The following is a 54,617-nucleotide window of genomic DNA, read 5'->3' as shown; positions in this document are numbered from 1 at the left end:
GGGGCGCAGGGTGCGGACGAGTCCGGTCCGGGCGCGCAGGCTCGCCTGCTCGTCGATCCAGTCGAACGGCGCGCTCACCATGAGGGTTCCTCCGGGTCGTCATCACTGGCCGGTTTGTAGACAGTGCACAGACCCTAGCCGTCAGGCCACCGGGCCAGGATGTGGCAATACCCACACCTCTCAGCGTTTCTGTTGTGCGAAGTCTCCTTGGAAAGGGAGGCTCTCGTACGTAAGGATCAGCGCCATGGATCTGCTGAACACGCTGGTGGACAAGGGGCTTCGGCGCGAGCTGCCGACCCGTGAAGAAGCGCTGGCCGTGCTGGCCACCTCCGACGACGAGCTTCTCGACGTGGTTTCCGCCGCCGGGAAGGTACGGCGGCAGTGGTTCGGGCGGCGGGTGAAACTCAACTATCTGGTCAATCTGAAGTCGGGCCTCTGCCCGGAGGACTGCTCGTACTGTTCGCAGCGTCTGGGCTCGACGGCCGGCATCCTCAAGTACACCTGGCTGAAGCCCGACGAGGCATCGCAGGCCGCCGCGGCCGGGGTCGCGGGCGGCGCCAAGCGGGTCTGCCTGGTCGCCAGCGGGCGCGGTCCGACCGACCGCGACGTCGACCGGGTGTCGCAGACCATCGAGGCGATCAAGGACCAGAACGAGGGCGTCGAGGTGTGCGCGTGCCTCGGGCTGCTCTCCGCGGGCCAGGCGGACAAACTGCGCACAGCGGGCGCGGACGCGTACAACCACAATCTCAATACGTCCGAGGGGACGTACGGCGAGATCACCACCACCCACACGTACGCCGATCGCGTGGACACCGTGCAGCAGGCGCAGGCCGCGGGCCTCTCCGCCTGTTCCGGTCTGATCGCGGGCATGGGCGAGACGGATGAGGACCTGGTGGACGTGGTCTACGCACTGCGCGACCTCGACCCCGACTCGGTGCCGGTCAACTTCCTGATCCCCTTCGAGGGCACCCCGCTGGCCAAGGAGTGGAACCTCACCCCGCAGCGCTGCCTGCGCATCCTCGCGATGGTCCGCTTCGTCTGCCCCGACGTGGAGGTGCGGATCGCGGGCGGCCGTGAGGTGCATCTGCGCACGATGCAGCCCCTGGCGCTGCACCTGGCCAACTCCATCTTCCTCGGCGACTACCTGACCAGTGAGGGCCAGGCCGGCAAGACCGACCTGGAGATGATCGCGGATGCCGGTTTCGAGGTCGAGGGCACGGACACGGTGACACTGCCGGAGCACCGCGCGGACGCGCTCGCGGCGGCGGGGTGCGGATCGCACGGGGAGGCCGGGGGCGGCTGCGGGCCGTGCGGCTCGTCCGAACCAGCCGAGACGGCCGAACCGGCCGCCGTGCCCGAGCAGTCCGCGCCGTCGGACGCAGCGGAGCCCTCGGAGGCACGCACGGACCTGGTGGCGGTACGCCGCCGGGGCGCGGGAACGGACCTGGCACCCAATGCCTGACCTCTCCGTTCCCGAACTGCTCGACCTGGACCGGCGCCATGTGTGGCATCCGTACGGCCCCATGCCCGGCCGCCAGGAGCCCCTGGTCGTCGAGTCGGCGAGCGGCGTGCGGCTCCACCTGGCGGGCGACGGGGGCGAGTTGGTCGACGGGATGTCGTCCTGGTGGGCGGCCATCCACGGCTACAACCACCCCGTGCTCAACGACGCGGTCCGCGATCAGCTGGACCGGATGAGCCACGTCATGTTCGGCGGGCTCACCCATGAGCCCGCCGTCCGTCTGGCGAAGCGCCTTGTCGACATCTCGCCGGACGGCCTCGAGCATGTCTTCCTCGCGGACTCCGGTTCGGTGTCGGTCGAGGTCGCGGTCAAGATGTGCCTGCAGCACTGGCGCTCGCTCGGCCGGCCGGACAAACGGCGGATGCTGACCTGGCGTGGCGGCTACCACGGGGACACCTGGCAGCCCATGTCGGTGTGCGACCCCCAGGGCGGCATGCACGAGCTGTGGCAGGGGGCGCTGCCCCAGCAGGTGTTCGCGGACGCGCCGCCGGCGGGGTTCGAGGCGTACGACGACGCGTACGCCGATCATCTGCGCGAGGTGATCGGACGCCACGCCGACGAGCTGGCCGCCGTGATCGTGGAGCCGGTGGTGCAAGGTGCGGGCGGTATGCGGTTCCACTCCCCCGCCTACCTGCGGGTGCTGCGGGAGGCCTGCGACGAGCACGACGTGCTGCTGGTGTTCGACGAGATCGCCACGGGGTTCGGCCGCACGGGCGCGCTGTTCGCCGCGGACCACGCGGGTGTCACGCCCGATGTGATGTGCCTGGGCAAGGCGCTGACCGGCGGCTATCTGACGCTGGCGGCGACGTTGTGCACGGCGCGGGTCGCGGACGGCATCTCGCAGGGCGAGGTGCCGGTCCTGGCCCACGGCCCGACGTTCATGGGCAACCCGCTCGCCACCGCGGTGGCCTGTGCCTCGATCGAGCTGCTGCTCGGGCAGGACTGGCAGACCGAGGTCAAGCGCATCGAGTCGGGGCTGCGCGGCACGCTGGCCGAGGCGTCGGCGCTGCCGGGGGTGCGGGACGTACGCGTGCTCGGTGCGATCGGTGTCGTCCAGCTCGACCACGACGTGGACATGGCGGCGGCGACGCGCGCCGCGCGGCGCGAGGGGGTGTGGGTGCGGCCGTTCCGCGACCTCATCTACACGATGCCGCCGTTCATCACGAGCGACGACGACGTGGCACGGATCGGGCGCGCGGTGTGCGCGGCGGCGAAGGAGGGCTGAGATGACGGTCATCGTGGTGTCCGGTACCGGCACCGAGATCGGCAAGACGGTCACGACGGCCGCCGTGGCGGCGCTCGCGCTGGCCGCGGGGTGCAGTGTCGCGGTGCTCAAGCCCGCGCAGACGGGGGTGGCGCCCGGCGAGCCGGGTGACGCGCAGGAGGTGACGCGTCTCGCGGGCGACGAGATCACCACCCTGGAACTCGCCCGCTTCCCGGAGCCGTTGGCTCCGAACACCGCGGCGCGGCGGGCGGGCATGGCGCCGGTCCGTCCGTACGAAGTGGCCGACGCGGCAAGGAAGTTGGCGACGGAGCACGACCTGGTCCTGGTCGAGGGCGCGGGCGGCCTGCTCGTGCGCTACGACGACGAGGGCGCCTCCCTCGCCGACGCCGCCCGCCTCCTCGCGGCCCCGGTCCTGGTGGTCACGCCGGCGGGCCTGGGCACCTTGAACATGACGGCACTCACCACGGAGGCGCTGCGGGCCCGCGGCCTGACCCCCCTGGGCGTGACGATCGGCAGCTGGCCGACCGCACCGGACCTGGCAGCACGCTGCAACCTCGCTGACCTGCCGGACCAGGCAGACGCGCCACTCCTGGGCGCGGTCCCCGAGCGATCGGGCGCCCTCTCGCGCACCGACTTCCGGGCACGGGCCGGGGGCTGGCTGGGGCCGGAGCTGGGCGGCACATGGGACGCGGCGACGTTCACGGCGCGGGAGGCGGCGAGGGAGGGCTGAGGCCCCGGCGCCGAGAGGGCCTGTGACCGTTGCCCCTGACTGCGCCCCTCACACCTCCTTGACCTGGGCGGACGGGCCCGCATGGATACAGCGGGGGCTGATGGATACAGCGGGGGCTGCGTGACGCCCGGGTGGCGGGCGGATCCTGCGGCGGGCAGACGTCATGTGCGTACGGGAGCGCAGGTCGCGAGGGCATCCGGCAGCGACACGCGTGGATCCTCACGACGCAGATCGGCGTAACCCCCTGCCTGCCGGGGCCCGCATGGATACGGCGGGGGCTGCGTGACGCCGTGGCTGCACGCAGCACCTGCCACCCCACCCGTACGACGGGAGCACCGACCTCCCGGAGCACGCCCGCCACCCCAAGGTGGCCGTGCCGTCGACCCGGCGGCTGTCCGAGTGCTCGCCGCCTGGGGACCCCGGTGCCGTTCGTGTGGGGGAAAGCGGCGCTGCCGGGGCACCATTGCGGTATCCGCTCGCCCCGTCGAGGAGGGCCCCATGTCACCTCGCTCCGCCAAGGCAGCGTCCCGGGACGCCGTGCACCATCCCGTTTTCGCCCGTTTCTACGCCCGCCACAGCGTGGCCGCCGAGCGCGTGGTCGGGACGTACCGCAAAGAGCTGCTCGCCGGGCTCTCCGGCCGTGTGATCGAGGTCGGCGCGGGCAACGGTCTGAACTTCGCGCACTATCCGGCGGCGGTCTCCGAGGTCGTCGCCATCGAACCGGAGCGCACCCTGCGGCAGTTGGCGGCCTCGGCGGCCGTGCGGGCCGACGTGCCGGTCGACGTCGTGCCCGGCGCCGCCGAGGCGCTGCCCGTCAAGAGCGAGGCCTTCGACGGCGCCGTGGCCTCACTGGTCCTGTGCAGCGTGCGCGACGTGCCCCGCTCCCTCGGCGAGCTGCGGCGCGTCCTGCGGCCCGGCGGCGAGCTGCGGTTCTTCGAGCACGGCGTGGCTCCGGGCGCGGGGATGGCGACCGCGCAGCGCGCCTTGGACCGCACGGTCTGGCCCCTGCTCTTCGGCGGCTGTCACGTGGCACGGGACACGATTGGCGCCCTGCGCGCCGCGGGTTTCGAAATCGGCCCGTACCGAAGGCTGTTGGTGCCCCCGAAGGGCCCGCGGCTGCCCTCTTCGTACTGCGTGCTCGGCACGGCGCGGCGTCCGGAGAGCGACTGATCCGCCCCGCGCCGCCGCACCGGCCGATGACCGGGGTCAGATCAGCTGCGTGAGGTTGACCGCGTTGCCGTCCGGGTCCTTGATGTGCGCGACGCGCTGACCCCACGGCATGTCGTTGGCCGGACCGAGCGTCTCGCCGCCCAGGGATTCCACGCGCTCGAGGAGGTCGTCCACCGCCTCCACCGCGACGCTCAGCAGAATCCGCTGCGGCGTGCCGAGCGGCACGCTCGTGTCCGAGACGACGCCGAGCTCCGAGTCGCCGATGCGCAGGTCCACGAAGAACGCGGGCCCCTCCTCCGGAGTCCTCGACACCTCCTTGGCCCCGAGCAGTTCCTGGTAGAACCGCAGCAGGCGGTCGAGATCAGGGGTGATGATCATCGGCTGGATGGCGGCAGGCATGGGCGTCCTCCTGAAGTGCGGCTCTCTCCCACCGAACCTATCCTCGCCGCATGATCAATGGCGCGCACCTCATCATCTACAGCAACGACGCCGATGCGGACCGGGCCTTCTTCCGGGACGTGCTGAAGTACCCCCACGTGGACGCGGGCGGCGGGTGGCTGATCTTCAAGCTTCCGCCTGCCGAGGCGGCAGTCCACCCCACCCCGGGACCGGAGTCGCACGAGCTCTATCTGATGTGCGACGACGCGGAGGCGACGGTGCGTGAACTGACCGCCAAGGGCGTGCAGTTCACCCAGCCGGTCACCGACGCCGGGTGGGGTCTGCTCACCCGCTTCCGGCTGCCGGGCGGCGGCGAGGTCGGCCTGTACGAACCGCGCCACCCGCGCGCCACCGACCTCTGAGCTCCCACCCGGCGGCGGCTCCCTCGATCGTTCCCCAGGGCGGCTAGAGGCTCCACTTCCGCAGCTCGTCCGCGATGGCGCGCACGCTCGCCCCGTCCTCCTTCACCAGCCGGGCCAGTTCGCGCACCTGCTCGGGCGAGGTGACGACCTTCTGGCCGCTCGCGACCAGATAGGCGTAGGCGGCGGACGAGGCGAACAGCGCGTTGGAGCGTTCCAGGGCGGGGATGTGCAGCAGGACCTGGAGCAGGGCGGCGGCGCGGTCGTGCGGGCTTTCGTAGACGGGCACGCCGAATATCTCCGCCTCGTGCCGGCTGACGGCGGCCACCAGGGCACCCCAGTCGGTGACCTGTGGGTCTCCGGGCGTCTTGTGTTCGGCGACCATCAACAGCCAGGCAAGATCGATTCTGAGGTTCAAGGGCTTAACGACGACCCTCGCGCTCGGGACCGAACTCTTCGGCGAAGACGGATTCGTACTGCTTCATGAAATCGGCCGCGGCCTCGACGAAGGTGTGGCCGACCTCGCCGGCGTCCTGTTTGACCAGTTCCTCGATGTAGCGGTTCACGCTCATCCCGCGGGCCAGCGCGCGCTCGCGCGCGGCTCGGGCGGTGCCTTCGTCCACCCGCACGTTCAGCTGGGTCTTCGCCATGCCTTCAAGCTAGCGCCGCAGCGCTAGCACCGGCAAGAGGGCAAGGGAGGGCGCGGGGGCGCACAGGAATCCCCGGCCAGTGCCCCTTACATACGTCTCCGGTTCACGACCTTGGAGGGATACCGGCACCCGCCCCGACCCTCTACTCTCGGCAGGATTACGGGAGTTGGAACGGCCACGACCCAGGAGGCGGCCTTGTCCACACCTGCTTCGGCACCGGCGACAGGCCTTGCGGAGCCCATCAAGGTCGCCGCGCGCGCACGCGCGCTGACCAAGGCCTACGGCTCCGGCGAGACAGCTGTGCTCGCCCTCGACTCGGTCGACGTGGACATCGCACGCGGCCGGTTCACGGCGGTCATGGGTCCGTCCGGTTCGGGCAAGTCCACGCTCATGCACCTGCTCGCCGGCCTCGACACGGTCTCCGCGGGACAGGTGTGGCTCGGCGACACCGAGATCACTGGGCTCAAGGAGCGGGAGCTGACGCAGCTGCGGCGGGACCGCATCGGGTTCATGTTCCAGTCCTTCAACCTCATCCCCACCCTGAACGCCCTGGAGAACATCACGCTGCCCATGGACATCGCGGGCCAGCGCCCCGACCGCGCATGGCTGGAGTACGTCATCGACACGCTCGGCCTGCGCGACCGCCTCAAGCACCGGCCCGCCCAGCTCTCCGGCGGCCAGCAGCAGCGCGTGGCCTGTGCGCGGGCGCTCGCGTCGCGCCCCGAGCTGATCTTCGCGGACGAGCCGACCGGCAACCTCGACTCGCGTGCGGGCCTCGAAGTGCTCGGCTTCCTGCGTGAGGCCGTGGACAAGCTGGAGCAGACCGTCGTCATGGTGACGCACGACCCGGGCGCCGCCGCCCACGCCGACCTGGTGCTCTTCCTCGCGGACGGCCGCATCGTCGACGAGATGCCGCGCCCGACGGCGGAGTCGGTCCTGGAACGCCTCAAGCGGTTCGACGTGATCCACGCGCTGCCGCAGGAGAGCCGCCCCGAACAGGAGAGCCCTCCCGGGGCCGACGGCGTCCAGGGCGCCGACGCCGACAGCACGCCGGACCGGGACTGAGGCGGTCCGCGGCCATGCTGAAGGCGACGCTCAGGAGCTTCCTCGCACACAAGGGCAGGCTGCTGCTCTCCGCGCTCGCCGTGATCCTCTCGGTGGCGTTCGTCGCGGGCAGCCTCATCTTCTCGGACACGGTGGCCCGCACCTTCGACCGCCTCTTCGCCTCGACGTCCGCCGACGTGACCGTAGAGCCGAAGGAGAACCTCGACGAGGCGGTGCCGTCGGGGCAGACTCCGACGGTCCCCGCCAAGCTCGCAGGGCGCCTCGCCGAGGTCGACGGGGTCGCCAGGACCCGGGTCGACGCGGCCGTCGAGAACATCACGGTCGTCGACAGCGAGAACGACCCGGTGGGCTCCACCACCGGCGCCCCCACCATCGCCACCAACTGGTACGTCACCGACCGCAGCCCCGTCGAGCTGACCTCGGGGCACGCCCCACGCGGCAAGAACCAGGCGCTGCTCGACGCGGACACGGCCGAGAAGAAGGACGTGAAGATCGGCGAAAGCCTCACGGTGCTCGCCGCGCCCGGCTCCTTCAAGGTCGAGGTCGTCGGCATCGTCACCTTCACCACCACCAACCCCGGCGCGGCCCTGATCTTCGTGGACACCCCGACCGCCCAGCGTGAGCTCCTGGGCGACAAGGACGCGGCGACGGGCATCTCGGTGGACGCCGACCCCGGCGTGAGCGACACCGAGCTCAAGCGCCGTATCGCCGCCGACCTGGGCTCGGGCTACGACCTCAAGACAGCCGACGAACAGGCCGAGTCGGCGGCGTCCGAACTCGGCGGCTTCCTGGACGTCATCAAGTACGTGATGCTCGGCTTCGCCGGGATCGCCGTCCTGGTCGGCATCTTCCTGATCGTCAACACCTTCTCGATGCTGATCGCGCAGCGCACCCGCGAACTGGGCCTGCTGCGCGCCCTCGGCGCCGACCGCAGGCAGGTCCGCCGCTCCGTGCTCACCGAGGCGGTCCTGCTCGGCGTGGTCGGCTCCACGGTCGGCCTCGCGGCGGGCATCGGCCTCGCGGCCGGGCTCATCGAGCTGATGGGCCTGTTCGGGATGAACCTCAAGTCCACCGAGATGGTCATCGGGTGGGGAACTCCCGTCGTCTCGTACGTCGTCGGGGTCGGCGTCACGTTCGTCGCGGCCTACCTCCCGGCACGGCGTGCGGCGCACGTGTCGCCGATGGCGGCGCTCGCCGACGCGGAGATCGCGGGCGTGGGAAGGCCGTTGAGGATCCGCGCCACGGTCGGCGCGGTCGTCGCTGCGGCGGGCGTGGCCGCGCTCGTGGGCTGCGCCACCGCGGAGAAGACCTCCTCGGCCGCGTCCCTGCTCGGGCTCGGCCTCGTCCTCACCCTGATCGCCACGGTGATCGCGGGACCGCTCCTGGTCCGCCCGGTGATCCGGGTGCTCGGCGGCGCCTTCCCCGCCCTCTTCGGCTCGATCGGCAGGATGAGCCAGCGCAACGCGCTGCGCAACCCGCGCCGCACGGGCGCCACGGCCGCCGCCCTGATGGTGGGCCTCGCCCTGGTGAGCGGCATGTCGGTGGCGAGCGCCTCGATGACCAAGTCGTTCGACGAACAGATCGACAAGACGCTGGGCGCCGACTTCGTCGTACAGAACAGCAACTTCATGCCGTTCTCGCAGGAGATCACCGAGAAGGTGCGGGACACCGACGGCGCCGGGCTCGTCGTGCGCCAGCGGTTCGCGCCCGTGAAGGTGTCCATGCCGGACGGCAAGAACGTGGAGACGACCGCGGCGGGCTATGACCCGCGCCTCGACGACGTCGCCCGCGTCACGTACGTCGAAGGCGGCACCGCTCAGGCGCTCGCGCCCGGAAGCATCGCCATGCAGCGGGAGTTCGCGCGGGACCACAAGGCGCGGGTGGGCTCCAGGCTGCCGGTGGAGTTCCCCGGCGGGCGCAAGACGGAACTGACCGTGGGCGCGCTCACCGACCAGCCGGGATCCGAGGGGTTCGGCATCGAGGGCGGGCTCTTCTTCGGGATGGCGACGGTCGAGGAGTACGTGCCGGGCGGGCAGGACTCGGCGCTGTACGTGAACGCGGCCTCGGGCACGGATGCCGACACGCTGCGCGACCGGCTCGAGAAGACCCTCGACCCGTATCCGCAGGTGCAGGTCCGCGACCAGGCGGACTACAAGGAACTGATCCGCGAGCAGATCGCCGTGATGCTCTACCTCGTCTACGCGCTGCTCGGCCTGGCGATCATCATCGCGGTCCTCGGCGTGATCAACACCCTGGCCCTCTCGGTCGTCGAACGCACCCGTGAGATCGGCCTGCTGCGCGCCATCGGGCTCGCCCGACGGCAGTTGCGCCGGATGATCCGCCTTGAGTCGGTGGTGATCGCGGTGTTCGGCGCGCTCCTTGGGCTCGCGCTCGGCCTGGTGTGGGGCGTCGCGGCGCAGCAGGTGCTCGCGCTGCAGGGCATGACGGCGTTCGCGATCCCCTGGACGACGGTGATCGCGGTGCTGATCGGGTCGGTGGTCGTGGGCCTCGCCGCGGCGCTGCTGCCCGCGCTGCGTGCATCACGCATGAATGTGCTGGCGGCCATCGCGCACGAGTGATGGACTGGGGCCGATGGGCCCAACTGTCCATATCCGTGAGGAGTGTTCATGGCTCGCCCATTCCGCTTCGGGGTCAACATGGTCGCCCTTTCCACCGGCGACGCGTGGCGCGAGAAGTGCCGCAAGGCAGAGGCGCTCGGCTACGACGTCATCCTGGTCGCCGACCACCTCGGCATGCCCTCCCCGTTCCCCTCGCTCGTCGCGGCGGCCGAGGCCACCGAGCGGCCCCGCGTCGGCACGTTCGTCCTGAACACCGGGTTCTGGAACCCCACCCTGCTCGCCCGCGAGGTGGCGACCACGGACCAGCTCACGGGCGGCCGCCTCGAGCTGGGGCTCGGCACCGGATACGTCAGACCGGAGCACGACGTGGCAGGCCTGCCCTGGGGTACGCCCGGCGAACGCGTGGACCATCTCCGGCGCACCGTCGAGAAGTTGGACAGGCTCCTCGGCTCCGACGAGCACCAGCCGCAGCCTCTGCAGCGGCCCCGGCCGCCGCTCCTTGTCGGCGGCAACGGCGACCGCGTGCTGAAACTCGCGGCCGAGCACGCCGACATCGCGGCGTTCACCGGCGCCAAGGCGGCGCCGGGCGACAGCAGCGGGAAGATGAGCCACCTCACGCCCGTGGAGCTGGACGAGCGGGTCGCCAGCTACCGGCGGCTGGCCGCGGGCCGCTCCGCACCGGCGGAGCTGAACCTCCTGACCCAGTTGGTGGAGGTGACCGGCGACCGCAGGGGAGCGATCAGGCCGCTCCTCGACCACATCCCGCATCTCACCGAGGACGCGGCGCTCGAACTGCCGCTCCTGCTGGTCGGCACCGTCCGGCAGATCGCCGACCAGCTGCGCGCCCAGCGGGAGCGGTACGGCTTCTCGTACATCACCGTCCTTGAGCCGTACTTCGAGGCGTTCGGTCCGGTCATCGAGGAGCTGGCCGACGAGTGAGCACCCGGCGGGGGCCCGCCCGCTCGTGCCGCCGGACCCCGCGGGCTACTTGGCGGCGAAGCCGTACATCATGACCGTTTCCTTGCTCTTGGAGTACTGGGCGAGCAGGTCGGAGCTGACGAACAGCTTGTTGTGGGTGAAGACGAGTTCGGACCGCAGGGGCGACAGCGTGCTGGGCCGCGTCGTGGCGTCCAGCAGCACCTTCTCCTGCTTCAGCGTCCTGCCGTCGAGGGAGACCACCTGCGTGACCGGGCTGCTCTTGTAGACGAGGAGGTTCCCGCCGTCCATGCGGAGCGGGAAGATCGGCGAGTGGTCGCCCGCAGAGACCCGCTCCCCCGTGGTCTTCCCGGTGGCCAGGGAGAAGACCACGATGTCGTTCGTCGAGGAGTACTCCTTGGTCCCGTCGCGCTGCTCGGTGGGGGCGTACAGCTTGCCGTTGCCCACCGCGATGCCCCGGCAGTCCTGGACGATGGACGCGGTGCCGCACTCGTGCAGGTACTTGTCGTCGGGCAGCGAGATCCTCGTACGCCGATCGCTGTGCTCGTCGAAGGCGAAGACGTCCGTCGCACCCGATCCGCTGATCTTTCCGGAGTCCACGGCGACGACCACCGGCTGGACGGAGATCACGCTGGGAGAGGTGACGCCGTCGGGGAGCTTGTGGCTCCCCTTCGACGCGCCCGTCCGCGGGTCCAGGACCTCGACCCGGTAGCGCTCCGAGCCGAACTCACCGCAGGAGTTGACCGCCACGAGCCGCTCGCCGCCGCCGTAGCCGACGTCGTGGCACTTCTCCCCCTGCTTCGGCTCCCACAGGACCTTCCCGCTGCGCAGGTCGAACGCCGCGCCGCCGTACAGACCGCCGACCGCCGCCGTGTCACCGCTGATGGTGACCTGGTTGAACGCCGTCTTCTCCTTCTGGTAGCCGACGGTGATCGACTTCGTCCAGAGCTTCTCGCCGGTGTCCACGTCGAAGGCGGTGACCTCGGTGCACGCGTCCTTGAAGCCCTTGTCGTCGTGCACGGCGGCCCCGGTGACGACGACGGCGATGTTGCCCTTGCCCAGGTCCGGGGAGCCCGCGCACGACTCACCGGGCTTCGGCAGGCGCCAGAGCCCCTTCCCCGACGCGGCGTCGACGCCGACGATCGCCTCGACCGAGGCCTTCGCGTACACCTTGTCGGTGAGCCAGGACCCCTTCGCCTTCCAAGTCGTCTCCCCCTTGGGCAACTTGGGCTGCAGGGCCTTGGTCGTGAAGAAGGCCTTGGGATCCTTCGGCACCTTCTCCTTGGGCTTCTCGTACGTGGGAGCCGCACCGTCACCGCCCGGCTTGGCCGCGGTCTTGTCCTTCGAGCCGTCGCCCGTCGAAGCGGCGTACCAGACTCCGCCGCCGACGATCAGGGCTATCGCGGCGACGACGGAGACGACGATCGCGGTGCGGCGCCCCGGCCGTCCACCTCCGCCGCCGCCCGGTGGCGGGGTGGGCAGCGGTGTCGGCTGGTAGGGGTGAGGCGGGCCGAAGCCACCGGGCGGCGGGGCCACGGGCGGACCGAAGGCGCCCGGCGGGGGCGGACCGAAGGCACCCTGCGCGGGCGGGCCCTGCGGGTACTGCGGGGACTGCGGGGACTGCTCAGGTGGCGGGGCGGGCTGCGTCATCGTGGCTCCACTGCTGGTACGGGTACGGGTACGGGTACGGATACGGCTACGGGTGTCTGCTGCGAGGCCGGGGCCTCACCGGCGGGGGCACCGGGGCGCCCGGCGACGGGCCTCACCGGGCGAAGGCGAGCATGCGGGCGTTGCCCTCCTCGCCCTTGCCGCCGTGGTCCTTGCCCGACAGGAGCGAGGGGGTCACGAAGAACCGGCCGTCGGCGTACAGGGTGTTGCCGGCGTACATCCCGGCTTCCATGCCCTGGGCCGACGAGGTGTGCCGCAGCAGCACGTCCGGCTTGCCGCCGCGGGGGCCGAACCGCACGGTCTGCCCGTTCTTGCCGTCCTGCGCCCGCGCGTAGCCGATCACCCCTGGCCGTGCCTCTCCTGCCACCGGCACCGGCGTGATCTGCCGCCCGCCCTCGACGGCGCCGGTCCACAAGGACTTCCCCGTACCGAGGTCGAAGGCGACGATCTTGTTCGGGCCGAGGACGCCGTCCTTGGGCTCGGTCGCCAGGTAGAGCGTTTCCCCATCGACGGCGGCCCCCGGACAGTTCTGCACGCCCTCGCCGGAGTCTCCCGCCCCGGCGCACATCTCGAACGCGTGCGGTCCCTTGTCGACGCCGATCCAGGAGCGCTGCTCCCCCTTGTCGTCGACGGCGACGACGGCCCACTTCTCCATGTCCTCGCGGTTCTGGACGACGGCCACGGCGGGATCGACGGAGTAGACCTTCTGGACGGTCCAGCCCTTCTTCGTCCGGTAGGTCCACTTGACGTCGCCCGTGCGGGGGTCGAGCCTCTTGAGCCGGCCGTGGGTGCCGGGACTGCCCGGCGCGCAGGACTCCACCTGGAGCAGCCGCGAGCCGCCCGCGACGCCGTCGAGGGAGCAACCGCCCTTGCGCTCCCGCTCGGTCGTGAACAGCCGCTTGCCGTCCCCGATCCGGTAGGCGCGCATGGTGGCGCTCTGGTCGACCATCACGGTGTCGCCGGTGATGGAGACGTGGGTCATGCTGGTGTCGTCCCAGAAGCCGTGGTCGACGAGCTCCTTGTGCCAGCCCTTCTCACCGGTCTTCAGATCGATCTTCCGCAGCTGGTCGCACGCCGTGTTCCGCTCGGACTTCCGCTTCGTGTACGCGACCACGACCTCGCCGTCCGGTGTGGGGTTCACCGGGGTGTCGCACACCGTGCCGGGCAGCGACACCGTCCATGCCTTCGAGCCGTCCGAGGTCCGGTAGCCGCTGACCTCGTCGTACTCGGCCTGGGCCACGATGCCGGGCACGTGCCAGAGGTCCTGGAGCTGGGCACCCTTGCCCGGCAGCTCGACGTCGTTCATGGCGACCCAGGCCTTGGCCTCACCGGGCTTGCGCCCCGCGTTGACATCGATCACGGAGGCCGACCCGTCGTCCTTCGCGTCGCCCTCCGCGCCGGCGTCCCGATCCGGACCGGCCGACTCGCGCCCGTCGTCCGGCGACTCCCGCGTCTGTCCCGCCACGGGCTCACGGGAACCGTTCCCGCTCCCGCCCCCATCCTTGTGCGTGACGGCGTAGAAGCCCACGCCGATCAGGACCAGGGCGACGGCGCCGGCACCGATGGCGACGCCGATTCTGCGCGGCCTGCCGGTGGGCGGCACCGGCTGGACGTAGGGGTTGCCGGGGACCGGCTGATGCACCGGCTCGGACTCACGATTGACCATGACCGAGATTCTCGCCCAATCATCACCCTTTCTAGAGCCATTTTCTAGAAAAAGTTTTCAACGCAGGTTTCTGCCCTGGACCGGAGGGGACCGGCCGGGCCGTCGGAAACCGCTCGCCAGGCAGGCGGTCGCACTGCTTTCATCTCTCCATGAGTGATCTCCACATCCGCTGCGCGACCCCTGCGGACATCGACACCGTGCTGCGGTTCTGGCGCGAGGCCGCAGAGGGGACGAGCATCAGCGACGACCGCGACGGAGTGGCCCGCCTCGTCGCACGGGACCCCGAGGCCCTGCTGCTCGCGGAGCGCGACGGCCACATCGCGGGGACCGCGATAGCCGGCTTCGACGGCTGGCGCTGCCACCTCTACCGCCTCGCCGTGCACCCGGACCACCGCCGCCAGGGCATCGGCTCGGCGCTGCTCGCCGCGGCCGAGGAGCGCTTCCTTGGCCTCGGCGGGCGCAGGGGCGACGCCATGGTCCTCGACCGCAACGAACTGGCCCATCACACGTGGCATGCCGCGGGCTACGCGCCCCAGCCGCAGTGGAGCCGCTGGGTCAAGCACCTCACCGACTGAGCGGCCGACCAGCGGGTACCCGCGAACAGTCCGCAGGAGTGGACTTTGCTGGTCCTTTAATATGGACGGACCACTCGAACGTCAACGAAAGGTGTGAGCGTCCGCCCATGGGCGAGCCTCCCAGTACCCGACATCGCGCATTCCCCCGGTCCCTGCCCGATCATGGGACGGAGGTGACCCGATGACCGAAGTGCTCCTGCTCCTCGTGGCGGTGCTGCTCTCGCTGGCCTGCGGCGTCTTCGTCGCGGCCGAGTTCTCCCTCACGACGGTCGAGCGCAGCGAGCTGGAGCGAGCCTCCGAACGGGGCGAGCGCGGCGCCGCGGGCGCCCTCAAGGCGGTCAAGAACCTCACCTTCCAGCTCTCCGGGGCCCAGCTGGGCATCACCGTCACCAATCTGGTCGTCGGCATGCTCTCCGAGTCCTCCATCGCCAAGCTGATCGCGGGCCCGCTGCGTTCCCTGGGCATCCCCTCGTCGGCGGCCTCCTCGGTGGCCCTGGTCATCGGCACGGCCCTCTCGACGGTCTTCCTGATGGTCGTCGGCGAGCTGGTCCCCAAGAACTGGGCGATCTCCTCGCCACTGGCCGTCGCCAAACGGGTGGCGACACCCCAGCGCCTGTTCAGCTCCCTGTTCCGCCCCTTCATCGCGCACCTGAACAACACCGCGAACCGCTCCGTGCGCCGCTTCGGCATCCAGCCCACCGAGGAGCTGGCCTCCGCGCGCAGCCCCAAGGAGCTGGTGGCGCTCGCCCGGCATTCCGCCAAGCAGGGCTCCCTGGAGGCGGACACCGCCGAACTGTTCGTCCGCACCCTGAACCTCGCCGACCTCACCGCGGAGAACGTGATGACGCCGCGCGTCCAGGTCATGGCCCTCGACGTGATGGCCACCTGCGAGGACGTCGCGAACGCCACCCGGGCGACGGGCCTGTCCCGCTTCCCCGTGTACCGCGGCAACCTCGACTCGGTCGTCGGCGTCGCGCACATCAAGGACGTCCTCGCGGTACCGGCCGAGCGCAGGGCCCGCTTCCCCGTCGCCGAGCTGATGCGCGAGCCCCTCCTCGTACCGGAGTCGCTGACCGTCGACCGCCTGCTCGACCGGCTCTCCGGCAAGCGCACGATGGCCGTGGTCATCGACGAGTACGGCGGCACGGCCGGCGTCGCGACCCTGGAGGACATCGTCGAGGAGGTCGTCGGCGAGGTGCGGGACGAGCACGACCCGCACGAGACGCCCGACATCGCCGCCGACGGCACGGACGACGACGGCCGCACGCGGTACTCCGCCGACGGCTCGGCCCGCACCGACCAGCTGGCCCGCGTGGGCCTGCGCACGCCGGACGGGCCGTACGAAACGCTCGCCGGGCTCGTCGCGACCGAGCTCGGCCGCATCCCCGCCGAGGGCGACAGCGTCCAGGTGGGCGGCTGGCGGCTCGACGTCGTGGACGCCCGCGGCCGCCGCGCGGCCCGCGTCCTGCTGCACGCACCCCTGCACGACGACCACAAGGAGGAGGAGCGATGATCGCCGTCCAGTTGCTGATCGGCCTGGCGACCCTCGTCGTCAACGCCTTCTTCGTGGGCGCCGAGTTCGCCCTCATCTCCGTACGAAGGAGCCAGATCGAGCCGTACGCCGAGGACGGCGACCGGCGCGCCAAGAGCGTGCTGTGGGGTCTGCAGCACGTCTCCGCGCTGCTCGCCGCGGCGCAGCTCGGCATCACGCTGTGCACGCTGGTGCTCGGCATCGTCGCCGAGCCCGCGATCGCGCATCTCCTGGAGCCGATGTTCGACGGCGTCGGGGTGCCGCACGGCCTGGTCCACCCGATCTCGTTCGTCATCGCCCTGACGGTGGCGACCTATCTGCACATGCTGCTCGGCGAGATGATCCCCAAGAACATCTCGCTGGCCGAGCCGGTGCGCACGGCGCTGCTGCTCGGCCCGCCGCTGGTCGCGATCGCGCGGGCGCTGCGCCCGGTCATCTTCGCGATCAACGCGTTCGCCAACGGCCTGTTGAAACTGCTCAGGGTCGAGGCGAAGGACGAGGTGAGCGCGTCCTTCTCGGACGACGAGCTGGCCCGGATGGTCAAGGACTCCAGTGACGCAGGCCTGATCGACGACCGCGCCCAGGAGCGGCTGCACGACGCCCTGGAGCTGGGCCGCCGCCCGGTGAGGGATGTGGTGCTCCCGCTGGAGAGCGTGGTCTACGCCCGTGTGGGCGTGACGCCCGAGGAGCTGGAGCGGCTTTCGGCGGAGTCCGGTTTCTCGCGCTTCCCCGTCGTGGACGACGGCCGTCGCATCGTCGGCTATCTGCACGTCAAGGACGCGCTCGACCGGATGCCGCGCGATCTGCCGTTCCGGGTGCCGGACATGCGCAAGATCGCCCAGGTACGCGAGACCACGCCGCTGGACGACGTGCTGACCGCGATGCGCGGCAGCCGGACGCATGTGGCGGCGGTGCTCGGCTCGGACGGCAGGCTCGCGGGCATGGTCACGATGGAGGACGTACTGCGGGAGCTGTTCGGTCAGCCCGTCTGAAGCCGTGGCTCTGAAGCACGGCAGCCCTGAAGCACGGAAGCTCTGAAGCGAGGGGGATGCGCACCGTGAGTCAACTCGTCCTGCGCGACGTGTCGTACGGATATCCACAGCGCCCTGTGCTCGAACGGGTCTCCCTGTCGGTGCGGCCCGGCGAGAAGGCGTGTGTCATCGGTGAGAACGGCTCGGGCAAGTCGACGCTCCTGCGCCTGATGGCGGGCGAGTTCGCGCCCGCCGACGGCGAGGTGGCCGTCGTCTCGGACGGCGGCACCGGCTATCTCGCGCAGACCCTGCTCCTTCCGCCGCACTCCACCGTGCAGGACGCGGTGGACGACGCGCTCGCCGAACTGCGGGATCTGGAGCGGCGGATCAGGGAGGCGGAGGCCGCGCTCGGCGCGGCGGGCCCGGCCGAACTCGCCGCGTACGGAGACCTCGTCGCCGCCTTCGAGGCGCGTGACGGCTACCGCGCCGACGCGCGCCTCGACGCGGCACTGCACGGTCTCGGCGTCCCGCATCTGGAGCGCTCCCGCACGCTGGGGTCGCTCTCCGGCGGCGAGGCCGCACGCCTGGCACTCGCCTGCGTCCTGGCCCCGCAACCGGAACTGCTTCTTCTGGACGAGCCGACGAACCATCTGGACGACCAGGCGCTCGGCTGGCTCGAGGAGCGGCTGCGCGCCCACCGGGGCACGGTCGTCGCCGTCACCCACGACCGGGTCTTCCTCGACCGGGTCGCCGATGTGATCGTCGAGGTCGACGGCGACCGCAGATCCGTGGCCCGCTTCGGGGGCGGCTGGCACGGCTATCTGGAGCAGCGCGCCACGGCCCGCCGTCGCTGGGAGGAGCGCTTCCGGGAGTGGAGCGACGAGGTCGCGCGCCAGGAGCGGCTCGCGAAGGGCGGCTCCGACCGCCTCGCGACGGGCTGGCGGATGAGCGACAGTCCTCGCTTCGCTGGCCACCAGCGGTCGGTGGAGGGCCAGCTCTCCGGCCTCGTGCGCAACGCGCGCGAGCGGCTGCGCAGGCTGCACGCGGATCCGGTGCCGCGCCCGCCCGACCCACTGCACTTCACGGCCGGTGAGGGCATCGAGGGCGGCGACCACCCCTTCGTACGCCCGGTCGTTCTGACCGGCATCACCGTGGGCGAGCGCCTGGCCGTCGACCACCTGCTGCTCGAACCGGGTTCGCGCACGCTGGTGACGGGGGTGAACGGCGCGGGCAAGTCGACGCTGCTCGGTGTCCTGGCCGGAGTGCTGACCCCGGACCAGGGGGATGCCCAACTCCCGTCCCGTATCGGCTACTTGCCGCAGGAGATCGAGTACATCACTGACGAGGACACGGCGATGCCGCTCCTTGACGCCTTCACGGCGGGCCTCCCCGGGCTGCCCGAGGACCACGCGCAGGCACTCCTGTCCCTCGGCCTCTTCCGCGAGGATGACCTGGTGGTGCCGGTGAAGGGGCTCTCCGTGGGACAGCGCCGCCGCCTGGCGCTCGCACGCCTGGTGACGCGCCCTGCCGACCTCCTCCTGCTCGACGAACCGACGAACCACCTCTCCCCCGCCCTGGTCGAGGAGCTCGACGAGGCGCTTGCGGGATACCGGGGCACGCTGGTGGTGGTGTCGCACGACCGGCGGCTGCGGGAGCGGTTCCGGGGCGATCGGGTCTCGGTGGAGGCGGGGCGGGTGGTCCGGCCCGATCCGAACGAGAGGCCCTAGGTGGCGTCGGGGCGTGCGGTGGGCGTCTCCGTGATGCCGGGCCCGCGCGCCCCGACGTTCGCGGCCCCGACCGCCGTGAGGACGGCGAGGAGCGTCGCCATCCCCGCGGTGGCGAGCGCCGCCTTCCAGTCGACGTCCAGGAGGGTCGTCGCCCCGGCGACCAGGACGGCGGCGAGCGACTGCGCGAAGGTACGGAGCGCGCGCTCCGCGGTGGCCTTCCAGAATCCAGCGGTCCACATGTCTGACCCCACCTCTCGTGGTTGACGGGTCAACACCTGGCATACCGCTGTGGCGTGCCGCTGCCCAGAAGGTCGACGGGTCGTACTCTGATGCGCCGCAAGACGGGGCTGGCTCCCTCCGCCTGCCGGCGCCGGTTCGGGCCCGCGCCGGGCTGAACCCTCAGCGCCGGTGCGCGCCCCGCCCGCGGGCCACGGCCTTCGCGTCCTTCTTGAACGCCCACTCCATGTCGGGTTCCATCGCGAACCGGAAGAGGCGCTGCACCGGTGGTGTGCAGAGCACGGTGATGAGGGTCGCGGCGCCGAGCGTGACCGTGATCTCGCCGAGCGGCGTGTGCAGCCAGTCGAGTTCGTACCAGTCCCAGAAGCGTGAGCCCTTGGCGATGAAGCCGTGCAGCAGGTAGCCGTAGAGCGTGCCCGCGCCGAGCGCGGTGAACCAGAGCCTGCGGCCGGGCACCCAGGCGAAGAAGCACGCGACGAGGACCACCGAGCAGCCGAACATCCCGAGGGTCATCACGGCACCGGACCAGCCGGGCGCGGCCAACTCCTGTGCGCTGTCCCTGCGGTAGAACCAGGCGGCGTTCATGCGCGGCGCCGCCCAGTACGCGAACAGCAGGGCCGCCCCGAAGACGGGCAGCGCCAGGATGCGGGCCTCCCGGCGGCGCACGATCTGGAAGTGCTCGGGCTTCAGGCACAGGCCGAGGACGAAGAACGGCAGGAACTGCAGCACCCGTTGCAGGTCCAGGTCGTCGCCGATGTCCGGCGAGACGGAGGCGAGCACCGCGATGGCGAGCGCGATCGGCAGGGGCCAGCGCACGACCTTCCACAGCGGGGTGGTGAGGCGCCAGACGAAGAGCGCCACCAGGAACCAGGTGAGGTACCAGGGGTCGAGCAGGCTGATCGGATACGTCGGGTCGTCGCCCGCCCAGCGCTTGAAGAAGGTGTAGGCGACCTCGAAGATGACGTACGGCACCGCGATGCCCGTCACCAGGCGCTTGAGGCGGCCCGGACTCGCGTCGAAACTCCGCGAGAAGTAGCCGGAGATGACGATGAACGCCGGCATGTGGAAGGTGTAGACGGTGATGTAGAGCGCGGCCGCCGCCCGGCTGTCGCCGCGCAGCGGCTCCCACGCGTGCCCCATCGCGACCAGCACGATCGCCAGGTACTTGGCGTTGTCGAAGAACGAGTCGCGGCGCTTGACCGGTGGCTTCGGCGCCACGGTGGGCGCCGAGGGCGCCGCCGGAGGGGCACTGCGCGCGGCGGGCAGCGGCGCCCGCAGTGCCCCGGTCCGATGCATCGAGCGGACAGGCTCACTCACGGGACCTCCCGGGGGAACCCGGGCCCGCGGTCTCGCGTCTTACGTTAAATGCGGGTGCTACACCTGTGTAGAACATCACCGGCACCCTAGCCACCGAAGCCCCCGCGCGTACAGTCGCGCCACCTGAGAATCCGCTGAGTGCCGCCGATGCGTCAGCTGAGCGCCGCCGGTGCGGGACCGACCAGCTCGGACAGGACGTCCTCCATGGTGACGAACCCGAGCACCGTGCCGCTCTCGCCGGTGACCGCGGCCAGATGGCTGCCCGCGGCCCGCAGCGCGGTGAGGGTGTCGTCGAGCGGGGTGTCGATGTGCACCCGCGTGACCACGTGCAGGACGCCGCGCGGGAAGGGCCGGTCCCGCTCGGCGATGCCCAGGGTGTCCTTGATGTGGAGGTAGCCGAGCAGGGTGCCGTCGGGTCCGGTCACCGGGAAGCGGGAGAAGCCCGCGTCGGCGGCCACCCGCTCCAGGCGCGCCGGGGTGATCGAGTGCTCGACCGTACGCATCTTGGCCGTCGGCACGAGGATCTCGCCGACCGGCCGGGTGCCCAGCTCGAGCGCGTCGCGCAGCCGCTCGCCGTCGGCCGCCGAAAGGAGCCCGGCCGCGCTGGAGTCGACGACCATGCGGGCGAGCTGGTCGTCCGTGTAGACGGACTCGACCTCGTCCTTCGGTTCGACCCTCATCAGCTTCAGGAGGGTGTTGGCGAAGGCGTTGATGCCGAAGACGACCGGCTTGAGGGCGCGGGTGAGGGCCACCAGCGGCGGGCCGAGCAGCAGGGCGGTCCTTGCGGGCGCGGCGAGCGCGATGTTCTTGGGGATCATCTCGCCGATCAGCATGTGCAGATACGTCGCCACGGTCAGGGCGATGACGAAGGCGATCGGGTGCACGAGCGCGTGCGGGATGTGGACCGCCTCGAAGGCGGGCTCCAGGAGGTGCGCGATGGCGGGTTCCGCGACCGCGCCGAGCACCAGCGAGGAGACGGTGATGCCGAGTTGGGCGGTGGCCATCATCGCGGAGATGTGCTGCAGGCCCCACAGGGTGATGCGGGCGCGCTTGTCGCCCGCCTGGGCGCGGGGTTCGATCTGGCTGCGGCGTACGGAGATCAGGGCGAACTCGGCGCCGACGAAGAAGGCGTTGGTGAGCAGGGTCAGTGCGCCGATGGCGAGCTGGAGCGTGGTCATCGCGCCTCCTCCACGGCCTGTCGGGGCACTTGGAGTGCCGGTTCGGTGATGCGGATCCGGTCGGCGCGGTGGTGCTCGACGGTCAGGACGTCCAACTGCCAGCCGTCGAGTTCGACGGCGTCGCCCTTGGCGGGGATGCGGGTCAGCCGGGTGGCGATCAGGCCCGCCACGGTCTCGTACGGTCCTTCGGGCGCGGTGAGCCCTATCGCGGCGAGCTGGTCGATGCGGACGCCGCCGTCGGCCTCCCACGCGGTGCGGCCGTCCGGGGCCGCCTGCGCGGGCAGCAGGTCGGGGACCTCGACGGGGTCGTGCTCGTCGCGGACCTCGCCGACGACCTCCTCGACGATGTCCTCGACCGTCGCCACACCGGCCGTACCGCCGTACTCGTCGATGACCACGGCCATCGTGCGGGTCTCGCGCATCCGCTCCAGGAGCCGGTCGGCGGGCAGGCTGTCGGGCACGAGCAGGGGCTCGGTGGCCAGGTCGGTGACCGGGGTGAGCTGCCGCTCCTCGGGGGCGAGGGCGAGCACGTCACGGATGTGCACGGTGCCGATGACCTCGTCCAGGCTGTCGCGGAAGACGGGGAAGCGGGACAGGCCCGTGGCGTGCGTCAGGTTCGCGGCGTCTGCGGCCGTGGCGTGCGCTTCGAGGGCGCGTACGTCCACGCGCGGGGTCATCACGTTCTCCGCGGTCAGCTCGCTCAAGTGCAGGGTGCGGACGAACAGTTCGGCGGAGTCCGCCTCCAGGGCGCCCTCGGCGGCCGAGCGCCGGGCCAGGGCGACCAGTTCCTCGGGGGTGCGCGCGGAGGCCAGCTCCTCGGCGGGTTCGAGGCCGAAGCGGCGTACGACGTGGTTCGCGGTGTTGTTCAGGTGCCGGATGAACGGCCCGAAGGCGGCGGTGAAGCCGCGCTGGGGCGTTGCCACCACCTTGGCGACCGCGAGGGGCCGGGAGATCGCCCAGTTCTTCGGCACCAGCTCGCCGACGACCATGAGGATCACGGTGGAGAGGGCCACGCCGAGCAGGGTGGCCGTGGTCGGGGCGGCGCCACCGAGTCCTGCCGCCTCCAGCGGGCCGGTCAGGAGCGCCGCGAGGGACGGTTCGGCGAGCATGCCGATCACCAGCGACGTGACGGTGATGCCGAGCTGGGCGCCGGACAGCTGGAGGGTCAGCCGCCGGACCGCTTTCAGGGCGCCTTCGGCACCCCGCTCCCCCGCCTGCGCGGCGCGCTCCAGGTCACCGCGCTCGACGGTGGTCAGGGAGAACTCGGCCGCGACGAACAGCGCGCAGGCGAGCGTGAGGAGCAGGGCGAGCAGCAGAAGCAGGATCTCGGTCACCGTGCCACCCCCGTTCCCTCGCGCTCGGGCAGCGGGCGGGAAATGGCACGGTTCGTACTGGGAGGCTCACCCATTGCGGGTCCGTGGCTCCTTCTCGTACTCGTACGAAGTGTCGTACGAGGGCGGTGGCATGGAAGCGGTGGTGCTTCTACAGCCACTGTAAAGGAACGGCAAACCGGAGTGCCTAGAGCGGGGTGGCCGCGTGCAGGATGAGGACCATCGTCACGGCGGAGTTCGCCGACGACATGGCGGAGGCCGCGGCCCCGGCCGCCGCCGCCCACGCCGCGAGCCCCACCGCGGTGAACAGGGACGGCCAGCTGCGCGCCGCGGGAGCCGGGCCCAGGAGGGCGGCGACCCGGCGTGGCACGGGCCCCGGCGCCGCGAGTCCGGCGAGGGTCGGGGCCGGGGCGCCCCGGGAGTGCAGGGCCGCCTTGCCGATCGCGCGGGCCACGGTTCTGCGGTCGCCGACGGCGTGGGCCGCGTCCTCGTCCGCCCAGCGCTCGGTCGTGTAGGACACGGCCGTACGCAGCGGGCGCAGGAACGGGTTGGCGCGCGCGGCCAGTTGTACGGCAAGGAGGTAGCGGTGGTGGCGCGTGGCGAGGTGGGCGCGCTCATGGGCGAACAGGGCGCGGCGCTCGCCGGGTGCGAGGCAGTCGAGCAGGGCGGTGGTGACCACAACCCGGTCGCGGGCGCCGCCGGGCAGCGCGTACGCGTAGGGCACGTCGTCGGGCAGGACGGCGACGGCGGTGCCGGGCAGGCCCGCCAGCGCGCGGTGGGCGCGGCGGCGCACCTGGCGGTGGCGCCACAGGGTCCTGCCGCAGGCCACGGCCACGGCGAGCAGACCGGGGATGGCCAGGCGTCCGGCCACCTCGTCGTACGGGACGGCGGCGCGCACCTCCGGGTCCGACCAGCCGTCCGGCAGGGGGTTGCCGGGCAGCTGGGCCGTACCGACGACCATCAGGAGGCCCAGGCACAGGGTGCTGGCGAGCGCCATGATCACGGCGACCGTCGTGAGCAGCCGGGTGGCGGTCCGCGGATGCAGGCGCTGCTCGGCGAGCCGGGCGACCGGCCAGGCCGTCAGCGGTAGCACCAGCGGCAGTAGGACGAACATCCCCATGACGGTTCAGACGTCCTTCTCCGTCTCGGCCTGGCCCAGAAGCTCTCGCAGCAGCCGCTCGTCGCCCGGCGGGAGGGCGGTGAGGAAGCTGGCGAGGACCGCCTCCCGGTCGCGCTCGCCGTCGAGCACCTTGCGCATCTTGCGCGCCGCGAGCCCCGCCTCGTCGGACGACGGTGTCCACGCGAAGGAGCGCCCCGCGCGCTCGCGGGTCACCGCTCCCTTGTCCAGGAGCCGGGTCAGGATCGTCACGACGGTCGTGTACGCGAGGTCGGCGCCGAGCCGCTCCTGCACCCAGCCCGCGGTCGCGGGACCTTCCGCCTCGCGCAGGGCGACAAGGACCTGCGCCTCCAGCTCACCCTGCCCCCGTCGCCGGGAACGCCCCCGCTGCTCCGCCACGCCCGTCTCCCTTCCACTGCCTCGTCGTCCTGGACGAGGCTAACGCGCGCCCGCCGGCGGTGTGCCGCAGGTCAGGCGCGGCCCAGGTCCATGACCATCACCGAGTACGCCCCTGAGGCCATCCCGGCGGGCACCTGGCCTTCCGGGATCACGTTGTCCATCCGCATCCGCAGCCGCTCCCCGGTGGCATCGACCACGACCCGCCAGCCCCAGTCACCGCCGTAGGCACCGTCGAACTCCGCCACCGCGTCCCCTGTCCTGCGCCCCGGCAGTGACATCGGCGCCGGCTGCTGATGCCACGAGTCACCCCACAGGGCGACGAGGGAGCCGTCCTCCTCACCGGCGCCGAGGACGAGCAGCCCGTCCTGCGGGCCGTCGTCCGGGTGCTGCCAGGAGTACGCGAGGGAGGCGAGGTGGCCGCCCGCGGCGACGGTCACGAGCGCCGTCGCGGGGAACTCCGCGAACGCGTCACCGGGCATCAGCCGGAACCCGTTGTCGCCCGCCCACGCGCCTGCCGCTTCGGAGAGGATCGTCATGTACCCACCATGCCAGCGCGGGCGCGGCCGAAACGGCATTGCCCCGCCCCGTAGCGCGCATTAAGGTCACTCGGGTGACTGCCGGGTCGGCCATGGGCCACGTACGAGTGAGGCGCCCGGCCTCGGCGTGAGCGCGAGGCGGGCCAGAGCCCCGCCGTCCCCTCTTCCGTCTTTCCTCCCCGCGCCCCGTGCGGCGCGCCTCCAGTGGAACCCAAGACCCGGAAGAGACACCACACATGCCGCAAGCCCAGCACCCGCACGAGACCACTTCGCCTGTCACCACCGCCCAGTTGAACCACACCGCCGTCTACGCCAAAGACCGGCAGCTGTCGGCCGAGTTCCTCGCCGTGATCCTGGGCCTGCGGGTCGGCGCCCCGTTCGGGCCGTTCCTGCCCGTCGATCTCGGCAACGGCGTGACGCTCGACTACTACGAGCTGAGCGACGAGCCGATCCAGTCGCAGCACTACGCGTTCCTCGTGCCCGACGAACAGTTCGACGCCATGATCACCCGCCTGGAGACGGTCGGGGTCACCTACTACGCCGATCCCAGCCACACCGAACCCGGCCAGATCAACCGCCTGTTCGGCGGCCGGGGCGCGTACTTCGACGACCCCGACGGCCACAACATGGAGATCATGACCCGGCCCTACGCCCGCCCCTAACGCTCTTCGGGCGGAACCGCCCCCTCCCTGGGGGCTGCCCACGTGTTCGAGACGTGATTGAGGCATCGCGCCCCGCCCGCTCCCGCTGCGGGCGGGGCCCGGGTGCCCGGCCGTGGCTGCGGGGACCCGAACCGGAACCGTTCGCCGTGAGGCGGCGGGGCGAGCGGACGTCCCGCGCGCCGTATGGGCCGCGGGAGCCGGGCAGTTGACGCACGCGGCATCCGGAGCCCCAGGACGTGCGCCCGCGCGACGGTCGGCGCAAAAGGCTCATTGCCGCACTTGTCCGACGGCAGTAAGAAGGGGATTCGACCCAGAAAACGTTGCGGCCGCGGCGTCCTGCAAGGCATCACATCGCAGCTCTGAGAGAAGCCGGGTGATCCAGAATGGCGCAAGATCCACACACCGCAGTGACGAACGAGCCGGACGACGGAGCGATAACCCTGGCCGCCGAGCAGGAGGCGGTTCTGCAGCCGCCCTCCGAGGGTACGGAGGGCCAGGCCCAGCACTCGACGGGCGAGGGCCTTGAGCACGTCGAGGGCTACCGCCGCCCGGAGCACTTCGCGCCGGAGGCCTGGACGGCCCCGACCGCCACGCTTCCCGACATCGGTGAGGCTTCGTACGGCCCCCCGCCCCTGGCTCCGGAGACCGTGCACGGCCCCGATGACCGCATCCAGATCACCAACACCAGCGTGTATCCGTGGCGCGTGCACTGCTACCTGCTCATCACCGCCCGCGACAACGCCCTCTACCAGGGCACCGGCTGGCTCCTCGGACCGCACACCCTCGCCACCGCGGGCCACTGCGTCTACATCAAGGGCAGCGGTGTGGCGGGCCGCGACGGCTGGGTCAAGAGCATCCAGGTCATGCCGGGCCGCAACGGCGCCTCGCTGCCCTATGGCAGCATCACCTGCACGAGCTTCCGCTCCGTGACCGGCTGGACGACCAACGGCGACGAGAACTTCGACTACGGCGCCATCATCACGCCCTCCAACATCGGCTCCACCACAGGCTGGTTCGGCTTCGGCGTCTGGTCGGACTCGGACCTGCTCAAGACCACCGGCAACATCTCCGGCTATCCGGGCGACAAGCCGTCCGGGACGCAGTGGTACGCGGCGCGCGGGATCGACTCCGTCGCCCCCCGCAAGGTGTACTACGACATCGACACCGCGGGCGGACAGAGCGGCAGCTCCGTCTACCGCATCGACAGCACCGGTCGCTACGGCTTCGGCATACACGCCTACGGCGGAGCCCGGGTGAACTCGGGAACCCGGTTCACCACACCCGTCTTCAACAACTACGTGGCATGGAAAGCGTGAGCGAACCCCGATGAACGGCAGCAGGTCCGCAGTGGAGATCACCGGCGTCGTCCGCGACACATCGGGCACCCCGGTGACGGGCGCCCACGTCCTGTTCACCAAGGGGCCGCAGCCCCTGCCGGACATCGCTGCCCTGACGGACGCCGAGGGGCGTTTCTCCCTCGTCGCCCCGACAGCGGGCGAGTACACGCTCATCTGCCGGGCGGACCCTCTCATGGGCCCGTCCGGCACGGCCGAGGCCACCGTCCGCGTCGAACCGCCGGCCCAGGCCGTCCCCCAGGGGCGGCTGCGGGTCGAGCTGACGCTCGGCTAGCGCGATGTGCGGCGCCGACCGGCAGCGGTGGACGTGCGTGGGGCGCGAGTCCTGTCTAGCGTCACGTGCATGAACACTGTCCCGCAGCGTTTCGAGATCCTGCTGGTTCCCTCGTTCTCGGGGGACGGCGCGAGTACGACCGACGCCCGCGACGCCCTGCGCTCGGCCGTCGTGGTGGCCACCGGCGAGACCGGCTCCTCCGGGTTTCCCCGGTACGCGGGCGACGGAATGGAGGCCGACATCGACCCCGGGACCCGCACCGTGGAGGCGCTCCTGGTCGACGGGTCCGAGCTGGACTACGGACTCTCGGTGAGGGTCGCGGACGTGTAGCCGGGCCGGGTCCGGCGCGGCCGGGGCACCAGTCCTGTCACAGCGGCGGGGCCACGTCGCCGGCGAGGCGCGCGAGCTCGTGCGCAAGGCCCGGCGGTACACCCGCCGGTGCGGTTCCGACCGCGCCGGCGGGCGACACGGTCCCCACCACGGAGTCGCCCGAGTGGACCAGGATGTGGCTGGGCGGCCGGAGTTGGCGCGCCTGGTCGATGACCGTGGCGGCGTCGCCCGCGAAGCGGGCACTGAGGTCGATGACCAGGACGTCGGGCAGCAGGGCGCGGGCCCGCGCCAGGGCGAGGAAGCTGTCGTCCGTCTGGGAGATGACGTACACGCCGGGGACGGTCTCGATCTGCGGGATCAGGTCCCTGGCCCGGTGATCGGCGGCAAGCACCAGCACGGTCAGCACGTCGCGGTTGTCCTTCGCGTGGTCCAGATGTCACCGGCACTCGCCGTACTGCCCTCTCCACTTCACTGATCGTTTCAGCTTGTCATCCGATGCGGCGGATCCGGCGACCGACGCGCCACAGGCGTGTCGCCCGTCCCGCGGGGCCTCCAATGTGGAGCGAATTTCTAGATACTTGTTTTAGTTCTGTGGGATAGGGTCCGACCATGACGCACAGGGGCAGAGCGGGCCCGGCACGCCATGGCGGCTAAGCAGCGGCGCGGCGAGGCCACCGTCGACCGGCTCCTGACCGCGGCGCTCGACGTGTACGCCACGTCGGGCCAGCCGGGGTTCACCGTCAGCACGGTCACCGCCGCCGCCGGCGTCAGTCTCGGCAGCCTCTATCACCACTTCGGCAGCATCGAGGGTCTCGCCGCCGCGCTGTACACCCGCTGCATGGAGCAGCTCTTCGACGAGATGATCGCCGCGCTGAGCCGTGCGCGCACCGCACGCACCGGGGTCCGCGCCCTGGTCGTCGCCCATCTCCGCTTCACCGAGGAGCACCCGGACGCCGCGCTCTTCCTGCACGCCTCCGCCTACTCCGGCTACCTCGCGGCGCACGCGGACCGGATCCGCACGGCCAAGGCCGCCAAGCTGGCGGTCATCGCGGAGTGGATGCTCCCGCGGGTCGCGGCGGGCGAGATCGCTCCCGTGCCCGCACCTGTTCTCGAGGTCCTGCTCATGGGGCCGGTCGCCGAGGCCGCGCACCGCTGGCTCTCCGGCACGCACGACATGGATCTCGCCGAGGCCGCGCGGTTCCTGCCCGACCGGATCTGGTGCTCGCTGCGGCCTGACTAGACCGGCGGCTCGAACCGGGCCGACTGTTTGCCGAACGTGGGGGTACTCGGTCGCCATGCGCATCCACAACCAGCCGTTCGACCGCTGACCGCAGACGCCCCGACCGGTGCCCATGTCGCGTGGGTGCCCATCGGCCGGCCTCAGCGCCGAACGGACCACGAGATCAAGGGAGGCAGCCATGATCACCGCCGTCATCATCGCCGTGGTCGTCATCGCGGCAGCCGCTGTCCTGTTCGTCGGACTGCGGCGAGCCCGGGGCGGCGGAGGCGGCCTGAAGCACCGCTTCGGGCCCGAGTACGACCACACCGTCGCCCGTCACGACGGGGATGTCCGGGCAGCCGAACAGGAACTCCGCGAGCGCGTACGGCTCCACGGCTCCGTCAAGGCCGAGCCCCTGCCGCCCGGTGCGCGCGAGCGCTATGTGGCCCAGTGGGCCGGCGTCCAGGAGCAGTTCGTCGAATCGCCGCAGCAGGCCGTCATCGAGGCCGACGCGCTCCTCGCCCGCCTGGCCAGGGACCGGGGCTTCCCCGACGGCGAGCACTTCGACGAGCAGGTCGCCGCACTATCCGTCCACCACGCCCACTCCGTCCACGGCTACCGCAGGGTGCACACAGCCACCCGCGGGCAGGGCGGTACCGAGGAAATGCGGGAGGCCATGGTCGAGGCCCGGCGTCTCTTCGACGCCCTGGTCGCCGAGCACGCGGCCGACTCGGCCCGGAACGGCCGGCCGGCCTCCGCCGGCCGCGGCAACACGTCGTGGGCACTGCCCCGGCGTCATGCGAAGGGAAGTGGCACGTGATGACCGATGCCCAGCACCTGACACCGCGCGAGCAGCCGGCCACCGGCAGCGCCGCTCCTGTACCGCCCCAGGCCGCTGTACCGCCCCCGGCTGCGGTACCGCCCCCCGCCCCTGCCCCCGCACCCCTCCACGCCACCGACTCCGTACTGATTCCGCAGGACGAACGGGACAAGCTCGGCCTGCGGCTCCAACAGGCCCTCAGCACCTTCGTCGAGAGCCCGCGTCAGGCGGTCGAAGAGGCCGACAGCCTCTTCGACGACGCCGTCAGGCACCTGACCGAGACGCTCACGGAGCGCCGGCGCACCCTGCGCGCGAGCTGGCAGGGCCGCCAGGACACCGGTGCGCACTCGGAGACGCACACGGAGACGCAGACGGAGGAACTGCGCCTCGCGCTGCGGGAGTACCGGGAATCCATGGAACAGCTGCTGCGCATCTAGGCGGGCCGGCTCCACGTGGGGACGGCGAAGCGCAGGATGCGTCCCCACGTGGAGCCGTACTGCCGCCACAACGGGCCGGTGACGTACGGGATGTCGTACTTCTCGCACAGTTCACGCACGCGAGGGGCGATCTCGGCATAGCGGTTGCTGGGCAGATCGGGGAAGGCGTGGTGCTCGATCTGGTGACCGAGGTTGCCGCTGAGGACGTGGAAGAGCCGGCCGCCGTCGATGTTGGCGGAGCCCTGGATCTGCCGCAGATACCACTCACCCCGCGTCTCGTCCTCGACGTGTTCCTCCGTGAACGTCTGGACGTCACCGGGGAAATGGCCGCAGAAGATGATGGTGTGCGACCACAGATTGCGCACGGTGTTGGCCGTGAGGTTCCCCATCAGGCACGGCAGCGCCGACGGCCCGGCGAGCAGCGGGAAGAGCACGTAGTCCTTGGCGAGTTGGCGGGTGGCCTTGGTGAGGAACCCGGTCAGGTCCGTCACGAACGAACGCCATGACCTGGAGCCCGAGGTGACCGCCTCGGGCTCCAGGTCGTACAGCGCGATGCCCCACTCGAAGAGGGGCGCGAGCACGAAGTTGTAGAGCGGCTGGGCGAGATGGCGCGGATACCAGGGCTGGTCGGCGCTCATCCGGAAGACGACATATCCGAGGTCCCTGTCGCGGTCGACGACGTTGGTCCAGGTGTGGTGCAGGTGGTTGTGGGTGTGCTTCCAGGCCTCGGCCGGGGTCAGGAAGTCCCACTCCCAGGTGGACGAGTGGATCGCGGGATCACCCATCCAGTCCCACTGGCCGTGCAGGATGTTGTGGCCGAGCTCCATGTTCTCCAGGATCTTGGCGACGGAGAGCATGGCGGTGCCCGCCGCCCACGCGGGCGGGAACAGGGAGACGGCGAGGGCCGCCCGGCCGCCTGCCTCCAGGCCGCGCTGGGTGGCGATCACGGTGCGGATGTAGCGGGCGTCGCCGGCGCCGCGCGCGGCGATGATCTCGGAGCGGATCCGGTCGAGCTCATGGCCCAGCTCCTTGCCCAGTTCCTTGCGGGATTCCTTGCCGGGTTCCTTGCCGGGTTCCACATCGGTGGAGGCGATGGTGGGGGCGAGAGGGGTCACGGTCACGGGGACTCCTTGTGTGGCTAGGCGTCGAGGGAAACCGGTCCGGCCGCGGCCGAGACACACGTCTGGATCAACTGGCCGGTCCGGTCGTGCACTTCACCGGTACGCAGATCGCGCACGCGCCCGTACGTCAGAGGGACGAGGCAGCCGAAACAGATGCCCCGCCGGCATCCGTACGGCATCGGCACCCCCGCCGACTCGCCGACGGCCAGGAGCGGGGTCGACGCGTCCGCGGCGGTCCCGGTCCCGGTGCGGGTGAACAGCGCCCGGCCGCCGGGGGCGGCGTCGGGGTCCGGCGGCGGCACCGGGGCGAGCCGGAAGCGCTCCACGTGGAGCCGTTCCCGCAGACCCGCCCCGCTCCAGTGGTCCTCCATCGCGTCGAGCAGCCCGGCCGGACCACAGGCCCAGGTCTCGCGCTCGCGCCAGTCGGGACAGAGCCGTCCCAGGGCGTCCGGGGTGAGCCTGCCGTGCGACCGGGTGTGGTGTTCCTCGTAGGAGAGCCAGCCCAACCGCCGCCCGGCCGCGTGCAGTTCGTCGCTGAAGATGCCGGCCTCGGCGCAGGGCGCACTGTGCAGCAGGACGACATCGGGGGGCGGGGTCCGACGCCGCATGAGGGTGCGGATCATGCCCATGGCCGGGGTGATGCCGCTGCCCGCGGTCACGAGCAGGATGCGGTGTCGCAGCCGGTCCGGGAGCACGAACTCCCCTTGCGCCGGGCCGATTCGGAGCACCGTGCCCGGTGGCGTCCGGTGGGCCAGGCTCGGTGACACCCTGCCGCCGGGAGCGGCCTTGACGGTGATGGCCAGGAGCCCGTCCGCCCGGTCGGGCGCGGAGGAGAGGGAGTAGGTGCGCCAATGCCGTACGCCGTCGATCTCGACGCCGACGGGCAGGTACTGCCCCGCACGGTGTCCGGTCCAGCCCCGGCCGGGCCTGAGGGTGAGCGTGGTGGCGTCCGGGGTCTCCGGTCTCACCGCTGTCACCCGGCCCGCGGGGAGGCGCGCGTCGAGCAGGGGGTCGATCAGTCCGAGGTAGTCGTCCGGGGCGAGCGGGCTCGTCAGCCAGGAAGCGGCGGTCAGGAGCCTGCCCATGAGGGCCGGTAACGCAGGCATGGCGCGGAATCCTCTCGTCACGCGGCACGAGGGGTGTCGCGTACGTCGAGTCGTCCCGGGCCCGGCTGAGGCCACGTAACCACGCCGGTGCGAACGGGCGCACGAACGGGAGGCCGCATCCCGCCATGCGTGATCTGCGGCGCCTCGCGGGCGGATCTCCCCGCGGCGCGGTGGTCTGCGGGGACAAGTTCTGGCGAACCGGTCGGGAATGGCCGGATGGTGACGTCCATTCCCGACGTCGTCGCTCGGCGGGCCGGGGATCAGCCGTTGGGGAGGATGACCGCCCTGCCGTTGATCCGGCCGTCATGCAGGTGCTCGTACGCCTTGGGGGCGTCGTCCAGTGCGTATGTCTCCACGTGGACGTCGATCGCGCCGGAGCGTGCCAGGTCGAGGACCTCGATCAGCTCGGCCCTGCTGCCCCAGTAAGGGGCGCGGACCGCTGCGTCGTAGGGGGTCGTGCCGAACCCGACGGACGCGGTTCCGCCGCCGATTCCGACGATGGTGACGTCCGCCTCCACCGCGGCGCAGGCGGTCGCCGTGGCGACGGTGGGCGGCGCGCCGACGAAGTCGAACACCGCCTGGGCGCCCAGGCCGCCGGTCAGCTCACGGACCTTCGCCGCCGCGTGCTCGTCCGAGAGGACGGTCTCGTGGGCGCCGACCTGGTGGGCGAGGCGCAGCTTCCCGTCGGTGACGTCCAGGGCGATCACCCGTGCCGGGGTCAGCGCGCGCAGCAGCTGGATGGCGACATGCCCCAGACCGCCGGTGCCGATGACCACGGCGGTGCTGCCGGGGGTCAGCTTGGGCAGGGAGGTCTTGATGGCGTGGTACGGGGTCAGGCCCGCGTCGGTGAGCGGCACCGCGGTCACCGGGTCGAGGCCGTCCAGCGGGACCAGGTGGCGCGCGTCGTCCACGATCATGTACTCGGCGATGGCGCCGGGCGCCCCGAGTCCGGGCGGGCGGATGCCGAGGTCGGCGGCGCGCGTGCAGTAGTTCTCCTTGCCCTGCGCGCACATCGCGCAGGCGCCGCAGCCCCAGGGGCCGTAGACGGCCACGGAGTCGCCGACCTCGAAGCCGGTGACGCCCTCGCCGAGCGCGGCGACGGTCCCCGCGCCCTCATGGCCGAGGGTGAGCGGCAGCGGGAAGGTGAGCTCCTCCTCGGACCAGCTCATCACCGCGATGTCGGAGTGGCAGACGCCCGCGGCGGTGACCTTCAGGAGCACCTGGCCGGGGGCCGGGTCCGGGCGCGGGACGGTGACCACCTCGGGGGCCGCGCCGACGCTGCGGTACTGGACGGCCTTCATCATCTCGACGGGCGACGCGGGGCGTTCTTGCGCTGACATCCGGGATGCCTCTTCTCGTTCTTCGTGCTGTGCGCTGGTGTCCCCCTTGGGCATCTATCCCCGTGCCGACGCGGTGCGTAGCCGCCGTCGATCGGGTGGTAGGTGCTCATGTCTCCGACTGTACTCCTCGTGATGTCCCAGTGAGACATGTGACCCGTTGAGACATGTGAAGCGCGCCCGGGAAATGGTTCGGCAGGACTCAACAGGCCACTGAGACACCTGAGTTGAGGGGTACTATCAAAAATCTAAGTGCCTGCTATCAAGTGAGAAGGCGAATCCACCCGCATGACACGCAGCTATGACCAGTCCTGTCCGGCGGCACGGGCCCTGGACGTCGTCGGCGGCCGATGGTCCCTGCTGATCGTGCGCGAGCTGCTGCTCGGCCCCCGGCGCTACACCGACCTCGTCGCGGGGCTGCCCGGCATCGGCCCCAACGTCCTCGCCGAGCGGCTGCGCGCGCTGCGCGATGCGGGCATCCTCAGCCAGGCCAAGCTGCCGCCCCCCGCGCCGTCCGCGGTCTACGAACTGACCGAGCTCGGCGCCTCCATGCGCCCGGTGATCGACGAGCTCACCCGCTGGGGCATGCGCCTTCCGGCCTCTTCGCGGCCCGGCGACACCTTCCGGCTCAGCTGGGTGCTCGGCTGTCTGCGCGCCAGCTTCCGGCCCGAAGAGGCCATCGGCGTGCGGGAGACGTACGAGTTCCGGGTGGACGGCGACGCCTTCCACCTCCGTGTGGACAACGGGGCGCTCGACATCCGGAACGGCGCCGCGACGGACCCCGCCTGCGTCATCACGACCGACCTCGGGACCTTCATGGCCGTCGGCGCACGGCTCGTGGACATCGAGGACGCCACCGCACGCGGCCTCGCCGAGCTGGAGGGCGAACTCCCGGCCGCCGCACGGGCGATCGCCATCGTCGGCGCGCACCCCGAGGCCACCGGCGGCCGCCACGGCATCGTCGGAGCCGTCGGGGCGACCTTCCGCCCCGAGCACGCGCTCGGCGTACGCGAGACCTACGAGTTCGTGATCGGCGGGCTCGTCTTCCACGCCCGCGTCGACGACGGCACCGTCGAGATGGGTCTTGGCCCCGCGGCGGACGCGGTCACGACACTCGTCACCGACCTGGGCACCTTTCTCCAGCTGGGAGTGGGCTCTCTGCCGCTCGAAGACGCGGTCAGCGCGGAGGTCATCAGCGTCAACGGCGATCTGGAGGCGGCGCTGCGGATGGCGGACGCCTTCGGCGTGGTCCGCGCCGATGGGCCGGATTCCGTTCGCTGACGGGAACGGCAGCGGGCCCCGGCGGATCGAAGTCCGCCGGGGCCCGCTGGTGGTCAGGTGCTCGTGACCGGTGAGCGATCAGTCCGTGCCGGACTCCATCGCGGCGCGGTCCAGCATCGTCTCCTCGTCCGTGGCGGCACCGCGCGAGGCGATCGCCTCGGCGCCACCGCCGTCCATGGCGCCGATCAGACCGGTCGAAGCCGCCTGCGCGGCGCCGATCGGCGTCGGGTGGCCGCCGCCGACCAGGCCGAGGGCCGCGTACTGCTCGAGCCTCGCGCGGGAGTCGGCGATGTCGAGGTTGCGCATGGTGAGCTGGCCGATCCGGTCCACCGGGCCGAACGCCGAGTCCTCGGTCCGCTCCATGGAGAGCTTGTCCGGGTGGTAGCTGAACGCCGGGCCCGTGGTGTCGAGGATCGAGTAGTCCTCGCCGCGCCGCAGCCGCAGCGTCACCTCACCGGTGATCGCCGCGCCGACCCAGCGCTGCAGCGACTCCCGGATCATCAGCGCCTGCGGGTCGAGCCAGCGGCCCTCGTACATCAGTCGGCCGAGACGCCGGCCCTCGTTGTGGTACGAGGCCACGACGTCCTCGTTGTGGATCGCGTTGACCAGGCGCTCGTAGGCGATGTGCAGGAGCGCCATGCCGGGGGCCTCGTAGATGCCGCGGCTCTTGGCCTCGATGATCCGGTTCTCGATCTGGTCGGACATGCCGAGCCCGTGCCGGCCACCGATCGCGTTGACCTCCATGACGAGGTCGACCGCGGAGGCGAACTCCTTGCCGTTGACGGTGACCGGGCGGCCCTGGTCGAAGCCGATCGTCACGTCCTCGGTGTCGATCTCCACCGAGGGGTCCCAGAACTTCACGCCCATGATCGGGTCGACCGTCTCGAGCCCGGTGTCGAGGTGCTCCAGGGTCTTGGCCTCGTGCGTGGCGCCCCAGATGTTGGCGTCCGTGGAGTACGCCTTCTCCGTCGAGTCCCGGTAAGGCAGCTCGTGGGCGAGCAGCCACTCCGACATCTCCTTGCGGCCGCCGAGCTCCGTGACGAAGTCCGCGTCCAGCCAGGGCTTGTAGATCCGCAGGTGCGGGTTGGCGAGCAGCCCGTACCGGTAGAACCGCTCGATGTCGTTGCCCTTGAACGTGGAGCCGTCGCCCCAGATCTGCACCCCGTCCTCGAGCATGGCCCGCACCAGGAGCGTGCCGGTCACGGCGCGGCCCAGCGGCGTGGTGTTGAAGTACGCGCGCCCGCCCGACCTGATGTGGAAGGCACCGCACGCGAGCGCGGCGAGTCCTTCCTCGACCAGCGCTTCACGGCAGTCGACGAGCCGGGTGATCTCGGCGCCGTACGCGGAGGCACGGCCGGGCACGGAGGCGATGTCGGGCTCGTCGTACTGGCCAATGTCGGCGGTGTACGTGCACGGGACGGCGCCCTTGTCGCGCATCCAGGCGACGGCCACCGAGGTGTCGAGACCGCCGGAGAAGGCAATGCCGACGCGCTCGCCGGTGGGGAGGGAGGTGAGGACCTTGGACATAGGAAGAGTATGCATCACTTCGCATGACCATGCAACGTCGATCGCTCATCCACGGTCGAAAGCCCGCCAAAGCGCTGGCCGCGGGCCGAATCGACCGGTGACCGGCGCCGAGGGCTTCTGGCGGCCGCTGGGCAAGGTGGTGCACGACGAGCGCGAGGAGTCCGGCGCATCGCGCGTCATGCATGTCGAAGTACCCATGCGGCCGTAGCCCCAGCCGGTGGCTGCCGCCGCACCACCGGCCCCACTCCCGGGAGCGGATCCGCGTACGAGGAGGCGTGGGCGAGCTGCTGCGCAACCGCCGCTTCCTCGCGGTGTGCTGTGCCTACGGCGCCTACCTCCTGGCGTACAACCAGCTCTATCTCGCCCTCCCGCAGGAGGTGGAGCGCACGGCCGGGTCACAGGCGCCGCTTGCCTGGCTCTTCGCCCTGTCCTCGCTGCTCGTGGTGGCCACGCAGCTTCCGGTCACGCACTGGGCCGCGGGCCGGCTCGACGAGCGGCGCTCCATGGCGGCAGGGCTCGTGCTCATCTCCGCCGGGTTCGCCGCCGTGGCCCTCGCTCGCCCGGCCGCCTGGACCGGCGCCGCCGGGCTGCTGCCCGCCGCCGCCTTCGTCGTCCTGCTCACGCTCGGCCAGATGCCGGTCGCCCCGGCGACGCGCGCCTGGGTCCCCGATCTGACGCGTGACGGCAGGCTGGGCCTCTACACCGGCGCCCTGTCCTCGGCCTCCGGCCTGATCGTCCTTGCGGGCAGCTCCGCGACCGGCTCGCTGCTCGACGCGGGGCTCCCGCCCTCGGTGCCGTGGCTCGTGCTCGCCGCGGTCCCGCTCCTTGCCGTCGCGCTCCTGCCCACCCGCGCCAAGGCCCCGTCAGCCGGCTGACGCACCGGGCATCGCGGGGGCCGTGAGGGCCGCCAACTCCTCGGGCGTGCGCGGCCCTTCACCCGCGCCGTCCAGCAGCCCCTTGGTCCGCAGCAGCTCCGAGACGGCGATCCCCCAGGGCAGGCGAAGGCCCGCCTGCGCCAGGAGGTCGCGGTGGGCCAGCATCGTCGCGACCGGACCTGTGCGCACCCCCGAGGGCGTGAGCAGCGCCGCGTCGTCGGCCCAGCGCAGGGCGAGATCGACGTCGTGGGTGGCCATGACCACGGTCGTCCCGGCGTCCCGCAGTCCCTGCAGGGTGGCCAGGAGGCGTTCCTGGCCGTCGGGGTCGAGCCCCGCGGTCGGCTCGTCGAGGATCAGTACGCGCGGGCGCATCGCCACGGCGCCGGCGATGGCCGTCCGCTTCCGCTGGCCGTAGGAGAGCAGATGCGTGGGCCGGTCCGCCAGGGCGCTGATGTCGAGCGCGGCGAGCGCCTCGGCGACCCGCACCCGGACCTCGGTGTCGGACAGCCCCAGGTTCAGCGGCCCGAAGGACACGTCCTGCTCGACCGAGGCCGCGAACAGCTGGTCGTCCGGGTCCTGGACGACCAGCTGCACGGTGGTGCGCAGCCGGGTCAGACCCTTGCGGTCGTACGCCACGGGGGTGCCCCCGAGCGTCAGTCCGCCCTGGTCCGGGCGGAGTCCGCCGCTCAGCAGCCGCATGAGGGTGGTCTTGCCGCTGCCGTTGCGTCCGAGGAGCGCGAGGGCGCGTCCCTCGGTGACGTCGAAGTCCAGGCCGCTGAGCACGGTGGGCCCTTCTTCGTACGCGTAGGAAGCGGCGCGCAGAGCGACCAGGGACTCGCTCGCCTCTCGCTCGCGAGGAGCGCTCGGCTCGCTCATGGAAGAAGCCTTTCCAGTACGAGGGTGAGGGCCACCAGGGCCGTGAGAAGTACCGCGCTGACGGCCACGAAGCCCCGGGAGACCCTGGCGTCGGGCACGAGCACCCGAAGGGTTCCGTCGTAGCCGCGCCCGGCGAGCCCGGCCTGCAGCCGGGTCGCCCGGCCGAAGGCCCGCACGAACGCGGTGGCGCCGAGGCCGCCCAGCGAGCGCCAGGTGGCGGCCCGGGTGGTGTGGCCGAGGCGTGCGGCCTGCGCCTGCCGGATCCTGCTCATGGAGTCAAGGAGCAGGAAGCTCATCCGGTACATGACCAGGGCGACGTCCACGACCGGCGCCGGTACGCCCGCCTTCACCAGGCGGGGCAGCAGATCCGACATCGGTGTGGTGAAGGCGAAGAGCAGCACGCCGAGCGAGGCCGCCGACGTGCGCAGGAGCAGGCCGCCGGCCCGCGCGGGTCCGCCGTCGGCGAGCGTGACGAACCCTTCGGGCCCGCCGAGTTGCACGATCAGGGTCAGGGCGCCGGTGACGCAGAAGCCGAGCGGCACGCGGTAGGCGCGCCACAGTTTGCGCGGCGGCACACCGGCGGGTCCGAGCAGTACGGCGAGCGCGGCGACCAGGACCAGGGCGGCACCCGGCCAGGGCGGCAGGGAGACGGCAAGGACGGTGAGACCGAGCCCGAGCACAGCCTTGTCCACGGGATGGCGGCGGCGCCAGCGACTGCTGTGCGCCGCCGCGTCGATGGGGAGCACGCCGGGTCAGACCTGCTCGGTCTCGGGCCGGGCGCCCTCCGCATCGGCTGTCGGCTCCGTGGGGGCGGGTGCGGGTGCGGGTACGGGTGCAGGTGCGGGTGCCTCCTGCGATCGTGTGATCTCCGCACCCTGCTTGCGTCCCTTGCGCAGACCGAAGTAGTACGCGAGGACGCCTGCGCCCAGTGCGGCCTGCAGGGCGAAGAGCGCCGACTCGACCTCCCCGGAGGGGGGTTCGTACAGCGGCGAGAACCACGGTTCGTAGTCCGGCTTGATCTCGGTGATCGCGGTCTCGGCCTGGGCGTCGGCCCCGGCGAACGGCTCCTTCTCGTCGTCGCCGAGGCCCAGCGCCAACGGCAGCACCGCGAGCGCGGCGACGATGAGGAGGAGCAGGGTGTTGATCTTCGCGTTCCGGCTCATCAGGCGCTGGCCCCCGTCTCCGTCGTCGTCTTCTCCGCCTTCTCCGTCTGCTCCGTCTGCTCCGTCGTCGTGGCCTTCGTGGCCTTCGCGGCCGACTGCTTGCCCTGCAGCAGCACGCCGAGCCGCGTCAGCTCACCCTTGCTGGACTGCACGAGCAGCCGCATCACGATGACGGTGAGCAGTCCCTCACTGACGGCCAGGGGGATCTGCGTGACGGCGAAGATGCCGCCGAACTTGCCCAGGGCGCCGATGAATCCGCTGCTGGGGTCGGGAAACGCCATCGCCAGCTGGACGCTGGTGACGCAGTACGTGGACAGGTCGGCGACGAACGCGCCGAAGAACACGGCGACCATGAGCGGCACGTCGTACCGCTTCAGGAGCCGGTAGACGGCGTATCCGGCCCATGGCCCGACGATCGCCATGGAGAACACGTTGGCGCCGAGCGTGGTGAGCCCGCCGTGGGCGAGCAGCAGGGCCTGGAACAGCAGGGTGATGGTGCCGAGCACCGTCATGATCGGCGGCCGGAACAGGATCGCGCCGAGCCCTGTGCCCGTCGGGTGCGAGCAACTTCCCGTCACGGAGGGGATTTTCAGGGCGGAAAGGACAAATGTGAAGGCACCGGAGGCGCCCAGGAGCAGGGTGCTCTCCGGGTGCTCCTTGACCTCACGGGTCAGGGAGCGGACTCCGTGGACGACGAACGGCGCGGACGCTACGCCCCAGGCGATCGCGTGCGCCGGTGGGAGGAAACCCTCGGCTATGTGCATGGCTAAGCAGACCCTCTCCAGCACCTCGTGGATGGACAACGTGCCTTGGCCGGTCTCCTGGCTGACGGGTCGTACCGACCGGACTCCGCCTTCCCGGGTGCGTGAGCACCCAGTGGCTGCCGCGAGGGCTGGAGCCGGACTTCCCGATCACAGTGGCGAGGGCCGCACCGGCATCACACCGGATTTCCCGTTCACCAAGGCGTGGTGACCTTAGTGCTCAACCGAGATTCCTGACAACTTGCGGGACCACCGCAGCTGTGGCACGCGCGAGCGCACACGACCAGGGCGTACGCCCCTGGTCAGCCCCTGTGCCCGGCGTGTGCACACCTGGCGCGCGCCACACCTTCCTCTGGCGTCGGGAGCGGGTGGGGCGTCAGGAGTGCGTGAAGCCGGGCGGTCGCTTCTCGACGAAGGCGGCCATCCCCTCCTTCTGGTCCGTGGTCGCGAACACGGCATGGAAGAGGCGGCGTTCGAAGCGGACGCCCTCTGCGAGGGTCGTCTCGAAGGCGCGTGACACCGCCTCCTTCGCCATCATCGCGACGGGCAGGGACATGCCCGCGACGGTCTCGGCGACGGCCAGTGCTTCGTCCACGAGTTCACCGGCGGGCACCACCCGCGAGACGAGCCCGGCCCGCTCCGCCTCATCGGCGTCCATGGTCCGGCCGGTCAGACACATCTCCATGGCCTTGGCCTTCCCCACCGCGCGGGTCAGCCGCTGAGAGCCGCCGATGCCGGGGATGACGCCCAGTTTGATCTCGGGCTGTCCGAACACGGCGGTGTCGGCGGCCAGGAGGATGTCGCACAGCATGGCCAGCTCGCAGCCTCCGCCGAGCGCGTACCCGGAGACGGCCGCGACCGTCGGCGTGCGCAGCGCCCCGAGCCGGTCCCAGGCGGTGAACCAGTCGCTGAGATACATGTCCATGTAGCTCTGGGGCCGCATCTCCTTGATGTCGGCCCCGGCGGCGAACGCCTTCGGCGATCCGGTGAGGACGATGCAGCCGATGTCCGGGTCCCGGTCCAGGTCCGCCGTCGCGGCGACGATCTCGTTCATCACCTGGAGGTTGAGCGCGTTCAGGGCCTTGGGTCGGTCGAGCGTGAGCAGTGCGGTGCGGCCTTTGCGTTCGATGCGGATCGTCTCGTACGGCTCCGGGGTCGTCGTGGTATTCGTGCTCTCCGTGGCCTTCGTGGTCATGCGCTGTTCCCGTCCCCTGCCTTGTGGTGCCTGATGGTGTTGACGATCCCGGAGAAGTCCTGGTCCGCTCCGGCGCCCTCCGCGTAGGCGGCGTACAACTCGGCTGCTTTCAGGCCGAGTTGAGCCTGGATCCCACTGGCATGCAGGGCGTTGGCCGCAAGGCCCAGGTCCTTGGCCATCAGCGGGGCGGCGAAGCCGGGCCGGTAGTCGCGGTTGGCGGGGCTGCCCGGGACGGGGCCCGGCACCGGGCAGTTGACGGTCAGGGCCCAGCACTGGCCGGACGCGGTGGACGCCACGTCGAAGAGGGCCTGAGGGGACAGGCCGAGGCTCTCGCCGAGTACGAACGCCTCGCTCACCGCGATCATCGAGACCCCGAGGATCATGTTGTTGCAGATCTTCGCGGCCTGCCCCGCGCCGGGCCCGCCGCAGTGCACCCCCTTCCTACCCATGACCGTCAACAGCGGCTCGGCATCGGCGAACTCGGCTTCGCCGCCGCCCGCCATGAAGGTGAGCGTGCCGGCCTCGGCGCCCACCACTCCCCCGGATACCGGGGCGTCAAGGGCCCGCATCCCTGCCTCGACGGCGGCCTCGTGCGCGCTGCGCGCGTCGGCCACGTCGATGGTCGAGCAGTCGATGAACAGCGTGCCGGGCCGCGCGGCGGCCAGGAGCCCCTCCTCGCGGTAGAGGCCGAGCACGTGCCGTCCCGCGGGCAGCATGGTGATCACCACGTCCGCCGCCGCCGCTGCCTCCGCCGATGATCCGGCTGCCTCCACGCCGTTCCCGACGGCCGCGGCGAGCAGGTCGGGCATCAGGTCGTGGCCCAGGACGCGGTGTCCCGCCCCGGCGAGGTTGGCGGCCATGGGGCCGCCCATGTGGCCGAGGCCGATGAAGCCGATCGTGCGCCTGCCGTTCACCACGCCACCTCCTGCGGGACCCAGGCCAGGTCGAGTTCGCCTCCGGCGGGCGGGGCGAAGTAGCGCTCCACGTCCGCGCGTTCGACCTCGCCCAGCGAGGCAGGCGCCCAGCGGGGGCTTCGGTCCTTGTCGATGACCTGGGCTCGGATCCCCTCGGCCAGGTCGTGCGAGGTGAGCGCGGCGCAGGAGATCCGGTACTCCTGCTCCAGGACGCGCTCCAACGGGCCGAGCCGCCGCGCTCGGCGCAGTGCGGCGAGCGTCACTTTCAGGGCGGTGGGCGACTTGGCGGCGAGGGTGTCGGCCGCCTCCGCGGCGGCGCGCGTTCCATGGCCGCGCAGCCGGGCGAGGATCTCCTCCACCGTGTCGGCGGCGTAGCAGTCGTCGATCCAGGAGCGATGACCGGCCGCCTCGCCGGGCGGCACCTGGCGCACGTAGTGCTGGAGCGCGTCCCACACCGGTTGCGTGGCGAGGTCGTCGAGCAGCCGGGGCAGGTACTCGCTGGGCACGAAATGGTCGGCGAGCCCGCACAGCAGGGCGTCGCCCGCGCCGATCCGTGCGCCGGTGAGCGCCAGATGGGTGCCGAGTTCACCGGGCGCGAGGGCCAGCAGATAGGTGCCGCCCACATCGGGCACGAAGCCGATGCCGGTCTCCGGCATGGCGATGCGGGAGCGCTCGGTGACGATGCGGACGTCGCCGTGCGCGGAGACGCCGACGCCGCCGCCCATCACGATCCCGTCCATCAGGGCGACGTACGGCTTGGGGTAGCGGGCGATGCGGGCGTTGAGCCGGTACTCGTCGCGCCAGAAGTCGGCGGAGGCGGTCGTCCCGGCGCGCGCGTCCTCGTAGATGGAGCGGATGTCGCCGCCCGCGCACAGACCGCGCCCGCCCGCGCCTTGGATGATCACGGTCTGTACGTCCGGGTCGTTCTCCCAGGCGGTGAGCGCCTCGTCGATGCGCCGCACCATGGCGTGGGTGAGGGCGTTGAGGGCCTGGGGCCGGTTGAGCGTGAGGTGGGCCGCGCGGCCCTCGGTACGGAGCAGGACGAAGTCCTCGGCCGCGGTCACCGCTGCGCCTCCGTCAGGCCTCGGGCCACGATGACGCGCATGATCTCGTTGGTTCCTTCCAGGATCTGGTGGACGCGGAGGTCGCGGACGATCTTCTCGATGCCGTACTCGTTCAAGTAGCCGTAGCCTCCGTGGAGTTGAAGGGCGCGATCGGCGACGGAGTAGCCGGTGTCGGTGGCGAAGCGTTTGGCCATCGCGCACAGCTGCGGCGCCTGTGGGTCCCTGCGGTCAAGGGCCTGGGCGGCCTGGTGGACCAGGGCGCGGGCGGCGGCGAGTTCGGTCGCCATGTCGGCGAGGCGGAACTGCAGGCCCTGCGCGTCGAGGAGCCGGGCGCCGAAGGCCTCCCGGTCGGCGAGGTACGACAGGCTCTTGTTGAGGGCGCTGCGGGCGCCACCCAGGGAGCAGGCGGCGATGCCGAGCCTGCCGCCGTTCAGGCCGCTCATGGCGATGCGGAAGCCGTCGCCTGCGGGGCCGATGAGCCGGTCGGCCGGCAGTCGCACGCCGTCCAGGATCACCTGCCGGGTGGGCTGGGCGTTCCAGCCCATCTTCTTCTCGTTGGGGCCGAACGAGAGCCCGGGATCGTCTCGTTCGACGACGAACGCGGAGATCCCACGGGGCCCTTCGCCGTCGGTGCGCGCCATGACGACGTACACCTGCGCGGCTCCCGCACCGGAGATGAACTGCTTGACCCCGCTCAGGACGTAGTCGTCGCCGTCGCGAACGGCCCGGGTGCGCAGGGAACCGGCATCCGATCCGGCGCCCGGTTCCGTGAGGCAGTAGCTGCCGAGATCGTCCATGGAGCACAGGCGGGGCAGCCACCGCGCCCGTTGCTCCTGGTCGCCGTAGGTGTCGATCATCCAGGCGACCATGTTGTGGATGGAGAGGTAGCCCGCGATGGACGGGCAGCCGGAGGCGAGCGCCTCGAAGACGAGGACACCGTCGGCCCGGGTCAGACCGCTGCCGCCCGCGTCCTCCCGTACGTACACGCCGCCGAGCCCGAGCCCGGCCGCCTTGCGCAGTACGTCGAGGGGGAAGTGCTTGTCCTGGTCCCACTGCACGGCGCGGGGGGCCAGATGATCCTCGGCGAAGTCGAGCGTGGTCTCGACGAGGGCCTGCTGGTCCTGTGTGAGCGAGGTGGTGGTCATGGCGCTCATCCCATGGTGGGCAGGGTGAAGCTCGCGCCTTCCCTGGCCCCTGAGGGCCAGCGCGAGGTGACGGTCTTGGTGCGGGTGTAGAAGCGGATGGCGTCCGGGCCGTGCTGGTTGAGGTCGCCGAAGCCGGAGCGCTTCCAGCCCCCGAAGGTGTGGTAGGCGACGGGGACCGGAATGGGGACGTTGACGCCGACCATTCCGGTGTCGACCCGGCGGGTGAAGTCGCGGGCGGTGTCGCCGTCCCTGGTGAAGATCGCGACCCCGTTTCCGTACGGGTGCTCGCTGGGCAGGCGCAGGGCCTGCTCGTAGTCGGCGGCCCGTACGACGCACAGGACGGGGCCGAAGATCTCCTCGCGGTAGACCCGCATCCGGGGACTTACCCGGTCGAAGAGCGACGCGCCCGCGAAGAAGCCGTTCTCGTGGTCCGCCAGGGTGAATTGCCGCCCGTCGACGACGAGTTCGGCGCCTTCGTTGACGCCGATGTCCACGTAGCGACGGACCCGGTCGAGTGCGTCCCTGCTCACCAGCGGGCCGAAGTCGGCTTCGGGGTCGTCGCTGCGGCCGATGCGGAGCGTGCCGATGCGTTCCTTGAGCGCGGCGACCAGCCGGTCGGCGGTCTCCGCGCCGACCGGCACGGCCACCGAGATGGCCATGCAGCGTTCGCCCGCCGAGCCGTATCCGGCGCCGATGAGCGCGTCGACGGCCTGGTCGAGGTCGGCGTCCGGCATGACGATCATGTGGTTCTTGGCACCGCCGAAGCACTGGGCGCGCTTTCCGTGCGCGGCGGCGGTGGCGTAGATGTGCGCGGCGATCGGTGTGGAGCCGACGAAGCCGAGCGCGCCGACCCGGGGGTCCTCCAGGAGGGTGTCGACTGCCTCCTTGCCGCCGTTGACGACGTTCAGGACACCGGGCGGCAGACCGGCCTCAAGGAACAGTTCGGCAAGGCGCAGGGGCACGGACGGGTCGCGTTCGGACGGCTTCAGGATGAACGCGTTGCCGCAGGCGAGAGCGGGCGCGGCCTTCCACAGCGGGATCATCGCGGGGAAGTTGAACGGGGTGATGCCTGCGACCACGCCGATCGGGGAACGCAGCGAGTGCACGTCGATCCCGGTGCCCGCGTTGTCAGTGAACTCGCCCTTGAGCAGATGGGGGATCCCCGCGGCGAACTCCACTACTTCCAGGCCGCGTTGGAGGTCGCCGTGCGCGTCGGCCACGGTCTTGCCGTGCTCGGCGGACAGCATCCGGGCCAGGGAGTCGCGTTCCGCATCGACGAGCTGGAGGAAGCGCAGCAGGACGCGGGCGCGCCGCTGCGGGTTCCAACTGCCCCACTCCCGCTGGGCGGTGACCGCGTCGGCGATCGCCGTCTCGGTGTCGGCGCGGCCCGCGAGCGGTACGCGGGCCTGGACGGTGCCGGTGTTGGGGTCGTACACGTCGCCGAAGAGGCCCGACGTGCCGGCGGTGTGCTTGCCGCCGATGAAGTGGGTGAGTTCACGGACCATGGGTGCCTGCTCTCGTCAGGTGAGATCCGGGGACGGCACGGCGAGCCGCCGGCGGGGCGCACGGGTGGGTGCGCTGCCGGTGCGAGCCGCGGGACAGCGGACGTCGGGACCGTCAGGCGTGGATCGGGACCGCCCGGGGCCGCGAAGTCCTATGAGCGCGTGCCGAGTCGAGTGCGCTCCGCCGGATCACCAGGGTCGTGGGTACGGACCGGTGCCATGCGTGTCTGCTCCATCCTCGTGGACAACACGGAACATTCCGCGGCCGGTATCCTGACTCCCGGATCTGCGCGCGCCGCCCGCCTTCCCGGCAGACCTCGCCAGTGGCGTGTGGATGACAGCACACTCCCCGGTCACAGTGGCGGGACCGTGCCGGATTCACACCGGCTTCCCTGCACCGCGGACCTTGTGCCACGAACATATAGTTGGACGTCCTAGTAAGTCCACCCCCCTAGGCTCACCCACTCGGCCCGCCCCTCGGCACGGCAATCGGTGCGGCCCTCAGCGCGGCCCACCCTTCAGTCGACGCGCGCCGACTCCCCGGCCACGGGGTAGGGCACGAAGGTGCTGCTGTTCTCGTCGATCGCGAGGCGCCGGTCCAGCGGGGGAACCGCCCGCTGGGGGCAGTCGGTGCGCTCGCACAGGCGGCAGCCCATGCCGATGGGCACGGCGGACGAGGCGCTGTCGAGGTCGAGGCCGTCGGAGTAGACGAGCCGTGCGGCGTGCCGGATCTCGCAGCCGAGGCCGATGGCGAACGTCTTGCCGGGCTCGCCCCAGCCGCCGCGGTGCCGGGTGACCGCACGTGCGGTCCACAGGAAACGCTGGCCGTCCGGCATGGAGGCGACCTGGACGTGGATGCGGCCCGGCGCGGCGAACGCCTCGTACACGTTCCACAGCGGGCAGGTGCCGCCCGCGCGGGAGAAGTGGAACGCGGTGGCGGACTGACGCTTCGACATGTTGCCCGCCCGGTCGACCCGGACGAAGGAGAAGGGCACGCCGCGCAGCCGGGAGCGCTGCAGGGTGCTGAGCCGGTGGCAGATCGTCTCGTAGCCGAGGCCGAAGTGGTCGGTCAGCCGCTCGATGTCGTAGCGGAAATCCTCCGCGGCCGCGTGGAAGCGGCGGTAGGGCAGGATCAGCGCGGCCGCGAAGTAGTTGGCGATCCCGATGCGGGCAAGCGGCCAGGCCGCGGTCTCCTGGCCGAAGTCCTCCGATGCGAGGGCGGAGACCTCGTCCGCGTACTCCAGGAGCGCGAGCTGGGTGGCCATCCGGAACGCCTGCTGGCCGGGGCGCAGCCGGTTGGAGAGGTGCAGAACCCGGGCCGTCGGGTCGTAGTGGTGCAGAAGTCGGTCGGCGTCCGCGGCCAGGCGCACCCCATGGCGCTCGGCGAGGCGCGCGGACAGGGCGCGCACGACCTCGCCGGGGCGCACACCGATCTCGGCGGCGAACTGTTCGGCGGCGAGATCGATGTCGTGCAGGTAGTTCTGGCGCCGGTAGAAGAACTCGCGGATCTCCTCGTGCGCGGAACGGGGCTGTGCCGCCGCTGCCGGACCGCGCCCCTCCGCGGCCTCGGAGAGCTGTTCGGTCAGGTGCTGGTTCCGGCGGCCGAGGTCCACCAGGACCGTCGCCACGGCGGGCATGCGCGATGCCAGGTCCGAGAGGTCGGACGCGGACACCCGGCCCGCCGAGACCTCTCCGGTGAGGGCGTCCCGCAGGTCGGCCACCAGACGGCTGGTGTCACGCGCGGAGAAGAAGCCCGGGTCGACGCCGAACGCCTCCGTGAGCCGCAGCAGCACGGGCACGGTCAGCGGCCGGGAGTCGTGTTCCATCTGGTTCAGATAGCTCGGCGAGATGGCCAGGGCACGAGCCAGGTCGGCCTGGCTCATGCGGCGCTCCTCCCGCAGCCGTCGCAGCCGCGCTCCCGCGTACGTCTTGCTCACCCGTGGCTCCTGCCCGTCCGGTCACGATCGTCGGCACTGCCCGTGATGGTAGCCACGCGGACGAGGTCTGCGGGCTTAACAAGATTGGCAGAACGGCGGAGAAAGATGCGCAGAACTTGGCATCTTTCCCTGCTTGATGGCACTGAGTGCCGGTGTCAGAGTCGTACCGCGGCCCGCCGGACTCCGTCGGGCGGATCGGAAACGGGTACGACTCAATGCCCTGACGTCGGTGATCCCGACCCTTCCGCCCGGCTCGGCGACATTGCTCGGATTGCTCAGCACGGAGCCGACGGGCCGCACCCGGGATCTTCCCGGCACTGAGTGCCAGAGCTTCGCACAGTTCACGAGTTCCCCAGTTCACCAGTTCACCAGTTCACGATTCCCCCAGTTCACGAGTTCCCAGGAGACGGTCATGGCACAGGCAGGGACGACGACGGCAACGGCCCAGGAGCTTGCTCAGCGGTGGGCGACCGACGCCCGCTGGAACGGGATCGAGCGCACCTACACCGCCGATGACGTGGTCAGGCTCTCCGGCAGCGTCCGCGAGGAGCACACCCTCGCCCGGCGCGGCGCCGAGCGGTTGTGGCGCCAGCTGCACGAGCAGGACTACATCCACGCGCTCGGCGCGCTGACCGGCGGCCAGGCGGTCCAGCAGGTCAAGGCCGGTCTGCAGGCGATCTACCTGTCCGGCTGGCAGGTGGCCGCCGACGCCAACCAGGCCGGACACACCTACCCCGATCAGTCGCTCTACCCGGCCAACTCGGTGCCGCAGGTGGTCCGTCGGATCAACAACGCGCTGCTGCGCGCCGACCAGATCGCCACCGCCGAGGGCGGCGAGGACACCACCGACTGGCTCGCGCCGATCGTCGCCGACGCCGAGGCGGGCTTCGGCGGACCCCTTAACGCCTTCGAGCTGACCAAGGCGATGATCGCCGCGGGCGCCGCCGGCATCCACTACGAGGACCAGCTGGCCTCCGAGAAGAAGTGCGGTCACCTGAGCGGAAAGGTGCTCGTGCCCACCGGCCAGCACATCCGCACCCTCAACGCGGCCCGCCTGGCCGCCGACATCGCCGATGTGCCGACGCTGATCGTGGCCCGCACCGACGCCCTCGCGGCGAACCTGCTGACCAGCGACGTCGACGAGCGCGACGCGCGGTTCGTCACGGGCGAGCGCACCGCCGAGGGCTTCTACCGGGTGCACAACGGCATGGCGCCCGTCATCGCCCGCGGCCTCGCCTACGCCCCGTACGCGGACCTCATCTGGGTCGAGACCGGCACCCCTGACCTCGCGCAGGCCCGTGAGTTCGCCGAGGCCATCCACGCCGAGCACCCCGACCAGATGCTCGCCTACAACTGCTCGCCCTCCTTCAACTGGCGTGCCGCCCTGGACGACGACCAGATCGCCAAGTTCCAGCGCGAGCTGGGCGCCATGGGCTACCGCTTCCAGTTCATCACCCTGGCCGGCTTCCACTCCCTCAACCACGGCATGTTCGACCTGGCCCGCGGCTACGCCGAGCACGGCATGACCGCCTATGTCGACCTCCAGGAGCGGGAGTTCGCCGCGCAGGCGCAGGGCTTCACCGCCGTCAAGCACCAGCGCGAGGTCGGCACCGGCTACTTCGACCAGGTGTCCACCGCCGTCAACCCCGCATCCTCCACGACGGCGCTGTCCGGCTCCACCGAGGAGGAGCAGTTCCACTAGGGCACTTCGCCGGACCGCTACGGCGCTTCGCCAGACCGCTACGGCGCTTCGCCGGACCGCCGCGCTGTCGTCCGCGGGTCGGTGGGGGTGAGCGCGCAGTTCCCCGCGCCCCTCAAGGGGCGCCCCCACCGTCCCGTCAGTCCTAGTCCACACCCCCTGCTGAGGAGACCCGCATGCCCATCTCCGCTCCCCCAAGCCGTGCCCAGGTCCTCGGCACGGTGACCGACCGGCACGACGAGATCCTCACCCCTGAGGCCCTGGAGTTCGTCGGCCGCCTCGTCGACGCGTTCGCCGAACGCCGTCAGGAGATCCTCAAGGAGCGCATGCGGGTGGGGGCCCGCCTCGCCTCCGGCTCCCCGCTCGACTTCTCCATCGCCACCGCCCGCATACGGGCGGACGACTCCTGGCGGGTGGCAGCCCCCGCGCCCGGCCTGACCGACCGCCGCGTGGAGATCACGGGGCCGCCGGAGCGCGCGATGACGGTCAACGCCCTCAACTCCGGTGCGCAGGTGTGGATGGCGGACTTCGAGGGCGCCACCTCGCCCACCTGGGACAACATCGTCGGCGGTCAGCTGAACCTGCTCGACGCCATCGAGCGCAGGATCGACTTCAGCACGCCGGAGGGCAAGCGGTACCGGCTCGGCGAGCAGGTCGCGACCATCGTCGTCCGCCCGCGCGGCTGGCACCTGACCGAGGAGCACCTGCTGATCGGCGGGCGGCCCGCGCCCGCGTCGCTCGTGGACTTCGGGCTCTACTTCTTCCATTGCGCCCAGCGGCAGATCGACGCCGGGCACGGCCCGTACTTCTACCTGCCGAAGCTGGAGAACCGCGACGAGGCCCGGCTGTGGAACGACGTGTTCGTCCTGGCTCAGGATCTCCTCGGCATCCCCCGCGGCACGATCCGGGCCACCGTCCTGATCGAGACCATCACGGCGGCCGTCCAGATGGAGGAGATCCTCTACGAGCTCCGGGAGCACAGCTCCGGCCTCAACGCGGGCCGCTGGGACTACCTGTTCAGCCTCATCAAGACCTTCGGTCACCGCACCGACTTCCTGCTTCCCGACCGGGCGAAGGTCACCATGACCGCCCCCTTCATGCGCGCGTACACCGAACTCCTCGTACGCACCTGCCACAAGCGCGGCGCCCACGCCATCGGCGGCATGGCCGCCCACATGCCGGGCAAGGACCCGGACGCCCACCAGGCGGCCCTCGCCACGGTGCGGCTCGACAAGGAACGCGAGGCCGAGGACGGCTTCGACGGCTCCTGGGTCGCCCACCCCGCCCTTGTACCCGTCTGCCGCGCGGTGTTCGACGGGGTGCTCGACACCCGCCCGCATCAGATCGACCGCACCCGCGACGACGTCGAGGTGACGGCGGCCCGGCTGCTCTCCGTGCGCCGCATCAGCGCGCCACCCACCTCCGATGGCGTACGCACCAACATCGCCGTCGCCCTGCGCTACTTCGCCGCATGGCTGCACGGGCAGGGGGCCGTCGCCCTGTACGGGCTCATGGAGGACGCCGCCACCGCCGAGATCGCCCGGGTGCAGATCTGGCAGTGGCTGCGCCACCAGGTCGTCGATCGAGCGACCGTCCTTGAACTGGTGGGGGACGAGCTCGCCGCCCTGGGCGCGGAGTACCCGTGGGCCCCTCTCGACGAAGTCCGCGGACTCTTCGAACGGACCGCCCTGGCACGGGAGTTGCCCGCCTTCTTCACCACGGACGCCTACAGCCGTCACCTCGTGCGCCGCCCGGAGGGACGGTCATGACCGCGGCCATCCGCCGGGTCGGCGTGGTGGGCGGGGGCCAGATGGGCGCCGGGATCGCCGAGGTGTGCGCCCGCGCCGACCTGGACACCGTGGTCTGCGAGGCCGACGCACTCGCCGCACGCGCCGCCGCCGAGCGAGTCGCCGTGTCGCTCGAACGAGCTGTCCAGCGAGGCAAGTTGGACCGCATCGGCGCCGAGGACGCACTCGCCCGCATGGTCTTCACCGGCAGCCTCGACGACCTGGCCGACCGCCAGCTCGTCGTCGAGGCCGTCGTCGAGGACACCGCCGCGAAGACGGAGATCTTCGCCACCCTGGACAAGGTCGTCGAGGACCCCGACGCGATCCTGGCCACCAACACCTCCTCCATCCCGGTCATGCGTCTGGGGATGGCCACCCGGCGTGCCGACCGTGTTCTCGGGCTGCACTTCTTCAACCCCGCCCCCGTGCTTCCCCTGGTCGAGGTCGTGTCCTCACTGCACACGGCCGCACGGACCGTCGCCGCCGTAGAGGACTTCGCCACGCACACCCTGGGCAAGACGGTCGTCCGCTCCCAGGACAGAGCGGGCTTCGTCGTGAACGCGCTGCTCGTCCCCTACCTCCTCTCCGCGATCCGGATGACCGAGTCCGGCTTCGCCACGCCCGCCGACGTGGACGCGGGCATGGAGCTGGGCTGCGCGCACCCTATGGGGCCGCTGAAGCTGGCGGACCTGATCGGCCTCGACACGGTCGCCTCCATCGCGGCATCGCTCTACGAAGAGTTCAAGGAACCCCTGTACGCCCCGCCGCCGCTGCTCCAGCGCATGGTGGAGGCGGGGCTGCTCGGCCGCAAGAGCGGCCGCGGGTTCCACACCTACGACCGGGGCTGAGGGGCCCGGGTCCGCCGCCGGGCTGAGGGGCCCGCGGCTGCTGTGAGCGGGGCGCGGAACGGACTGGTGATCCGTTCCGCGCGCCCGCATGTGCCGATACGGGCGGGGTCCGTGTCTCACCTCACGGTCCGGAATGTGATCAGTACTGCCCAGGAGGCCGATCACCCTCTAGCCTGACCTGTGCAGCTGGTTCGCCCTGTCCGCCAGGCAGACGCGTCGTAAGAGGGAACCCGGTGGGAATCCGGGACTGCCCCGCAGCGGTGAGTGGGAACGACCGCCGTCATACGCACTGGGTCCGAGCGCGGATCCGGGAAGCGACGGCCAGTAGGAACCTGCCTCGGCAGGTGTGCCCGCGAGTCCGAAGACCTGCCCGTTGCCCGTACGTGACCCCTCACGTGCGGACATCCCGGTGACCTCGTGGGCGGGTCGGCGTCAGATCAGGTGGAGCACCGCGCCGGTGGCGCGCGTCCGGTCCGCCCGGTTCGTCACCCCTTCGCGTCCGCGTCCCGTCCCGGGATGCTCAGGAGTCATCTCGCGAAGGAGATTTCCGTGACAACGAAGCCCGCAGCCGCGGCAGCACAGGCCACTGTGTACGGCTACCCCCGCCAGGGCCCCAACCGGGAACTGAAGAAGGCCGTCGAGGGCTACTGGAAGGGCCGCGTCACCGCCGACGCCCTCCGGGACACCGCGGCGCAGCTGCGCCGGTCCACCTGGCAGCACCTGGCCGACGCAGGCATCCACGAGGTGCCGACCGGCGACTTCTCGTACTACGACCATGTCCTGGACACCAGCGTCATGGTCGGCGCCGTCCCCCAGCGGCACCGTGAGGCCGTCGACGCCGACGCGCTCGACGGCTATTTCGCGATGGCCCGCGGCACGCAGGATGTGGCCCCTCTCGAGATGACCAAGTGGTTCGACACCAACTACCACTACCTCGTGCCGGAGCTCGGCCCCGACACCGTCTTCACCGCCGACTCCGCCAAGCAGGTCGCCGAGCTGAAGGAGGCCGTCGCGCTCGGCCTCGCGGCCCGCCCCGTGCTTGTCGGCCCGGTCACCTATCTGCTGCTCGCCAAGCCCGCGCCCGGCGTGGCCGCCGATTTCGAGCCGCTCACCCTCCTGGACCGTCTGCTGCCCGTGTACGCCGAGGTCCTCGCCGACCTGCGCGCCGCGGGCGCCGAGTGGGTGCAGCTCGACGAGCCCGCCCTGGTCCAGGACCGCACCCCGGCCGAACTCAACGCCGCCGCCCGCGCCTACCGCGATCTCGGTGCGCTCACCGACCGTCCTCAGCTCCTTGTCGGCTCGTACTTCGGCAGGCTCGGCGACGCGCTGCCGGTGCTCGCCAAGGCTCCGGTCGAGGGCCTCGCCCTGGACTTCACCGAGGCCGCCGCGAGCCAGCTGGAGGACCTCGCCGCCGTCGGCGGTCTTCCCGGCAAGCGTCTGGTCGCGGGCGTCGTCAACGGCCGCAACATCTGGATCAACGACCTGGAGAAGTCCCTCGCCACCCTGGGCACGCTCCTGGGCCTCGCCGACCGGGTCGACGTCTCCGCGTCCTGCTCCCTGCTGCACGTCCCGCTGGACGCCACCGCCGAACGGGACATCGACCCGCAGATCGCCCGCTGGCTGGCCTTCGCCCACCAGAAGACCGCCGAGATCGCCACGCTGGCCCGCGGCCTGGCCCAGGGCACGGGCGCCATCGCGGCCGAACTGTCCGCCAACCGCGCCGGCCTGGCGTCCCGCTCGGGCTCGGCCCTCACCCACGACCCGGCCGTACGCTCCCGCGTCGCCGCGATCACCGGCGCCGACGCCCGCCGCGCCCACGCCTACCCGGAGCGTGCGGCGGCCCAGCGGACCCGGCTCGGTCTTCCGCAACTGCCCACGACCACCATCGGCTCGTTCCCGCAGACCACCGAACTGCGCACGGCACGCGCCGACTTGCGCGCGGGCCGTATCGACACGGCGGGCTACGAGGAGCGCATCAAGAACGAGATCCGCGAGGTCCTCGCCTTCCAGGAGAAGGTGGGCATCGACGTGCTGGTGCACGGCGAGCCCGAACGCAACGACATGGTGCAGTACTTCGCCGAGCAGCTCACCGGCTACCTCGCCACGCAGCACGGCTGGGTCCAGTCGTACGGCACCCGCTATGTGCGCCCGCCGGTCCTGGCCGGCGACATCTCCCGGCCCGAGCCGATGACGGTGCGCTGGACCTCGTACGCCAACTCCCTGACCGACCGCCCCGTCAAGGGCATGCTCACCGGTCCCGTCACCATGCTCGCCTGGTCCTTCGTCCGCGACGACCAGCCGCTCGGCGACACGGCACGCCAGGTCGCGCTCGCCCTGCGCGACGAGGTCAACGACCTGGAGGAGGCGGGCACTTCGGTCATCCAGGTCGACGAGCCCGCGCTGCGCGAGACGCTGCCGCTGCGCGCCGCCGACCACCCGGCCTACCTGGACTGGGCCA

General features: G+C 71.4%; 52 protein-coding genes, 1 pseudogene and 3 riboswitches (2 of these 56 running past the window's edge). Of the genes and pseudogenes, 25 read left to right on the top strand and 28 right to left on the bottom strand.

Features of this window, described 5'->3' with window-relative positions; genetic code table 11:
* Positions 1-81, bottom strand: the 5' end (the start) of a protein-coding gene (locus tag AC07AG_RS01035) for an 8-amino-7-oxononanoate synthase (RefSeq protein ID WP_478750556.1). It extends 1,062 nt beyond the left edge of the window; the window shows 81 of its 1,143 coding nt (coding positions 1-81); it begins with the start codon at positions 79-81; its stop codon lies off the left edge, out of view.
* A 163-nt stretch (positions 82-244) separates the two neighbouring features.
* Here AC07AG_RS01035 and bioB point away from each other — a divergent pair, with 163 nt between their 5' ends.
* From bioB to AC07AG_RS01015, 4 genes are all read left to right on the top strand, one after another.
* Positions 245-1,462, top strand: a complete 1,218-nt coding sequence (gene bioB, locus AC07AG_RS01030) for a biotin synthase BioB (RefSeq protein ID WP_478750555.1) — start codon at positions 245-247, stop codon at positions 1,460-1,462.
* Positions 1,455-2,744 (top strand): adenosylmethionine--8-amino-7-oxononanoate transaminase, encoded by a 1,290-nt coding sequence (locus AC07AG_RS01025; RefSeq protein WP_478750554.1) that lies wholly within the window; start codon positions 1,455-1,457, stop codon positions 2,742-2,744. Before bioB ends, AC07AG_RS01025 begins: the two co-directional genes overlap by 8 nt.
* 1 nt (position 2,745) lies before the next feature.
* The gene (gene bioD / locus AC07AG_RS01020) at positions 2,746-3,474 is read left to right on the top strand and encodes a dethiobiotin synthase (protein ID WP_478750552.1); all 729 of its coding nucleotides are present in this window, start codon (positions 2,746-2,748) and stop codon (positions 3,472-3,474) included.
* Between the two features lie 498 nt (positions 3,475-3,972).
* Positions 3,973-4,644, top strand: a complete 672-nt coding sequence (locus AC07AG_RS01015; protein ID WP_478750551.1) for a class I SAM-dependent methyltransferase — start codon at positions 3,973-3,975, stop codon at positions 4,642-4,644.
* 36 nt (positions 4,645-4,680) lie between these two features.
* On the opposite strand, the gene AC07AG_RS01010 is transcribed toward AC07AG_RS01015, so the two are convergent.
* Positions 4,681-5,043 carry a VOC family protein gene (locus AC07AG_RS01010; protein ID WP_478750549.1) on the bottom strand — a complete coding sequence of 121 codons (363 nt, stop codon included), beginning with the start codon at positions 5,041-5,043 and terminating at the stop codon, positions 4,681-4,683.
* A 50-nt stretch (positions 5,044-5,093) separates the two neighbouring features.
* Between AC07AG_RS01010 and AC07AG_RS01005 the strand changes: the two genes are divergently transcribed.
* Positions 5,094-5,444 (top strand): VOC family protein, encoded by a 351-nt coding sequence (locus AC07AG_RS01005; protein ID WP_478750548.1) that lies wholly within the window; start codon positions 5,094-5,096, stop codon positions 5,442-5,444.
* 43 nt (positions 5,445-5,487) lie between these two features.
* Here the strand turns inward: AC07AG_RS01005 and AC07AG_RS01000 are convergent, their stop codons facing one another.
* Together AC07AG_RS01000 and AC07AG_RS00995 are read right to left on the bottom strand one after the other, a co-directional pair.
* Positions 5,488-5,859, bottom strand: coding sequence for a fic family toxin-antitoxin system, toxin component (locus AC07AG_RS01000; RefSeq protein ID WP_478750546.1), 372 nt, complete (start codon positions 5,857-5,859; stop codon positions 5,488-5,490).
* 4 nt (positions 5,860-5,863) lie between these two features.
* Positions 5,864-6,091, bottom strand: coding sequence for an antitoxin (locus AC07AG_RS00995; protein ID WP_190078868.1), 228 nt, complete (start codon positions 6,089-6,091; stop codon positions 5,864-5,866).
* A 195-nt stretch (positions 6,092-6,286) separates the two neighbouring features.
* Between AC07AG_RS00995 and AC07AG_RS00990 the strand changes: the two genes are divergently transcribed.
* Genes AC07AG_RS00990 through AC07AG_RS00980 form a run of 3 tightly spaced genes read left to right on the top strand, consistent with a single transcriptional unit; the run spans position 6,287 to position 10,674 of the window.
* Entirely contained in the window at positions 6,287-7,156 is an 870-nt protein-coding gene (locus tag AC07AG_RS00990; RefSeq protein ID WP_478750544.1) for an ABC transporter ATP-binding protein, read from the top strand.
* A gap of 14 nt (positions 7,157-7,170) precedes the next feature.
* Positions 7,171-9,735, top strand: a complete 2,565-nt coding sequence (locus AC07AG_RS00985; RefSeq protein WP_478750542.1) for an ABC transporter permease — start codon at positions 7,171-7,173, stop codon at positions 9,733-9,735.
* 48 nt (positions 9,736-9,783) lie between these two features.
* Positions 9,784-10,674 (top strand): LLM class F420-dependent oxidoreductase, encoded by an 891-nt coding sequence (locus AC07AG_RS00980; protein WP_478750540.1) that lies wholly within the window; start codon positions 9,784-9,786, stop codon positions 10,672-10,674.
* Positions 10,675-10,719: 45 nt separating this feature from the next.
* Here the strand turns inward: AC07AG_RS00980 and AC07AG_RS00975 are convergent, their stop codons facing one another.
* Both AC07AG_RS00975 and AC07AG_RS00970 read right to left on the bottom strand, forming a co-directional pair.
* Positions 10,720-12,321 (bottom strand): outer membrane protein assembly factor BamB family protein, encoded by a 1,602-nt coding sequence (locus AC07AG_RS00975; protein WP_478750538.1) that lies wholly within the window; start codon positions 12,319-12,321, stop codon positions 10,720-10,722.
* Positions 12,322-12,433: 112 nt separating this feature from the next.
* Complete coding sequence (locus AC07AG_RS00970; protein WP_478750536.1) at positions 12,434-14,005, bottom strand: outer membrane protein assembly factor BamB family protein; 1,572 nt, start codon at positions 14,003-14,005, stop codon at positions 12,434-12,436.
* A gap of 149 nt (positions 14,006-14,154) precedes the next feature.
* On the opposite strand from AC07AG_RS00970, the gene AC07AG_RS00965 reads away from it, so the two are divergent.
* The 4 genes from AC07AG_RS00965 (at position 14,155) to abc-f (ending at position 18,809) form a co-directional block, all read left to right on the top strand.
* On the top strand, positions 14,155-14,580 hold the full coding sequence (locus tag AC07AG_RS00965) for a GNAT family N-acetyltransferase (RefSeq protein WP_478750534.1): 426 nt from the start codon (positions 14,155-14,157) through the stop codon (positions 14,578-14,580).
* 181 nt (positions 14,581-14,761) lie between these two features.
* Positions 14,762-16,093: a hemolysin family protein gene (locus AC07AG_RS00960; protein WP_478750532.1), complete on the top strand. Its 1,332-nt coding sequence runs from the start codon at positions 14,762-14,764 to the stop codon at positions 16,091-16,093.
* Entirely contained in the window at positions 16,090-17,103 is a 1,014-nt protein-coding gene (locus tag AC07AG_RS00955) for a hemolysin family protein (protein WP_478750530.1), read from the top strand. Before AC07AG_RS00960 ends, AC07AG_RS00955 begins: the two co-directional genes overlap by 4 nt.
* Positions 17,104-17,159: 56 nt before the next feature.
* Positions 17,160-18,809, top strand: a complete 1,650-nt coding sequence (gene abc-f, locus AC07AG_RS00950; protein ID WP_478750528.1) for a ribosomal protection-like ABC-F family protein — start codon at positions 17,160-17,162, stop codon at positions 18,807-18,809.
* On the opposite strand, the gene AC07AG_RS00945 is transcribed toward abc-f, so the two are convergent.
* The 7 genes from AC07AG_RS00945 to AC07AG_RS00915 all read right to left on the bottom strand — a co-directional run bounded on the left by AC07AG_RS00945 (position 18,806) and on the right by AC07AG_RS00915 (position 24,924).
* Positions 18,806-19,048, bottom strand: a complete 243-nt coding sequence (locus AC07AG_RS00945) for a holin (protein ID WP_361040514.1) — start codon at positions 19,046-19,048, stop codon at positions 18,806-18,808. The genes abc-f and AC07AG_RS00945 overlap by 4 nt on opposite strands.
* Positions 19,049-19,208: 160 nt before the next feature.
* Positions 19,209-20,342, bottom strand: coding sequence for an acyltransferase family protein (locus tag AC07AG_RS00940; RefSeq protein ID WP_478752156.1), 1,134 nt, complete (start codon positions 20,340-20,342; stop codon positions 19,209-19,211).
* A 173-nt stretch (positions 20,343-20,515) separates the two neighbouring features.
* On the bottom strand, positions 20,516-21,541 hold the full coding sequence (locus AC07AG_RS00935; RefSeq protein WP_478750526.1) for a hemolysin family protein: 1,026 nt from the start codon (positions 21,539-21,541) through the stop codon (positions 20,516-20,518).
* The gene (locus AC07AG_RS00930; RefSeq protein WP_478750524.1) at positions 21,538-22,875 is read right to left on the bottom strand and encodes a hemolysin family protein; all 1,338 of its coding nucleotides are present in this window, start codon (positions 22,873-22,875) and stop codon (positions 21,538-21,540) included. Before AC07AG_RS00930 ends, AC07AG_RS00935 begins: the two co-directional genes overlap by 4 nt.
* A 184-nt stretch (positions 22,876-23,059) precedes the next feature.
* The gene (locus AC07AG_RS00925) at positions 23,060-23,992 is read right to left on the bottom strand and encodes a M56 family metallopeptidase (protein WP_478750522.1); all 933 of its coding nucleotides are present in this window, start codon (positions 23,990-23,992) and stop codon (positions 23,060-23,062) included.
* Between the two features lie 6 nt (positions 23,993-23,998).
* A complete protein-coding gene (locus AC07AG_RS00920) occupies positions 23,999-24,388 on the bottom strand; it encodes a BlaI/MecI/CopY family transcriptional regulator (RefSeq protein WP_478750520.1) in 390 nt (129 codons plus the stop codon).
* Positions 24,389-24,459: 71 nt separating this feature from the next.
* Entirely contained in the window at positions 24,460-24,924 is a 465-nt protein-coding gene (locus tag AC07AG_RS00915) for a hypothetical protein (protein ID WP_478750518.1), read from the bottom strand.
* 236 nt (positions 24,925-25,160) lie between these two features.
* On the opposite strand from AC07AG_RS00915, the gene AC07AG_RS00910 reads away from it, so the two are divergent.
* From AC07AG_RS00910 to AC07AG_RS00895, 4 genes are all read left to right on the top strand, one after another.
* Complete coding sequence (locus tag AC07AG_RS00910; protein ID WP_478750516.1) at positions 25,161-25,586, top strand: VOC family protein; 426 nt, start codon at positions 25,161-25,163, stop codon at positions 25,584-25,586.
* A 383-nt stretch (positions 25,587-25,969) separates the two neighbouring features.
* A complete protein-coding gene (locus AC07AG_RS00905; protein WP_478750514.1) occupies positions 25,970-26,902 on the top strand; it encodes a trypsin-like serine peptidase in 933 nt (310 codons plus the stop codon).
* 10 nt (positions 26,903-26,912) lie between these two features.
* On the top strand, positions 26,913-27,215 hold the full coding sequence (locus tag AC07AG_RS00900; RefSeq protein WP_478750512.1) for a carboxypeptidase-like regulatory domain-containing protein: 303 nt from the start codon (positions 26,913-26,915) through the stop codon (positions 27,213-27,215).
* 69 nt (positions 27,216-27,284) lie between these two features.
* Positions 27,285-27,545 carry a hypothetical protein gene (locus tag AC07AG_RS00895; protein ID WP_478750510.1) on the top strand — a complete coding sequence of 87 codons (261 nt, stop codon included), beginning with the start codon at positions 27,285-27,287 and terminating at the stop codon, positions 27,543-27,545.
* Between the two features lie 37 nt (positions 27,546-27,582).
* Here the strand turns inward: AC07AG_RS00895 and AC07AG_RS00890 are convergent, their stop codons facing one another.
* A complete protein-coding gene (locus AC07AG_RS00890) occupies positions 27,583-27,951 on the bottom strand; it encodes a hypothetical protein (protein WP_478750508.1) in 369 nt (122 codons plus the stop codon).
* Positions 27,952-28,188: 237 nt separating this feature from the next.
* On the opposite strand from AC07AG_RS00890, the gene AC07AG_RS00885 reads away from it, so the two are divergent.
* The 3 genes from AC07AG_RS00885 to AC07AG_RS00875 all read left to right on the top strand — a co-directional run bounded on the left by AC07AG_RS00885 (position 28,189) and on the right by AC07AG_RS00875 (position 30,021).
* Positions 28,189-28,785 carry a TetR/AcrR family transcriptional regulator gene (locus AC07AG_RS00885; RefSeq protein WP_478750506.1) on the top strand — a complete coding sequence of 199 codons (597 nt, stop codon included), beginning with the start codon at positions 28,189-28,191 and terminating at the stop codon, positions 28,783-28,785.
* Positions 28,786-28,963: 178 nt separating this feature from the next.
* Positions 28,964-29,584: a hypothetical protein gene (locus AC07AG_RS00880; RefSeq protein ID WP_478750504.1), complete on the top strand. Its 621-nt coding sequence runs from the start codon at positions 28,964-28,966 to the stop codon at positions 29,582-29,584.
* A complete protein-coding gene (locus AC07AG_RS00875) occupies positions 29,584-30,021 on the top strand; it encodes a hypothetical protein (RefSeq protein WP_478750502.1) in 438 nt (145 codons plus the stop codon). The genes AC07AG_RS00880 and AC07AG_RS00875 overlap by 1 nt, the downstream gene beginning before the upstream one ends.
* Here AC07AG_RS00875 and AC07AG_RS00870 read toward each other — a convergent pair.
* From AC07AG_RS00870 to AC07AG_RS00860, 3 genes are all read right to left on the bottom strand, one after another.
* Positions 30,018-31,100, bottom strand: a complete 1,083-nt coding sequence (locus AC07AG_RS00870; protein WP_478752154.1) for a fatty acid desaturase family protein — start codon at positions 31,098-31,100, stop codon at positions 30,018-30,020. The genes AC07AG_RS00875 and AC07AG_RS00870 overlap by 4 nt on opposite strands.
* 59 nt (positions 31,101-31,159) lie before the next feature.
* The gene (locus AC07AG_RS00865) at positions 31,160-32,248 is read right to left on the bottom strand and encodes a ferredoxin reductase (protein WP_478750500.1); all 1,089 of its coding nucleotides are present in this window, start codon (positions 32,246-32,248) and stop codon (positions 31,160-31,162) included.
* A gap of 260 nt (positions 32,249-32,508) precedes the next feature.
* A complete protein-coding gene (locus AC07AG_RS00860) occupies positions 32,509-33,549 on the bottom strand; it encodes an NAD(P)-dependent alcohol dehydrogenase (protein ID WP_478752152.1) in 1,041 nt (346 codons plus the stop codon).
* 324 nt (positions 33,550-33,873) lie between these two features.
* Here AC07AG_RS00860 and AC07AG_RS00855 point away from each other — a divergent pair, with 324 nt between their 5' ends.
* Positions 33,874-34,866: a winged helix-turn-helix transcriptional regulator gene (locus AC07AG_RS00855; RefSeq protein WP_478750498.1), complete on the top strand. Its 993-nt coding sequence runs from the start codon at positions 33,874-33,876 to the stop codon at positions 34,864-34,866.
* A 78-nt stretch (positions 34,867-34,944) separates the two neighbouring features.
* Here AC07AG_RS00855 and argG read toward each other — a convergent pair whose 3' ends face one another.
* A complete protein-coding gene (gene argG / locus AC07AG_RS00850; protein WP_478750497.1) occupies positions 34,945-36,393 on the bottom strand; it encodes an argininosuccinate synthase in 1,449 nt (482 codons plus the stop codon).
* Positions 36,394-36,614: 221 nt separating this feature from the next.
* On the opposite strand from argG, the pseudogene AC07AG_RS00845 reads away from it, so the two are divergent.
* Positions 36,615-37,268: pseudogene (locus tag AC07AG_RS00845) on the top strand (MFS transporter); the annotation flags it as partial.
* On the opposite strand, the gene AC07AG_RS00840 reads toward AC07AG_RS00845, so the two are convergent.
* The 10 genes from AC07AG_RS00840 to AC07AG_RS00795 all read right to left on the bottom strand — a co-directional run bounded on the left by AC07AG_RS00840 (position 37,257) and on the right by AC07AG_RS00795 (position 47,825).
* The gene (locus AC07AG_RS00840; RefSeq protein WP_478750495.1) at positions 37,257-38,144 is read right to left on the bottom strand and encodes an energy-coupling factor ABC transporter ATP-binding protein; all 888 of its coding nucleotides are present in this window, start codon (positions 38,142-38,144) and stop codon (positions 37,257-37,259) included. The pseudogene AC07AG_RS00845 and the gene AC07AG_RS00840 sit on opposite strands and share 12 nt — an antisense overlap.
* Positions 38,141-38,890 (bottom strand): cobalt ECF transporter T component CbiQ, encoded by a 750-nt coding sequence (cbiQ, locus tag AC07AG_RS00835; RefSeq protein ID WP_478750493.1) that lies wholly within the window; start codon positions 38,888-38,890, stop codon positions 38,141-38,143. The genes AC07AG_RS00840 and cbiQ overlap by 4 nt, the downstream gene beginning before the upstream one ends.
* Before the next feature lie 6 nt (positions 38,891-38,896).
* Positions 38,897-39,307, bottom strand: a complete 411-nt coding sequence (locus AC07AG_RS00830) for an energy-coupling factor ABC transporter substrate-binding protein (protein WP_478750492.1) — start codon at positions 39,305-39,307, stop codon at positions 38,897-38,899.
* Complete coding sequence (locus AC07AG_RS00825) at positions 39,307-40,071, bottom strand: energy-coupling factor ABC transporter permease (protein WP_478750490.1); 765 nt, start codon at positions 40,069-40,071, stop codon at positions 39,307-39,309. The genes AC07AG_RS00830 and AC07AG_RS00825 overlap by 1 nt, the downstream gene beginning before the upstream one ends.
* A 30-nt stretch (positions 40,072-40,101) precedes the next feature.
* Positions 40,102-40,285: riboswitch (cobalamin riboswitch) on the bottom strand.
* Positions 40,286-40,444: 159 nt separating this feature from the next.
* Positions 40,445-41,263: an enoyl-CoA hydratase gene (locus AC07AG_RS00820; RefSeq protein ID WP_478750488.1), complete on the bottom strand. Its 819-nt coding sequence runs from the start codon at positions 41,261-41,263 to the stop codon at positions 40,445-40,447.
* Positions 41,260-42,180: a 3-hydroxyisobutyrate dehydrogenase gene (mmsB, locus tag AC07AG_RS00815; RefSeq protein ID WP_478750487.1), complete on the bottom strand. Its 921-nt coding sequence runs from the start codon at positions 42,178-42,180 to the stop codon at positions 41,260-41,262. Before mmsB ends, AC07AG_RS00820 begins: the two co-directional genes overlap by 4 nt.
* The gene (locus AC07AG_RS00810) at positions 42,174-43,241 is read right to left on the bottom strand and encodes an enoyl-CoA hydratase/isomerase family protein (protein WP_478750485.1); all 1,068 of its coding nucleotides are present in this window, start codon (positions 43,239-43,241) and stop codon (positions 42,174-42,176) included. The genes mmsB and AC07AG_RS00810 overlap by 7 nt, the downstream gene beginning before the upstream one ends.
* Positions 43,238-44,386: an acyl-CoA dehydrogenase family protein gene (locus AC07AG_RS00805; protein WP_478750483.1), complete on the bottom strand. Its 1,149-nt coding sequence runs from the start codon at positions 44,384-44,386 to the stop codon at positions 43,238-43,240. Before AC07AG_RS00805 ends, AC07AG_RS00810 begins: the two co-directional genes overlap by 4 nt.
* 5 nt (positions 44,387-44,391) lie before the next feature.
* A complete protein-coding gene (locus AC07AG_RS00800; RefSeq protein WP_478750481.1) occupies positions 44,392-45,891 on the bottom strand; it encodes a CoA-acylating methylmalonate-semialdehyde dehydrogenase in 1,500 nt (499 codons plus the stop codon).
* Between the two features lie 243 nt (positions 45,892-46,134).
* Positions 46,135-46,305: riboswitch (cobalamin riboswitch) on the bottom strand.
* 101 nt (positions 46,306-46,406) lie between these two features.
* On the bottom strand, positions 46,407-47,825 hold the full coding sequence (locus tag AC07AG_RS00795; protein ID WP_478750479.1) for a short-chain fatty acyl-CoA regulator family protein: 1,419 nt from the start codon (positions 47,823-47,825) through the stop codon (positions 46,407-46,409).
* 412 nt (positions 47,826-48,237) lie between these two features.
* On the opposite strand from AC07AG_RS00795, the gene aceA reads away from it, so the two are divergent.
* The 4 genes from aceA to metE all read left to right on the top strand — a co-directional run.
* Complete coding sequence (aceA, locus tag AC07AG_RS00790; RefSeq protein WP_478750477.1) at positions 48,238-49,527, top strand: isocitrate lyase; 1,290 nt, start codon at positions 48,238-48,240, stop codon at positions 49,525-49,527.
* 173 nt (positions 49,528-49,700) lie between these two features.
* On the top strand, positions 49,701-51,293 hold the full coding sequence (gene aceB / locus AC07AG_RS00785) for a malate synthase A (RefSeq protein ID WP_478750475.1): 1,593 nt from the start codon (positions 49,701-49,703) through the stop codon (positions 51,291-51,293).
* Entirely contained in the window at positions 51,290-52,159 is an 870-nt protein-coding gene (locus AC07AG_RS00780; RefSeq protein ID WP_478750473.1) for a 3-hydroxybutyryl-CoA dehydrogenase, read from the top strand. Before aceB ends, AC07AG_RS00780 begins: the two co-directional genes overlap by 4 nt.
* 170 nt (positions 52,160-52,329) lie before the next feature.
* A riboswitch (cobalamin riboswitch) is annotated at positions 52,330-52,547 on the top strand.
* Positions 52,548-52,708: 161 nt separating this feature from the next.
* Positions 52,709-54,617: the 5' portion of a 5-methyltetrahydropteroyltriglutamate--homocysteine S-methyltransferase gene (metE, locus tag AC07AG_RS00775; protein WP_478750471.1), read on the top strand. It continues 413 nt past the right edge of the window; the window shows 1,909 of its 2,322 coding nt (coding positions 1-1,909); it begins with the start codon at positions 52,709-52,711; the stop codon falls past the right edge of the window.

It is taken from the genome of Streptomyces sp. NPDC044044, from assembly GCF_056434405.1.
This window is presented reverse-complemented; position numbering and strand designations above follow the sequence as displayed.

Excerpts from the sequence above, each read along its gene's own strand:
- AC07AG_RS00885 (WP_478750506.1), top strand. The coding sequence starts at position 28,189 with ATGGCGGCTAAGCAGCGGCGCGGCGAGGCCACCGTCGACCGGCTCCTG.
- AC07AG_RS00965 (WP_478750534.1), top strand. The coding sequence starts at position 14,155 with ATGAGTGATCTCCACATCCGCTGCGCGACCCCTGCGGACATCGACACC.
- AC07AG_RS00995 (WP_190078868.1), bottom strand. The coding sequence starts at position 6,091 with ATGGCGAAGACCCAGCTGAACGTGCGGGTGGACGAAGGCACCGCCCGA.
- AC07AG_RS00825 (WP_478750490.1), bottom strand. The coding sequence starts at position 40,071 with ATGCACATAGCCGAGGGTTTCCTCCCACCGGCGCACGCGATCGCCTGG.
- aceA (WP_478750477.1), top strand. The coding sequence starts at position 48,238 with ATGGCACAGGCAGGGACGACGACGGCAACGGCCCAGGAGCTTGCTCAG.
- AC07AG_RS00800 (WP_478750481.1), bottom strand. The coding sequence starts at position 45,891 with ATGGTCCGTGAACTCACCCACTTCATCGGCGGCAAGCACACCGCCGGC.
- AC07AG_RS00925 (WP_478750522.1), bottom strand. The coding sequence starts at position 23,992 with ATGGGGATGTTCGTCCTACTGCCGCTGGTGCTACCGCTGACGGCCTGG.
- AC07AG_RS00980 (WP_478750540.1), top strand. The coding sequence starts at position 9,784 with ATGGCTCGCCCATTCCGCTTCGGGGTCAACATGGTCGCCCTTTCCACC.
- aceB (WP_478750475.1), top strand. The coding sequence starts at position 49,701 with ATGCCCATCTCCGCTCCCCCAAGCCGTGCCCAGGTCCTCGGCACGGTG.
- AC07AG_RS00820 (WP_478750488.1), bottom strand. The coding sequence starts at position 41,263 with ATGACCACGAAGGCCACGGAGAGCACGAATACCACGACGACCCCGGAG.
- bioD (WP_478750552.1), top strand. The coding sequence starts at position 2,746 with ATGACGGTCATCGTGGTGTCCGGTACCGGCACCGAGATCGGCAAGACG.
- AC07AG_RS00910 (WP_478750516.1), top strand. The coding sequence starts at position 25,161 with ATGCCGCAAGCCCAGCACCCGCACGAGACCACTTCGCCTGTCACCACC.
- AC07AG_RS00970 (WP_478750536.1), bottom strand. The coding sequence starts at position 14,005 with ATGGTCAATCGTGAGTCCGAGCCGGTGCATCAGCCGGTCCCCGGCAAC.
- AC07AG_RS00865 (WP_478750500.1), bottom strand. The coding sequence starts at position 32,248 with ATGCCTGCGTTACCGGCCCTCATGGGCAGGCTCCTGACCGCCGCTTCC.
- AC07AG_RS00880 (WP_478750504.1), top strand. The coding sequence starts at position 28,964 with ATGATCACCGCCGTCATCATCGCCGTGGTCGTCATCGCGGCAGCCGCT.
- AC07AG_RS00960 (WP_478750532.1), top strand. The coding sequence starts at position 14,762 with ATGACCGAAGTGCTCCTGCTCCTCGTGGCGGTGCTGCTCTCGCTGGCC.
- AC07AG_RS00915 (WP_478750518.1), bottom strand. The coding sequence starts at position 24,924 with ATGACGATCCTCTCCGAAGCGGCAGGCGCGTGGGCGGGCGACAACGGG.
- bioB (WP_478750555.1), top strand. The coding sequence starts at position 245 with ATGGATCTGCTGAACACGCTGGTGGACAAGGGGCTTCGGCGCGAGCTG.
- AC07AG_RS00830 (WP_478750492.1), bottom strand. The coding sequence starts at position 39,307 with ATGAGCCGGAACGCGAAGATCAACACCCTGCTCCTCCTCATCGTCGCC.
- argG (WP_478750497.1), bottom strand. The coding sequence starts at position 36,393 with ATGTCCAAGGTCCTCACCTCCCTCCCCACCGGCGAGCGCGTCGGCATT.
- AC07AG_RS00940 (WP_478752156.1), bottom strand. The coding sequence starts at position 20,342 with ATGCATCGGACCGGGGCACTGCGGGCGCCGCTGCCCGCCGCGCGCAGT.
- AC07AG_RS00895 (WP_478750510.1), top strand. The coding sequence starts at position 27,285 with ATGAACACTGTCCCGCAGCGTTTCGAGATCCTGCTGGTTCCCTCGTTC.
- AC07AG_RS00855 (WP_478750498.1), top strand. The coding sequence starts at position 33,874 with ATGACACGCAGCTATGACCAGTCCTGTCCGGCGGCACGGGCCCTGGAC.
- AC07AG_RS00805 (WP_478750483.1), bottom strand. The coding sequence starts at position 44,386 with ATGACCACCACCTCGCTCACACAGGACCAGCAGGCCCTCGTCGAGACC.
- AC07AG_RS01010 (WP_478750549.1), bottom strand. The coding sequence starts at position 5,043 with ATGCCTGCCGCCATCCAGCCGATGATCATCACCCCTGATCTCGACCGC.
- AC07AG_RS00985 (WP_478750542.1), top strand. The coding sequence starts at position 7,171 with ATGCTGAAGGCGACGCTCAGGAGCTTCCTCGCACACAAGGGCAGGCTG.
- AC07AG_RS00780 (WP_478750473.1), top strand. The coding sequence starts at position 51,290 with ATGACCGCGGCCATCCGCCGGGTCGGCGTGGTGGGCGGGGGCCAGATG.
- AC07AG_RS01025 (WP_478750554.1), top strand. The coding sequence starts at position 1,455 with ATGCCTGACCTCTCCGTTCCCGAACTGCTCGACCTGGACCGGCGCCAT.
- AC07AG_RS00955 (WP_478750530.1), top strand. The coding sequence starts at position 16,090 with ATGATCGCCGTCCAGTTGCTGATCGGCCTGGCGACCCTCGTCGTCAAC.
- AC07AG_RS00840 (WP_478750495.1), bottom strand. The coding sequence starts at position 38,144 with ATGAGCGAGCCGAGCGCTCCTCGCGAGCGAGAGGCGAGCGAGTCCCTG.
- AC07AG_RS00975 (WP_478750538.1), bottom strand. The coding sequence starts at position 12,321 with ATGACGCAGCCCGCCCCGCCACCTGAGCAGTCCCCGCAGTCCCCGCAG.
- AC07AG_RS00935 (WP_478750526.1), bottom strand. The coding sequence starts at position 21,541 with ATGACCACGCTCCAGCTCGCCATCGGCGCACTGACCCTGCTCACCAAC.
- AC07AG_RS00900 (WP_478750512.1), top strand. The coding sequence starts at position 26,913 with ATGAACGGCAGCAGGTCCGCAGTGGAGATCACCGGCGTCGTCCGCGAC.
- abc-f (WP_478750528.1), top strand. The coding sequence starts at position 17,160 with ATGCGCACCGTGAGTCAACTCGTCCTGCGCGACGTGTCGTACGGATAT.
- AC07AG_RS00875 (WP_478750502.1), top strand. The coding sequence starts at position 29,584 with ATGACCGATGCCCAGCACCTGACACCGCGCGAGCAGCCGGCCACCGGC.
- AC07AG_RS01005 (WP_478750548.1), top strand. The coding sequence starts at position 5,094 with ATGATCAATGGCGCGCACCTCATCATCTACAGCAACGACGCCGATGCG.
- AC07AG_RS00945 (WP_361040514.1), bottom strand. The coding sequence starts at position 19,048 with ATGTGGACCGCTGGATTCTGGAAGGCCACCGCGGAGCGCGCGCTCCGT.
- AC07AG_RS00905 (WP_478750514.1), top strand. The coding sequence starts at position 25,970 with ATGGCGCAAGATCCACACACCGCAGTGACGAACGAGCCGGACGACGGA.
- AC07AG_RS00860 (WP_478752152.1), bottom strand. The coding sequence starts at position 33,549 with ATGAAGGCCGTCCAGTACCGCAGCGTCGGCGCGGCCCCCGAGGTGGTC.
- AC07AG_RS01015 (WP_478750551.1), top strand. The coding sequence starts at position 3,973 with ATGTCACCTCGCTCCGCCAAGGCAGCGTCCCGGGACGCCGTGCACCAT.